Consider the following 55,356-nt stretch of genomic DNA (forward strand, 5'->3'; position numbering starts at 1 on the left):
TTCGGCGGTAATCGGGTAGGGAAACACTCGCGCTAATTGCTCCAACTTAACTTGTCTTTCCGATTGCAGTAGATTGAGCAGGATACTTAATACTAAAAACTGAGTACGAGTTAAGTGTTGCTGGAGATGCGTCTGATAAAATAGAGGTAACATAATTTGTGATAGGTCGTCGGTACTTTGAACGGGCCTATCTTTTTTTACCACAAGTGGGTCAACGCCTTACCTTGTCTAGCTTCTAACGGGGTTGTCACCCCCCCAGGATCGCTCCTGTTCTTGGGAAAGCGATCGATTATTCAGCAAGCCCTACTTAGTTTAGGTAAATTTGACAAGCTTCTGTAATGCTAAAACTGCATAATTGCAGCCCAAAAGCGTTTCGCTTCCAAGTTTTCACAACTGATAAAAAAATCCGACCCACATCTGCCGAATGTGGGTTGCATCTCACGGTATCAGCATCATCCACTATTGCGACGCTAACAGATGCACAGAAGAACCCGATCGCATTGTCCAAGAGTTTTTAGACATATTGAGTCAGGGATAGGGCGAGTGGTTTTTTCATAAGGGCGATCGCACAAACACCGCTCAGCTATATTTCCCTGAAGACTCAGCAGCATTAGCCAGCCTCTCCACGCCGGCTCGGACAATTACTGCCAAATCTGCGATCGGCATACATTGAATTTTTTTAAGCATATCGTTCGTATCCATCGGTTCCCGCATCGGCTTCCCGTCGAGATGACCTATGAGTTCTTCTAGCGTGAAACCAGCTCTAATAGCAATCTGAGTCAAATTTTCCGTATCCGGGATGCTCTGGCCTTTTTCCCACAACTGCACAGCAGTCGATGACACGCCCAAAAGCTTGCCAAAAGCTCGCTGGCTGAGGTCGCCACGCGCTAACTTAACAATCTCGATCAGTTTTCTCTTACCTTCTGCATCCACAATCGCAGTGACCACTTAACCACACTTAACCAGTTTACTTCTCAATTTATGAATTTTCCACTTGTTATTGACAATAAAACTTATCGCTGCTACTGTTACAAGTATACCAATCACTAAAAACTAGGATTTTAATAGCACCTTAAATAGCTCTACATCAACTGTCCTTACCCAGAAGACTCAGCAGCAGCAGCGAGCCTATCCATCACTGCTCTACCAATCACTGCTAAGTCACTAATCGGCATACATTGAATTTTCTTCAGCAGCTCATTGGTATTGACAGGTTCCGGCATTGGTTTGCCTTCGAGATGAGCCATCAACTCTTCCATTGTAAAGCCCGCTTTTGCCGCAATCTGAGTCAAATTTTTCGTATCCGGGAGTACCTGACCCTTTTCCCAATACTGAACAGCAGACCCAGAGACTCCCAATAGCTTACCAAAAGCGCTAAAACTCAGGTCGCCACGGGCTAGCTTAACAACTTCGCTCAGTTTCTTCCTAGCTTCTGCGTCCACAGTATTAGTCACCAGATCAACACAACTCCTAGTTTACTTATCTACCAAAAAATCTGTCTTTCTTGCTTGACAGCAAAAAGTTTACCAGTTAAAGTGTAAATACTTTTGAAATCATAATTGTATTTGTAGCCAATCAGGGGCAGTAAAAATGACTCGCAAGACACGCAACACCCGTCAAAGCCTGACAGCCTCCGGTTGGCTAAAACCCCAGTGCTGGCAAATCTCCAAAATAGAAGCAGCCGAAGCCCTAAGAATGCCCGTCAACCTCATAGTGAAAGTTTACCCCAAACAACATCAAGTAATAGTCGTTTACCTGAACAAGAAAGGACAAAAATGCAGTTCCTTTTTCAGCTACCGACTATTTGCCAGATGGCAACAAGAGGCGATCGCAGCAATTGCCAGTTGTCGAAACCAGCAAATCCTAGCACCCCTAGAAGTCATTGTACAATACGACCTCGAACATTTCAAATATCCAGTGGCGATCGCCGATGCAATTTGGGAAGCCCTACTCAACCAGATCTCCCGCGTAACAAGGGAACTGAGGCTGAGCAAACAATGCGCCTAGCCCCCCATCACTCCATCAATTAGTAGAAGCAGCCAACTCAGCCAAACGTTCCTGCTGATCCTGAGAAATGCAAGTTTGAATAATCCCCTCAATATCCCCTTCCAAAACACTATTGAGCGAGAAATTCTCCCCCAAACGGTGGTCGGTAGCCCGATTGTCCTTATAGTTGTAAGTGCGAATCTTCTCCGATCGCGAACCAGTACCAACCTGAGCCAAACGCCGCGACTTCACCTCATCCTGCTGCTCCCGCAACTTCATCTCATAGAGCTTAGCCCGCAAAATCTGCATCGCCCGCTCCTTATTCTGCAACTGACTGCGCTCCTCAGTACAGAAAATCCGAATTCCCGTCGGCTTGTGAAACAAATCCGCAGCAGTTTCCACCTTGTTCACGTTTTGGCCGCCAGCGCCGCCCGATCGAGCCGTGCTCATCTCAATATCCTTCGGATCGATGTGAATCTCCACATCATCCACCTCCGGCATCACAGCCACCGTCGCCGTCGAAGTATGCACCCGGCCGCCAGCCTCAGTCACAGGCACTCGCTGCACCCGGTGTACTCCAGCCTCAAACTTCAGCTTGCTGTAAACGCTGTCGCCTGTAATTTCCAGAATCACCTCTTTAAAGCCGCCCATTTCCGCCAGCGACTCGCTCACCAACTTCACCTGCCAGCCTTGAGTTTGAGCGTAGCGCGAATACAGCCGCAGCAAATCTCCCGCCCAAATACTAGCCTCATCACCGCCAGTACCGGCCCGAATTTCCAGCATAATATTCTTGTCATCGTTCGGGTCGCGGGGGAGCAGCAAAACCTTCAAACGACTTTCCAAACTCTCCAGGTTCGCCTCAAGTTCCTGAACTTCCAGCGCCGCCATTTCTTGCATATCTCGATCGCCCGCGGCTTCCTTGAGAACCTGTCGCGCGCCCACCAAATCTTCCTGAGTGGTTTTCCACAGAGCAAAAGTATCGACCACTTCCTCCAAGGACGATCGAGCTTTCGCTACCCGTTGAAACTCTTGATTGTCCCTAGCCACATCCGGGTCAGCCATGCGGCGAGTCAACTCATTAAAAGTTTGCTCTACCGACTTCAATTTATCCAGCAAATAAGATTCAGCCATTGTCAGTTGTCCTTTTTCAATCGATTTTAGATTTTAGATTTTAGATTTTAGATTTTAGATTTGAAGAACAGTGGGGATAGAATCCCGATCAAACTCAACTGCCTGCATAGCGAAGTCTTCAATCTAAACTCTCCAATCCGAGGGCGGATCGATTTGAGATGTTAGATTTTAGATTTTAGATTTTAGAACTCAAGAGCAGTTAGGATAGAATGTCGATCGAACTCTACGCGATCGAACTAAACTACCTGCATAGCAAGTCTTCAATCTAAAATCTAAAATCCGAGGGCGGTAAGTTGCCAGTAGAAAAAACTACTCTCAACAAACTGCGGACAAATGACAATCCAGCTACTTCTTCTTTTTGCCTTTACCAGCAGCCTTAGAAGCATCTGCTTTCGGATCTTCCATTTTCAGCGGTCCAGAGGAAGCATCTGCCTTCGGCATTTCTACCTCGGTCATGCCGTATTTCCGCATAAAGCGCTCCACACGACCTTCAGTATCAATAATCTTCTGAGTGCCAGTATAAAAAGGATGATTTCCCGACCAGACATCAACTTGAAGCTTTGGTCTAGTGGAACCAACAGTCATTACCAGTTCTCCGTTGCAATAAACCTGAGATTCCGGATACCACTCAGGGTGAATGCCATCTTTTGCCATTGTTTTTTACTCTCTAATTTTTGACTTTACAACCATTTTAGCTGTCCTAGGACTTGCGGACCAAAAACAGCCGCGATTTAGCCTTATATCTTGTGGAACCAGCGATCGGGAATCGGAAATAGACTTGAAAAAAAAGGAAGATAGAATCTGGATAATTTTGCCTTCTTCCTTCTTCCTTCTCTCCGTTACATCCGTTACATCCGTTACACAATCCGCTGCCGAACCTTGATTACCGCTTCGAGTATTGAGGAGCCTTGCGAGCTTTCCGCAAACCGTACTTTTTCCGTTCTTTTGCCCGCGGGTCGCGAGTCAAATAGCCTTCAATTTTGAGGGGTTTGCGGTTCTCCGGGTCTAATTGGCACAGCGCTCTAGCGACGCCCAAGCGAATTGAATCAGCTTGGCCTGTCAAGCCACCACCTTCGACTTTTACCAAAATGTCGTACTCATTTTCCAGACCCAAAGTTTCCAGAGGGGCCTTAGCGAGAGCCAAATAAGTAGGGTTGAATTGCAGGTACAAATCCCCCTCTTTACCATTGACAGTCAGTATGCCAGTGCCGGGAACCAAGCGCACCCGCGCTACGGAACGCTTGCGGCGGCCGGTACCCCAGTACACAGCGCGACCGGATGTATCTGTTGCTTGCATTACTCATTTCCTCCCGGAATCGTGTGAACAATTAATTCTTCTGGTTTTTGAGCTTGGTGCGGGTGGTTGGGGCCAGCGTACACCTTCAGTTTAGTAAACAGTTGTCTGCCGAGAGAAGTGTGAGGCAGCATTCCCCGTATAGCTTCTTCGACGATTCTTTCGGGCAAACGTGCTTGCAATTTGGCAAAAGTTTCTGTTTTCATGCCGCCCGGTCTTCCAGAATGGCGGCGGTAGATTTTCTGGGTGCGTTTTTTGCCAGTAACAGCGATTTTGTCCGCATTGATGACAATTACGAAATCGCCGGTATCCATAGAAGGAGTGTAAGTCGGTTTGTGTTTCCCCCGGAGGTACATGGCAACTTCAGTTGCCAGACGGCCCAGCCGTTGGTCAGCGGCATCGACCACGTACCACTTGTGCTCTAGGGAGTCTTGAGTAGGGACGTAAGTTTTGTTCATTGTTTGTTGTTAGTTGTCTGTTAACTGTTAACTGTTGTTAGGTGTCAGTTGTCAGTTGTCAGTTGTCAGTTTTTAATTGTTAGTTGTCCTTAGTTTTTTATTAGTAGTTACCTAATGACTAATGACTAATGACTAATGACTAATGACTAATGACTAATTTTGGCTGCGTGTCGTACCAGACCTCTGGGGGAAAGGGAAATTCTGAATAGCCAACCCGCAGCAGGCACAAACCTTGAGCGGGAGCGGCATATTTTACCATTTCTCGGCGTTCGTTGACCCAGATATCTGTGAAATTGTCGATCGGCCTTTCCCCGCGACCCACCTGCACCAGCAACCCCACCAGCAGCCGCATCATCCCGTACAGAAACCCGCTCGCCTGAACCTCAATATAGATAAGAGACCCAGAACGGTGACACTCTGCCGCTTGTACGTCCACCCAGGAATGGGGGCGGGCAGACCCCGCGCGGTGGAAAGCAGCCAGGTGATGCCGCCCGATTAGCGGTGTCAATGCTGTCTGAATCAAAGATTCATCCACAGGGGCGTGATAGCAGTGCCAAGCAAAAGGACGCACAAACAAATTAGGGGTCGGGTCTGTATAAAGGGTGTAGCGATAGCGCCGCCAACTGGCTGAGAACCGAGCGTGCCAGGTAGGTTCCACCTTTGCCGAAGCTCGAATTAAAATATCTTTTGCCAGTCGAGAGTTGAGAACGCTTGCCCAGCGGTGAGCCGGAATTGGGCCCAGGGCGTCAAAATGGGCTACTTGAGCAGCGGCGTGAACTCCCGCATCCGTTCTCCCGGCAGCGTGCAGCGTTACCGGGCGTTCCAGAACAGTCGATATTGCTGTTTCAATTTCTTCTTGTACTGTACGCTGGTTCGGCTGTCGCTGCCAACCGTGAAAGTTAGTGCCGAGGTATTGGATCACCAGAGCAACGCGCTGTATCGATTGGGGATTGTCGGTTGGGGATTTTGGATTGTCAGTCATAAATCACAAATCTCCAACCCAAAATTGAATTAAACCAGTTCAACGATCGCCATTTCGGAATTGTCTCCTTGACGGGGGACAGTTCGTACTACGCGGGTGTAGCCCCCGTTGCGCGAGCCGTACCGTTCTTGTGCCGCCTCAAACAAGGCGTGTACTAACTGTTTATCGTAGATATAGCCCATAGCTTGGCGGCGAGAGGCCAAGGAGCCATCTTTGGCCAGGGTAATCATCCTGTCCGCCTCTGAGCGCAGCGCTTTGGCGCGGGCTAGAGTGGTAGTGATTTTACCGTGGCGGATTAATTCGGTGGTCAGCGAGCGCAGTAGGGCGCGGCGCTGGTCAGCCGGTTTGCTGAGTTGGGGAACGCGACAGCGGTGACGCATGGCAGTTGGTAATTGGTAATTGGTAATTGGGCGCCGGGATAGTTCGCGAGTTTTGAGCGGTGAATTCTTTAACTTAAAAACTCACCTACTTAAAATTCAGAACTTTTTTACCCGTTACCCGTTGATTAACTTTTAGCTGATTTTTCCTGTGGCAAGGTAATGCCCAAGCGTTTTTGTAAAGCTTCAATCACTTCTTCTGCGGACTTCTGCCCGAAATTCTTGATCTCGAGCAAGTCTTCTTGGGTATAATCCAATAAGTCTGCGACTGAGTTGATCTGAGCCCGCTTGAGACAGTTGTAAGCCCGGACGGACAACTGCAATTCTTCGATCGGAATTTGGCTGGTAGGATCGGCTTCACCGGGATACTCTGGTTTGAGAGAATCTTGGGTGATGTCTTTGAGAGGTGCAAATAAATCTACCAGGATGTGGGCAGATTGACTCAAAGCTTCTTGAGGAGTCACGCTGCCATCAGTCCAGATTTCCATAATCAGCCGGTCTTTCTCGACCGTGCCGCCTACCCTAGCATCTTCAACGCTATAGTTAACTCTGCGAATCGGCATAAAGATGGCGTCAATTTGGAGAAAATCCAAAGCCGACCCATCATCGCGACTGCGGTCTACTGCTCGGTATCCGATGCCTTTTTCAATTCTGAATTCCATTTCCAGAACTGAGCCGGGCGAGAGAGTGGCAATGTACTGGGAGCGATCAATCAATTCCACCTCTGAGGGCAAATCGAATCTATCGGCCGTTACTGTGACAGGCCCCTCAATCCGCAACCTGCCGATTTGCGGCTGCTGAGAATGAGTTTTGAGGACCACCTCTTTCATGTTCAGGAGAATTTCTAGAACATCCTCACGTACCCCTTCGATCGTGGCAAACTCGTGATTGACGCCCGCGATTCGGACTGAAGTTACTGCTGTTCCTTCCAAATTTGACAGCAGAACTCGCCGAAGCGCATTCCCAACAGTTGTTCCTTGACCGCGATCGAGCGGTTCCAGGACAAATTTTCCGTACTGACTGCGGTCTTTGTCAGTGTTAGACTCTATACATTCAATTTGAAACTGCGCCACGGAGTGACCTCCCTTTTCCACTTTGGATTTTTGATTTTGGATTTTAGATTGCAGAGCATACCCCTGAACGGATTTCGGATTTTGGATGGACGGGGCAACAGTTAGAACCATTAGTTTTTGACTTTAAGCAGTTAGCCATTATCCAAAATCTAAAATCTAAAATCTCAAATCGTTTTAGACTCTACGCCGCTTGGGAGGGCGACAGCCGTTGTGAGGAATTGGGGTAACATCTCTAATCAGGGTGATTTCCAGTCCCGCCCCTTGCAGCGCCCGAATTGCAGTTTCTCGACCTGCTCCGGGCCCGCTCACCATTACTTCTATTTGGCGCATTCCTTGGTCGTTGGCTCTGCGGGCAGCACTTTCTGCTGCTGTTTGAGCTGCAAAGGGAGTCCCCTTTTTAGCTCCTTTAAAACCACTGGAACCTGCCGATGCCCAGGATATCACTTCGCCGTTGAGGTCGGTAATAGTTACAATCGTGTTGTTAAAGGTAGACTGGATGTAGCCTACCCCATTGGGTACATTCCGTTTCTGCTTTTTTGCACCAGATTTCTTGCCTGTTTGTTGTCGCGCCATATTAGTCTCTTTAACGTTTCTCTCAACTAATGTCCCGAAGCGCTAGGAGCCAGCAGCCCCCAGCGTATTTTTCCCAAAAAGATGTTACTTCTTGGAAGGTGCCTTTTTCTTGCCCGCAACTGTTCGGCGGACGCCACGACGGGTTCTGGCGTTGGTACGGGTTCGTTGTCCCCGCACCGGCAGACCCAAACGGTGACGCCGACCGCGATAAGTTCCGATGTCCATCAGGCGCTTGATGTTCATTGACTCCCAGCGCCGGAGGTCTCCTTCGATTTGGTATGTGGTTTCTACATGAGCCCGCAGAGCTGTCACGTCGGCCTCTGTTAAATCCTTGACGCGAGTGTCAGGATTTACGCCTGTTGCAGCGATAATTTTTTGGGCTCGCGACAAGCCTATTCCGTAAATGTATGTCAGACCTATTTCGACGCGCTTATCGCGTGGAAGGTCTACCCCGGCAATCCGTGCCACACTTTTTGTCTCCCTAGTTTTCCTGTTTGGCTACAATGTTCAATTAGGATGCACCTGCGTGCATTGCCCAATCTTCCTTTTTTCTAACCTTGGCGTTGTTTGTGTTTCGGGTTAGTGCATATCACCATCACTCGACCGCGACGGCGGATGACGCGACATTTCTCACAAATTTTTTTGACAGATGCTCGAACTTTCATCTTTCTTCCTGCCTGGAGAACCCCGCTCTACCGGAGAGCAGGCACGCTGGGACTGCCCGTAGAGCGGTGGGAGGAGAGGCTGGGCAAGGTGTAGGCCTCTCCTCGATTAAATTGTATAAAGTGCGGGTTGTTTCATGAAGGAGCCCGCTTGCACCCACTCCCATTGCTGGGTAAAGTTCGGCTGCACAAAACAAAAATGTTTGTGAGCGATACTTTTACGGTGTAACAATGACTTAACCCGGTACACCGATGGGTTGTTGACGCCCTTCTCGGCAACACTACAAACGTAGCATTATAGCATAAATTTGAAGCTTTTTACCAAATTCTCTCTAAATTAAACTTAGAATTAGTTTTTAGAAAGTTTTATCTAAGCCTATTTTTTCCGAAGGCGATAAGTAATCCTGCCTTTGGTCAAGTCGTAGGGAGTCAATTCGACTTTGACGCGATCGCCAGGCAGAATTTTGATGTAGTTGCGGCGGATCTTGCCGGAAATGTGAGCCAGCACGTTAAACCCATTATCTAGGTCAACGCGAAACATCGCATTGGGCAGGGATTCCGTCACTGTCCCTTCCATTTCAATTAAATCTTGCTTAGACAATTTGGTATTTACCTCAACTCTACATTTGATTAACTAGGAGTGTCCCGGCGTTGGTCTCAAAACCTATTTACTGGTAGGAGTCAAACGGGAACGGGGGGCAATAATTAGGGCGACTCGATCGACTTCTGGACTCAACCAACCGCTCGCTTTAGCTTTACTTGAGTAAAGTTGTAGCAATTAGTATTGAGTTCAATCCTGTTTCTAGCAACCCTCACAAAACCTGATAGCACAAAAAGCTCCTAGTTAACATATCTTAGCAAAAGCTGGTGAGTAACAAGCTGTATTGAGAGGGTTCAAGAGTCGCCAGAGAGAGCTTGCTGCAGTTCTGCGGTGACTAATTCCATCGGTCGATCACCATCAACCGCAACTAACTGTTGACGGCCGCTGTAAAAATCAATCAAAGGCTCAGTTTGCTCGCGATAAACTTGCAACCGGCGGCGGATCGTCTCCTCATTGTCATCCTGCCGGCCCCGCGACAGCAGGCGAGACACCAAAATGTCGTCAGGCACGTCGAGATTAACAGCTTTGACACCAAATTTCGGGTTAGATGTACTCTCCTCGGCACCGCTAAGCTTGTGCAGCAGTTTGTCTAAAAAAGTTGCCTGGGCAACAGTGCGGGGAAAGCCGTCGAGAATCCAGCCCGCATTCGCGTCCGCTTCATTCAAGCGTTCCTGCACGATATCCATCAGCAATTGGTCTGGAACCAACTCACCCTTGTCCATGTAGGCTTGCGCCTTTAGGCCCAAGGCAGTTTTCGCCACCACGCAGGCGCGCAGGATTTCGCCCGTAGAAATGTGGGGTATTTTCCAGAGAGCGGCTAATATCTGAGCCTGAGTTCCCTTTCCCGCCCCTGGAGGTCCCATGAAAATAAATTGCATTACGATTACTTCACCATTCCTTCATATCGCTGGGAGATGACGTAAGTTTGAATTTGTTTAGCAGTTTCGATCGCCACACCTACTAGAATCAGTAAGGAAGTTGCGCCAAAACCTCTAAAAGTTTGCACCCCGATCGCGCTTTCTACAGCAGTTGGTACAATGGCCACCAGACCGAGAAAAATCGCTCCCAAGAAAGTCAAACGGTTCAAAACCTTCTCCACATAATCACTCGTTTTCTGACCCGGACGAATTCCAGGAATGCTAGCGCCCATTTTCTTCAAGTTCTGAGACATATCTACGGGGTTGACAATCAACGAAGCGTAGAAATAGCTGAAGAACAGAATCAAAGTCAAATAAAACAGCGCGTAAGCCCAAGGCGCTGGCCCGTCCGGCCTCAAAACATTAGCAACTTGAACCAAAAACGGGTTATTGAGAGACTGAGCGAGGAAAGAAGGCACAATCAACACCGAAGATGCAAAAATAATCGGCATCACTCCACCTTGATTCAAGCGCAGGGGCAGATAGCTCCGGCTCTCCCGATAAACTTTGCGGCCGACTTGGCGACGGGCCGAAATAATCGGAATGCGGCGAGTACCTTCCTGAACAAAAACAATCCCGACAATCGTCACCAAAAAGACCAGCAGCAGAACAACTACACGGCCGACAACTTGCGTGTCCCCACTTTGAGCCAATTCAAAAGTTTGTCCCAAAGAGCGTGGCAAAACCGACACAATGTTGATAAATATCAGCAGCGAGGCTCCGTTCCCGATACCTCGCTCCGTCACCACTTCCGATATCCACATCACAAACATTGATCCGGCCGTCAGAGCCAAAGCAGTTTGTGCTATGAATAAAGGCGATGGAGATTGAGCAAAAGGGCTGACCCAAATCGCAATGCCAATACTTTGCAGAATGGCCCAGCCCAAAGAAACGTAGCGAGTAATTTGAGAAATCTTGCGCCGCCCTGCTTCTCCTTCATTTTTCTGCAAGTCTTCTAAGCTTGGCAGAGCCGCAGTTAGAAGTTGCACAATAATTGAAGCATTAATGTAGGGCAAAATCCCCAGCGCGAAAATCCCCAAAGCTGACAAGCCGCCTCCTGAGAACAAATCCAGAAAGCCAATTAAAGGGCTATTTTCGACGTTTTGGGCAAAGGCGACTCGATCGATGCCAGGGACTGGCAAGTGGACACCCAGGCGTACTAAAATCAGTAAACCAATGGTTACGAGTATGCGGCCTCGCAAACCAGCAGCTTGAGCCATCTGCATGAATGTCTCTTGTGCAGTTGGCGCTTTCTCTCTACTAACGTCCATAGTTACGATTTTGGATTTTAGATTTGGGATTTTCGACTAAATCATTTTCTGATAGCAAGCTTGAGGATTTGAGATTTGGACAGACTCTCAAACCTCACATCTTCACGCAACTAATTCGCAACTTCCGCCTGCAGCTTCTATTTTGGTGCGAGCACCTGCGGTAAAAGCCGAGGCGCGCACTTGCAGAGGCACATTCAGTTCGCCATCTCCTAAGATTTTCAGCGGCCCATTGTCAGTATTGACAATTTTCGCTTGGATCAAAGAGGTGAGAGTAACTTCTGTGTTTGCTGGCAGGGATGCTAATTTACTTACATTAATGGTAGTGTACTCTTTGCGGTTCACTAAAGGGAAGCTTTTCAGCTTGGGCAGGCGGCGGTAAAGAGGGTTTTGACCACCTTCAAAACCGGGTCTAGTGCCGCTACCGGCTCTAGATTTTTGACCGCGCATCCCTTTGCCGGAGCTCGCGCCTTGACCGGCAGAAATACCTCTGCCCAAGCGTCGGGGGCGCTTTTGGGAGCCTGCTTTGGGTCGGGCGTCTTGCAATCTCATAGTTTTAGTAATTGGTAATTGGTCTTTGGTATTTAGAGAGTGGGTACGCAGTAGTTTTGAGTGCGTGAGTTTTGAGTTGGGGATGTTTTTATTTTCCACACAAGCACTTAACACTCAAAACTTACAGTTTCCCAATCTCGCGTGCCCTAACCGTAGAGGTTTTCTACTGGAATTCCGCGCTCTTGAGCAACTTCGGACAAGGTGCGGAGGGTCGAGAGGGCATTGACTGCGGCTCGGGCGTTGTTTAAGGGATTTCCAGAACCTAGCTGTTTGGCTAAGATGTTGCGGACTCCTGCTAGTTCCAGAACAGTTCGCACTGCTCCCCCTGCAATTACCCCGGTTCCCGGAGCGGCCGGCCGCATCATGACTTTCGCTCCGCCACCGTCACCGTTGATGGGGTGAGGGATCGAGTTAGATTTGGTGAGGGGGACTTCAATTAGGTGCTTTTTGCCGTCAGCGACGCCTTTTTTAACGGCACCGATTACGTCACTAGCTTTGCCGACTCCCACTCCAACTTGACCGCGTTCGTTGCCGATAATGACTATGGCGCGGAAGCTAAGTTTTTTACCACCTTTGACTACTTTGGTAACGCGCCGGATCTGAACGACCCGCTCTTGCCATTCGGATTCTTTTTCGCGCGTTTTGTTGTTGCTGCTTTTTTTCTTGTTGCGCTGTTCTTTTTGTTCTGCCATAGTTTTGTTTTTTGGGAATTGGGGATTAGTAACTGGTAGTTGGAAATGAGAAATTAACAATTAGGAATTAAGAATTTTGTTGTATATTCTTTTTTCCTTCTTCCTTCTTCCTTCTTCCTTCTTCCTTCTTCCTAAAAGTCTAACCCGGCTTCGCGAGCTGCTTCTGCGAGGGCTTTAACGCGACCGTGATAGAGGTTGCCCCCGCGATCAAATACGACTTTGACTATGCCAGCGCTGGAACAGCGTTTGGCAATCAACTGACCGACTTGGGCGCTCGCGGAGCAGTTGCTTCCAGAAGAGAGAACGGACTTCAAATCCGGGTCGAGGGTTGACGCGGCAGCCAAAGTGTGCTGTGTCGTGTCGTCGATTACTTGGGCGTAGATGTGCTGCTCTGATCGAAATACCGCTAATCTGGGACGTTCGGAGGTGCCGAACACCTTGCGCCGCACGCGGCGGTGTCTGCGGTGAACTGATTCTTTGCGAGTAAGCTTCATGATTACTTCTTACCTGTTTTGCCTGTTTTACCAGCTTTGCGACGGACAACTTCGCCACTGTAGCGAATGCCTTTGCCCTTGTACACTTCAGGCGGACGCACCGCGCGGATGCGGGCTGCTGTATTGCCTACGAGTTCTTTGTCAATGCCGGAGACAATGACGTTGGTGTTGCCTTCAACTGCCATTGTGATGCCTTCTGGAGGGGGCATTTCAACGGGTTTGCTGTAACCGACGTTTAAAATCAGGTTCCGTCCTTGAACCTGTGCCCGATAACCTGTGCCGATAATTTCGAGGCGCCGCTGAAAACCTTGGGATACACCTTCGACCATGTTGGCGACTAGGGTGCGGCACAAGCCGTGCAGTTGTCTGGCGACGCGAGATTCGTCTCGGCGGGTAACGAGTAAAGTCTCGCCTTCAATTCCCATGAGGATTTCGGCTGGGATTACTCGGGAAAGTTCACCTTTAGGGCCTTTGACGGCTACTTTTTGACCGTCTAGGGTGATGGTGACTTTCGTGGGAATGCTAATCGGACGCTTGCCAATTCGCGACATAGTTTTTTGTCCTTTGTTTTTAGTTATTAGTCCTTGATGATTAATCTTTAGTTATTAGTCCTTAGTTATTGATTTTTGAGTCTCTTGCCAACGACCAGTGACTAATGACTAATGACTAATGACTACCAAACATAACAAAGCACTTCACCGCCCAAACCTTGGCGTCGAGCTTCTCGATCGGTCATAATGCCGCTGGAGGTAGAAATAATGGCTATGCCAATTCCGCCTAATACTCTGGGCAATTCTTTACGGTTCGAGTAAACGCGCAGTCCTGGTTTGCTGACTCGCTTAAGTGCCGTGATAATGGGCTTGCGAGTTTTACCTTTGTACTTTAGAGAAAGCACTAAATGTCGCTTGATCCCTTCTGGTTCTGCTTCTTCAATTTCGCTGATAAAGCCTTCACTTTTGAGGACTTGGGCGATGCTGCGGGTCATTTTTGTAGCTGGAATTTGCGTTGTTTGGTGGCGCGCCATGCAAGAATTGCGAATGCGCGTCAACATATCTGCTATGGTATCGTTAGCTGCCATCTTTTGCTTCTTACTCTAGTGCTTAGTTGTCCCGGAACGGCATTCCCATTTCTTTAAGCAAGGCGCGTCCTTCTTCGTCGGTGTTTGCTGTGGTGATAATTGAAATGTCCATGCCTCGAATTTGATCGATGCGGTCATATTCTATTTCTGGAAAAATTAGCTGTTCTCTCAGACCCAAGCTGTAGTTGCCGCGCCCGTCAAAGCTTTTGGGGCTGATGCCGCGGAAGTCGCGGATTCGGGGGAGTGCGAGGTTGATCAGCCGATCGAGAAAATCGTACATCCGATCGCCGCGCAGCGTCACCATAACGCCTACGGGTACTCCTTTGCGGATTTTGAAGCCTGCGATCGCTTTTTTGGCCCGCGTCACCACTGGTTTTTGCCCGGTGATGATGCCAATTTCGTTGATCGACGAATCCAGTGCCTTAGCGTTTTGAGATGCTTCTCCCAAACCGCGGTTCACTGTGACTTTGACGAGTTTGGGAACCTGATGGATATTAGTATATTTAAACTGATCCATCAGTGTGGGAACGATTTTTCCTTGATAAAGAACCTTGAGTTTGTCCGGCATAGTTTTTGTGTTTCGTTAACTGTCCCTGGGCTTGGTCAGGGAATTTGTCGATTGTCCGTCCCACCGATGCTAGCTGTTAGTTATGAGTTGAAAAGTCACTGGTCTGAAGGCGGACTAATGACCGATGACTGATAACAAATCACTATTAATCGATGATTTCTCCAGTTTTTTTGAGCTGTCGCAGTTTCCGGCCGTCTTCGCTAAATGTATAGCAAACGCGGCTAGCTATTTTTTCTTTTTCGGAATAGTGCATGACATTTGAGCTGTGAATGGGAGCCTCAAACGTGAGTATTTTCCCGGACTCTCCCTCTTGCTGGGGCTTGACGTGCTTGGTTCTGATGTTTACACCTTTAACAACTACTTTGCTGACTTTAGGATATGTCTTTAAGATTTCTCCGACTTTTCCTTTCTCTTTGCCAGTAATTATTTGCACGGTGTCGCCTGCTTTGACGTGCATTCTGTAGCGCTGCGATTCGCTAGTTGGTTTACCCTTTTTTCCGTACATTTTAAAGTACCTCCGGGGCTAAGGAAACGATTTTAGTAAAGTTTTTGTCGCGCAATTCGCGGGCGACGGGGCCGAAGACGCGAGTGCCTTTGGGGTTGCCGTCTACGTTGATAATAACGGCGGCGTTATCGTCAAAACGAATGCTCATGCCACTGTCGCGGCGCAGACCTTTGCGGGTTCTGACAATGACGGCCCGAACGACATCTGATTTTTTGACGGCCATATTGGGGATGGCGTCTTTGACGACGGCAATGATGACATCGCCGACTCCGCCGTAGCGACGGTTGCCGCCTCCCAATACGCGGATGCACATCAGTTTGCGGGCTCCGCTATTGTCGGCGACATTGAGGTATGTCTGGGGTTGAATCATGGTGATTGTTGAGTGTTAACTGTTGACTGTTAACTGTTAACTGTTAACTGTTGACTGTTGACTGTTGACTGCTAGTTGATTGTTAATTTTTGATCGGGAGATCGCGATGTCGCAATTAACTGTTAGCCGTTTTTTGTCCCGAAAATCTCAGCAACCGTCCAACGTTTGGTTTTGCTCAGTGGGCGAGTTTCAGTGATGCGAACGCGATCGCCCGATTTGCACTGATTTTCTTCGTCGTGAGCTTTGTACCGCTTGGTGCGGACTACGATTTTGCCGTATTTGGTGTGGGAGGAGCGGTTTTCGATTGCTACCACGACGGTTTTATCCATCTTGTCGCTGACTACTACGCCAACTCGTTCTTTAATTGCCATAGCTACCTATTTTTGTTGTGCAATTGACTTTTTTTAGCTACTGTGCGATCGTCGGCTCGGCTGCTTCTGACTCTTGGCTGACTGCTGCGGTTGCAGCAGGCTGTGCTACCTGTTTAGATGCGGCTTTTTGCTGCTGCTGCTTCTTTCTCAGCAACGATTTGGCGCTCGCGTTCAACTGTCATCAATTGAGCTAGCCGGTGTTTGGCATGCTTGAACAGGTGAGGCTTTTCCATGCGGCCGGTAGCTTGCTGAAGCCGCAATTCCATTAGTTGGCGCTTGACGGCTAAAATTTGCTCTGCTACTGCAGCATCGCTTAATTCTCTAGCTTCTTTAATCTTGGTCAAAGACATAATTGTGTGCTTTCTCGTTAGCGAGCGGTATGACAGAAGACAGAATTGTCTCTTAGGCTGAAGGTCGAAGGAAAGAAAAGTTATGAAAGCCAGATTTTAAATTGCTGTAGCCGTTTAAAATGCTGATTAATACAGACCTAATTCTACCTTCGCTCTTCGCTATGACTGGTCTTCTTCGCGAGTGATGAACTTGGTTTTAATTGGTAATTTGAAAGATGCCAAACGCATTGCTTCGCGGGCAGTTTCTTCACTTACGCCGCCAATTTCAAACATTACCCGGCCCGGTTTGACCACGGCAACCCAAAACTCTGGTGCGCCTTTACCAGAACCCATCCGGGTTTCGGCTGCGCGCTGGGTGACTGGTTTGTCGGGAAAAATGCGAATCCAGATTTTGCCGCCCCGGCGGATATAGCGGGTCATGGCGCGGCGTCCGGCTTCTATTTGGCGGGAAGTGATCCAGGCGGGTTCGATGGCTTGGAGCGCGAAGTCGCCAAAGCTAACTGTGTTGCCGCGGGTGGCAATACCGCTCATTCGCCCGCGCTGTTGTTTGCGGAATTTGGTTCTTTTAGGGCTTAACATGGCTTTGGGAGTTGGGTAATTGGTAATTGGTAATTGGTAGTTGGTAATTGCTAATTGCTAATTGGTTTGGAACAACTGACACTTAACAAGTGACAACTAACAGTTAACAATTAGTTAGCCTTCGTTCGATCGATCTTCAAAGTTCTGGCGACGGCGCTTTTGTTTGGTGCGGGGCACTGCGGCATTTGGTGCAGCTTCTTGTTCTTGTCCGGGAATAATTTCGCCTTTGAAAACCCAAACTTTAATGCCGAGAATACCGTAGATGGTTTGAGCAGTGCAGTAGGAGTAGTCGATGTCTGCCCGCAGCGTGTGCAAGGGGACTCTTCCTTCGCGTGTCCATTCGGTACGCGCGATTTCTGCGCCGTTGAGGCGTCCGCTGACTTGAATTTTGATGCCTTGGATGCCGACTTTTTGAGCGCGGGTGATTGCTTGGCGGACGACTCGGCGGAAGGATACGCGCCGTTCTAGTTGCTGAGCGATGTATTCTGCGATCAGTGTGGCATCGGCGTCTACTCGCTGGACTTCGACGACGTTGATGCGGATTTGGCGGTTGCTACCGAGTTGCTGCTGCAAACCGACGCGCAGAGTTTCGATGCCTGCTCCGCCGCGGCCTACGACAACTCCTGGTCTGGCGGTGAACACTTCTAGATCGATTTGATCGGCTTTCCGCTCAATTTTGACCGAGGAAATGCCAGCATTGCTGAGGGTTTTACGAACGTACTTGCGAATTTTATAGTCTTCTTGCAAGAGTTCTGGATAGTTTTTGGGGTCAGCAAACCAGCGAGAGCGGTGCTCTTGGGTAATGCCGAGGCGAAAACCAATTGGATGTATTTTTTGGCCCATAATAGTTGATGAGTTAATTGGTAATTGGTAATTGGTAACTGGTAATTGGTAATTGGTGATTACCCATTTTTTTCAACTTTAAGCTGTTTATTACCTATTACGTTTTTCCCTGGTTTAGTTTTCTAGGAGCGGAGCTACTACTACGGTAATGTGACAGGTTGGCTTGCGGATTTGGTAGGCGCGACCTTGAGCGCGGGGTCTAAAGCGTTTGAGGACTGGGCCTTGGTCTGCGTAAGCTTGAGACACTACTAGCTTGGATTTATCCAATCCTGCGTTGTGTTCGGCGTTGGCTACTGCCGATCGCAAAACTTTGACAATTGGTTCGCAGGCGCGGTAGGGCATGAATTCGAGTAAAATCAGCGCTTCTTGGTAGCTTTTGCCGCGAATTTGGTCGAGGACTCGGCGCACTTTGAAGGGGGATGTCCGGATGTAACGGGCGATCGCCTTAATTTCGGATGTGGTATCTATAACCATTTCGATTTTGGTAATTGGTAATTGGTAATTGGGGAAAAGGTAATGGGTAATTGGTATTTTTTCCTACTACGTATTACCTGTCACCTAATTAGGCTATCTTTTTGCCTTTTTATCACCACTTTTAGCGTGACCTCTAAAGGTACGAGTGGGGGAAAATTCTCCGAGTTTGTGGCCTACCATTTGGTCTGTGAGGTAGACTGGTACGTGCTGTCTTCCGTTGTGAACGGCGATCGTGTGACCTACCATTTGGGGCAGGATTGTGGAAGATCGCGACCAAGTTTTAATTACTTGTTTTTGGCCAGCGGCGTTCAGTTTTTCGATTTTTGTCATCAGATTATCTGCGACAAACGGGCCTTTTTTTAGAGATCGAGACATGATTTTTTTAGTGATTCAGGAGTCATTAGTCAGGATTCAGCAGTCATTGGTCATCAGTCCTCAGTCATTAGTTAGCAGTTAACAACGGCAGACTGAAGACTCCTGACTGATGACTAACTTTGTCTGCCGCCCTTGCCGCGCTTGGAAGATTTGCGGCGGCGCCGGACGATTAAATCGTCGCTGCGCTTGTTTTTGCGTCGAGTTTTTGCACCCAATGCTGGTTTACCCCAAGGAGTGACCGGTCCCGGACGTCCGATGGGAGCTCTGCCTTCGCCACCGCCGTGCGGGTGGTCTACCGGGTTCATGACGCTACCGCGAACGGTGGGTCTGCGACCTTTCCAGCGGGTGCGGCCGGCTTTACCCAGGCTGAGGTTTCTGGCGTCTGTGTTGCCGACTTGACCGATGGTGGCGTAGCAGTCGGCGCGGACTTTGCGCTGTTCCCCGGATGGCAGTTTGAGGGTGACGTAGCTACCTTCTTTTGCCATTAGCTGAGCGCTGGAGCCCGCGGAACGAACGATTTGTCCGCCTTTTCCGGGTACTAGCTCGACGTTGTGGATGCTGGTACCAAGGGGAATGTTCTTCAGGGGGAGGGCGTTACCGATTTCGATCGGTGCGTCTGGACCTGAGACAATTACTGTACCGACGTTTAAGTTGAGCGGGTGAAGGATGTACCGTTTTTCGCCGTCTTTGTAGAACAGGAGGGCGATGCGGGCGTTGCGATTGGGGTCATATTCGATCGCCTTGACGGTAGCGGGAATGCTGTGTTTGTCGCGGCGGAAGTCGATGTCTCTATACAGCCGTTTGTGACCGCCTCCCCGGTGGCGACAGGTGATGACGCCTCGGTTGTTGCGACCTTGTTTGGTGTGCTTATTGCTGGTTAGAGACTTTTCGGGTTCTGATCTGGTAATTTCAGCGAAGTCCGAGACGGTCTGTTCCCGGGTGCTGGAGGTATAAGGTCGGTAAGAACGGATGCCCATAATCGATTTTAGATTTTAAATTTTAGATTTGGGATGCAAGGACTTGGCGGTTTTGGATTTTAGATTTGGGATTATCAGTTAACTTGCTAGCTTTCTTGGTTTGGTATTTTCACCTGTTAACCGCAATCTAAAATCTAAAATCTAAAATCCAAAATTGGCTAAACTTCTGGGAATAGGAGTTTGCGGATCGAGTCTCCGTCGGTCAGAGTTACGGTAGCTCGCTTGTAACAAGGTTTAAAGCCGACGAATTTGCCAACTCGACGCTTTTTGCGCGGCGGGTTTTGGGTGTTGACGCCGATGACTTTCACCTTAAAGAGTTCTTCGATTGCAGCTTTGATTTGAGGCTTGGTCGCTTTGGGGGCTACATCGAATGTGAATTGATTTAATTCCATCATTCGGGTAGCTTTCTCGGTGAGAATCGGACGCTGGATCAAATCTGCGTAGTCGCGGGGGTCGATTTTACTCACCGTAAATCTCCTGAATTTTAGCTATGGCTGTAGATGTGACGATAATTTTGTCAGCCGCGAGAACGTCGTAAACATTCAGGGAGGTTGCCAAGATAACGTTTACTAATTCGATGTTGCGTCCTGATAAGTAGACGTTGGGTTGCGGTTCTGGCAAGATTAACAGAACTTTTGTATCGGGTTCGATGCCCCAGCGGGCGATCGCACTCAGCAATTCTTTGCTTTTCGGTCTCGGAAATTGCTCTGCAAATTCTTCAACCACAATGATGTCTTCGGTGCGACTTTGGAATGCTGTCCGCAAAGCGAGACGGCGTTCCTTTTTGTTCATTTTGACTTCAAAGTCTCTCGGTTTTGGTCCGAAGATGACACCGCCGCCCCGCCACAGCGGAGAACGGATTGAACCTGCTCTGGCTCGGCCGGTGCCTTTTTGACGCCAGGGTTTGCGGCCACCGCCTCTGACTTCCGATCGAGTTTTGGTGGAAGCATTTCCTTGACGGGCGTTATTCATTTGCCGCGTCAATGCTCTGTGAACGATGTGAGACGCATTTTCTTCTTTGGCTACGCGCAGTTCTAAAGTTGTTTCCCCAACTTCTTCGCCTTGCCAATTTCGGACTACACAATTAACCATATCTTTTGTCCTTTGTCTGTTGTTAGTTGTCTGTTGTTAGTTGTCTGTTGTCTGTTGTCTGTCGTCTGTTGTCTGTTCTCAGTTCTTAGTTTTCAGCTCTTAGTTTTCAGCTTTTAGTTCTTAGTTATTGCTTGCTACTAACGGCCAACCACTATCTACTGACTGCTGACTACTGACTACTTACTACTGACTAACGTCCTACTTTTTTCTCAGGCACAACATTGACTAAGGCGCCAGCTTTGCCGGGAACTGCTCCCTTAATTAGCAGCAAATTCTGCTCTGTATCCACCCGGACAATTGTTAACTTGCGGACGGTGACTTGAACGTTGCCCATACGTCCTGCCATTCTTTTGCCGGGATAAACGCGACCAGGAGTCGTTCCAGGCCCGATCGATCCAGGCTCGCGGTGGTTCTTGGAACCGTGAGACATGGGGCCTCGTTTAAAGTTGTGGCGCTTTTGAAAACCTGCAAAACCTTTACCGATGCTGGTACCGATGACATCTACTATTTGTCCCGGTGTAAAGGTATCTGCTTTTAGTTGTTGACCTAATTCAAATGAACTGGTGTCTTCCAAGCGGTATTCCTGCAAGTGGCGCAATGGATTCGCCCCCGACTTGGCAAGGTGTCCTAGTTCTGGCTTGTTGAGAGCCTTTGGTTTGACTTCGTTGTATCCAACTTGAACGGCACCGTAGCCGTCAGTTTGTTTTGTTTTGATTTGAGTTACTGTACAAGGCCCTGCTTGTATGACGGTGACGGGGATGGCTCTCCCTTCGGCGTCAAACACTTGAGTCATGCCTAGTTTAGTGCCAAGAATGCCTACAGACACGGATTTTCTTCCTTTTATTTACGCAAGAGGTTTCGGATTGCGAAATTTACGTCAATCCGCTTGCTCTTGTGCAGAAACATTTATTTCAGTGTTCCTGCAATTAACTGTTATCAACCAACAGCCTTCCTCGGTGTTTAAAATTTGAGTTTTAAATTTGGGAGCGAGCTTGTGGAAGTCTTGCAAGGGTTGAGATTCGCGGCTTTTTACCGGCTTTATCTCCGAGTTTTGTCTCGGTCTTGCTTGTTTGTGCCAGGACTTGAGCAGCAAACCACTCAGTATCCTTTACGGCGACAATTCACAATAGTACATGAAGTGTTTGCCGTTTGTCAAGGCCGGGATGAGAATTTTTCGGCTCAACTTTAGGATTTATAATATTTCCAGCTCGCAAGCAGCGATCGACCAAATTTTGATACAGCAGGAAACACAAATTTATGGGACTGATTACGACGGGCTCGGATGTGATTCGGGATTTGGAAAAGTCGGGGTCGCTGGCCCTGTACGTTCCTTTAGAGGGAGGATTTGAGGGGCGCTACCTGCGGCGGCTCAGGGCTGCGGGTTACGGTGCTCACACGATTTCGGCGCGGGGTTTGGGTGATTTGGCGATGTATTTGACGGGAGTTCACGGGGTGCGGCCGCCGCATTTGGGCAAAAAAACTACTGGCAATGAATCGGCTGTGGGTTATACGTACTACGTGCCGCCGATTTTGCAAACTCAATTAGACAATTTGCCACCGAAAGCAAAAGGACTGGTGCTGTGGATTATTGAAGGGCACATTTTGTCGAATCAGGAAATTGAGTATTTGACTGTTTTGCCGACGTTAGAACCGCGAGTTAAAATAGCAGTGGAGATGGGGGGCGATCGAGCTTTTAGCTGGAAGCCACTTAAAGATGCTTTAGTTACTGCTTAAATTCCGGTATTTGCGATCGCAAATCAACTAAAAAACGCAGCGAGCAACTAAAGCTCAACAGCTTCTGCTCGCTGGTTTTGATATTTTTGAGAAAAACTTAATTAACAGGAAAAATCCTATGCTTCAGAACCGCGATTATACCATCATTATTGACAAAAGTGGCAGTATGTACACGAAAGACGACATGGGCGGTAAAAGTCGGTGGGCGCTCATGCAAGAATCGACGATCGCACTGGCGAATAAATGCGAAGAACTCGATCCTGATGGCATAACAGCTTATGTGTTTTCCGGTCGCTTCAAGCGCTACGACAACGTAACAGCCGCTAAAGTCGTGCAAATTTTCCAAGAAAACGAACCTTCGGGGACTACGAATTTAGCTGCTGTTCTCCAAGACGCTCTGAACAGTTATTTTCAGCGCAAAGCATCCGGTAAGACCAAGCAAAATGGGGAAACAATATTAGTGGTGACGGACGGAGAACCGGACGATCGCAAAGAAGTGATGAAAACCATTATAGAGGCTTCCCGGAAGCTCGATCGAGATGAAGAGTTGGCGATTTCTTTCATTCAAGTAGGGAATGCGCCGGAAGCTACTAAGTTTCTCAAGATATTGGATGACGAACTGCAAAGCGCCGGGGCTAAATTCGATATCGTTGATACTGTGACGATGGATGATATTGAAGGAATGACCCTGACGGAGGTATTGCTGAATGCAATAACTGATTGAGGAGGCGGGCGAAGTTCACGCGATTATATTTGGGCCAGTTGACCCAGCAGCATTTTTTAGGGGGTTTAAGTTATGGAATCGATCGATCGCCTGTTAGGTGAACTTAAGGCAGAGTATCAAGCGTCTCAAAAAAATGCTGAGTTGAAAAGTCAGGCACCGGTGCAAGCACAAGCGCCTTTGCCACAAGCAGCAGTGCCGTCAAATCAAACATTTAAAACATCAGATATAAATTTGTATGCTGGTTCTTTGGATAAGGATTTAGCTCAAATTAAGGCTGAGTACGAAGGGCAAAATCAAGCTCAGGAAGTGGCTTCACAGCAACCGCTTAAGGCTGAGCACGAAGCGCCAAATCAAGCTCAGGAAGTAGCTTCACTGGAACCGCGGCCAGCAGAAAAAGTCGCGGGGCCACAGTTGGACGTACAAACGCACAGACAGAAAGTTAGGCAAGCTCAGGTTTGGCTGAAAAAGTTGGATAAAAATTCCGATGAGGGATATTGGTTCGATCAGTTTGCTTTTAGGTATTCTTCGAGGATAGATGCGGCGATCGACTATTTGCAAGCGGTGAATGAGTTTGATTGATTGAACTACACGGTATTCACAATTTGTAAGGCAGTTTTTTGGTTAATTGCCATCTCTATTTGTTGTAAAGACACGGCAGTGCTGTGTCTTTACAAAGCGTAAAATAAATATCGTTTGTATCGCGCGGGATGCAGGATAAGGCACTGCCGTATCCCTACAAATTGCCATCAAATCAATATCCTTTATAGGAACACAACACCGTTGTTTCCTGTGGCGGCGACAACCACGGGGAGGATTCCTCCTATACTAAATTTTGGGACACAGACGTAGGATTCAACAAAAACAAAGCCGCTTTTTTTGCTGTATCTTCAGATAGCTGAATTTGTTTTAACTCAACAATACCTTCACTGATAAAAGTATCTCTCAAAGCAGCTTTTTCTCCGCTGTTAAAACTCGTTTCGTAAAACACTTCTCTAATGCCCGCCGCAATGACTAATTTCAAACAATAGATGCAGGGTTCTAAAGTGACGTAAATACTAGCCCCAGCAGTAGATATACCGTGTTTAGCAGCTTTGGCGATCGCATTTGCTTCCGCGTGAACCGCCCTTGATGGCAAAGTTTTACTGGCGTCGCAACTGCTCAAACCAGGATAGCAGAAGCCTTGAGTAGTACAGTGTGCCGAACCTGACGGCGAACCGTTATAACCCGTTGCTAAAACTTGCCTGTTTTTAGTTATCACCGCGCCTACAGGAAAAGCCAGACAAGTCGATCGAGTAGCGGCCAATTTTGCTAACATTAAGAAGTATTCGTCCCAACTCGGTCTTTCTTCTTCTAAATTCATCGTCTATCCTGGATGTATTGCTTGCTCGTTTTCAGACACTCGGCAGCCTTCTGCAATTCTATTCCCAAATAACCAATATGCTCGCCTTTGATAGCCGGGGAAGCCGCACAAATTTCTCGCACTAACTTGAGAGGGTTTTTTCCAGAATAACAGGTGACAACTTCGCCGCTGCCGGGGGTGGTTTGCGTGACTACTATTTGATTGTCGGCTACTTCAACTAAAAAATTGCCTGCTGCATCGAAAAAGTCTCGATCTTCGCAGATTTTAGCATATTGGGTTTGAATTAGTCGATCGGCATTTTCAAAGGTATCGTCATACAAGTGAGCCGATTGACTCAGCGTTACCAATGGGCCCATCGTCAAATTATAATCGGAACGCCTCGCAATTTCATCTCGAATGTGCTGCTGCAAAGCCCGCAAACCCATTGCATTGGCCGGCCACGCCGCAAACATATCGTTGCTGCGGAGAGTTGCAGTTAGCGATATTTCATCGTCTACAACTCGCACCCAAATGTGATTTAAACAAGGACTGCCGCTGTGCTGGTGGTCTGAGGACCCGTCAGGTCTTCTGTTAATATTTCCCCCCGCATCCCACAAACTAATTACAGCACTTGCTGCGTCAATTTCCTTAATTAGTTTGGCAATAACTTCTTCAATTTGATCGCGTCCAAACCACGACCTCATCCGCTGTGCGTAGGTATATTTAATGCCTTCGTTATACGGGGCATCTTCGAGCATTTGGGGTTTGTACTGTTCGAGGAAATCGCGGTCGATTGGTAAGTAATTCGGTTCTGGAAAATAGAACTCCGCAGGTTCATCTGTAATCACTGCCATTAAGTCGATTAATTCTTGCCACTGTCCGTCGTAACCAGTCGGCCGTAAGGTGCCAGTGGTCTTAATTCGGTGGATGATTTTTACCCAAGTTTCGGCAATAGTTTTGCCTTCAATTCTGTGTCCGTATTTCTGACCGGGGAGTACAGTCGGGACAATTTCGACTAGCGGAAAAGTTACGGCTTCTCCCCAAGGTTCAACAGATTCTTTTTGGGCAAAACACTTGACAAATGTCACTGTTTCTGCTATATTAGTGGCTTGTTTACATTCGATAGAATCCCGCAATAGTTCTAAGGCTTCTGCTGCTATTTCAATATCGATGTAGCCAAATATTGAAGATTTAATTAGCCAACAATCTCTGCCAGTATCGCTTTTGCCGGCTTCAAAGCCGTTGCGAAAAAAGTCAAGCAAGCACGCGGCCGCCCCCGAGTTGCGGTCTTCTTTCGTAGCGTTGAGAATTACTAGGAAGCGGACGTGGGGATTGCACAGCAAGTTTCTAATTAAGAAGTTGATGCCGCGAGTAGGAGAGTATAGTTGTCCGATCGCAGCATATTCTTGAGCTTGTAAATGTTTGCCGATCGCACTTTTTACTGTCCAGCCGCTGACAATGGCTGTTTGCCCCGTTCCGCAAATTAATTGATTTGGTTTGTATAGGGGTTTGTACTCAAATTTATTGATGAGATTTGTGGCTGTCATGGTTTACCGTTTTTTGCACCGCGTACTACTATATCAATAGTTTGGATGGTTTGAAGGGGCGCTATCAATCATCTTTATGCCACCGCTGCAACGATTTGTTATGCTGCGTCAAAGCAAATCTTTGCCTGAATGTCTTTTACAGCGAGATCCTTCAGCGGAATTGAAATCACAAACTCTGTACCTTCACCTAAAGTTGAGTTGACTTCTAGAGTTCCAGAGTGTTTCTGGACTACGATTTGACGGGCAATCGCCAATCCTAGCCCTGTTCCTTGCCCCACGCCTTTGGTGGTAAACAGATGCTCAAAGATTTTTGGCTTCACCGCATCCGTAATGCCAATCCCATTATCCTCAATTCGGATCACTGCCTGAGATTCCGACAATTGCGTCTTGACAGTAATCTGGTTGGGGTTAGCTTTGATCTGAGCAAAACTGCGTCCTTGATTTGATTCCTCAAGGGCATCGATCGCATTTGCCAGCACATTCATAAATACCTGATTCAACTGTCCCGCAAAGCATTCTACCTGTGGCAAATCGCCATAGTCTGTGATGACTTGAATTTCCGGGCGACATTGGTTGGCTTTGAGGCGATGCTTGAGAATCAAGATGGTGCTGTCAATGCCGTCGTGGATATTGTAATGAATGGGGCGATCGCAATCAGAACGGGAGAAGGTTCTTAAACTGGTGCTGATTGTGTGAATGCGATCGACTCCTTGTTGCATCGAATCGATCAACTTGGGTAAATCCTCTTGTAAATATTCCAAATCTATTTCCTCCACGAAAGCCTGTAGCGGGACACTCGGATTAGGGAGTTCTTTTTGATAGAGAGCGATCAGTTCAAAGAGGTCTTTAATATAGTGCTGAGCAGGTTTAAGATTGCCAACAATACAGCCAAGCGGGTTATTAATTTCGTGCGCGACACCCGCCACTAAATTGCCCAAAGTAGACATCTTTTCGCTGTTGACTAACTGGATATGAGACTGTTGCAGTTGTGTGAGTGCTGCTTCTAAATTAGCCGTTTGATCCGCTACACGCTGTTCTAGATTTTTAGTTAACTGACGTAGCTGCAAATGAGTTTTCACCCGTCGTAGCATCTCCTTCTCTTGAAAGGGTTTGGTGAGGTAGTCCACAGCACCCAAAACAAATCCTTTCTCCTTACTATCGGCATCGGAGAGAGCAGTCATAAAAATGATCGGAATGCTGGCTGTGGCGGGATCTGCCTTCAGACGTTGACAGGTTTCAAAGCCGTCAATTCCTGGCATTTGAACATCGAGCAAGATCAGATCGGGAGGATAAGCTTGGACTCTCTTAAGAGCGCGATCGCCGTTGATTGCGGTTGCTACTTCGTACCCCGCATCACTTAAGGTTTCACAAACCACTTCTAAATTCGCCGGGGTATCATCCACCACCAGAATTAATTCATGACTAGACATCGGCTTTCTTCTCTGTGAGGTGTTGTTTTAGTAACTCTTCAATCTCTTCGTCTTTAAATTGCTTGGCAAGCTGAATAATTTGTGAGGCAAAATCAGCGTAGCGAGGGTTAGACTGAGCAATATGCTCTGTGTGTTCTCGTAGCCGTTTTAAGTTGCCTTGCTGTGCCAAGTCTAGTAACGTTTTTAACTCGAGAGCGGAAGGAATAATCCTTTCTGGCTTCTCTAATGCACTGGTTGGAGTGGATGACCCAGAGCCGTTTGCGGCTGTAATTTCATATTTCCACTTTAATTCCAAATGAGTGGCTAAGAGGTTAAATAATTCACTGACTTCCACTGGCTTTGACAAGAAATCATTCCCTCCTGCCTCTAAACTCATCTGTTGATCGGCTTGTGATACTGATGCGGAAGAGACAATAATCTTCTGGTGTTGCCAATTATTTGCAGCACGAACCTGTTTGAGCAGTTCAAAGCCGTCCATGACTGGCATTGCCAAGTCTGTAATTACTAAGTCAGGTTGAAACTGTCGGATTTTTTCCCATCCTACTTGTCCATTTTCTGCCTCACTAACTTGGAATCCTAGTGGCTCTAACAAGTTGACGATAACGGCTCGGTTTTCCCAACGATCGTCTACCACAAGAATGCTGCGTCGTTGTCCTTCGTAACCAATAATTTGTTTTCCTGTTGTGAAGGAGTTTTGCTGTACCCAATCGGTCGCGATCACCAGTTCCACCTCAAAAAAGAACTCACTCCCGACTCCGGGTTGGCTCTTAACTTGGATTTTTCCGTTCAGGAGTTGGACAATCCTTTGGCTGATCGCGAGTCCTAAACCCGTGCCCTCGACTTGGCGCTGGCGATCGCCCACTTGTTCAAAAGCCTGAAAAATTTTCTCCAAGTGATTGGGCGCAATTCCTACCCCCGTATCTTCAACTTGAAATTTGAAAGAGCGAGTGGACGGATTGGGATTATTCTCAACTACGGCAACCTTGAGCGTGACAGAACCTTTGTCGGTGAACTTAATCGCATTTCCCAGCAAGTTGAGTAACACCTGACGCAGCCGTTTTTCATCGGCAAAAATCCCTTCAGGCAACTGCGGATCGGGCTCGTAAACGAAGTCAATGCCTTTTTGGTCGGCACGAATGCGGCAGATTTCAGCGACACCTTGGAGGAATGAGGGAAAGTGAATCGCTTTCGATGCGAGTTCTAGTTTACGGGCTTCAATTTTGGACAAGTCCAACACATCGTTGATCAGTGTCAGCAAATGAGAACCACACTGGTAAATGATTTCTACCCCATGACGTTCTTTGGCTGGCAACGTGCTGCTGCGGTTGAGAATTTGAGCATAGCCCAGAATGCCGTTGAGGGGCGTGCGGAGTTCGTGGCTCATGTTGGCGAGAAATTCGCTTTTTGCCTGGTTCGCGGCATCGGCTACAAGTTTTGCTTCTTTCAGTTCTGCGGTGCGTTCCTCAACTCGGCTTTCTAGTTCGAGAAAGGAGGTTTTGAGTTGACCTGCCATTTGGTTGAAGGAATCTGCCAGCGATTCTAATTCATCGATGCCTTGCACCTGAACCGTTTGGTCGAGTTGACCGGAACTAATTGCCTGACTCGCTTTTTGCAACTTCAAAATCGGTTTGGTAATCCAGCCAGAGGTGAGAAATCCCAAAATAGTTGCTACACCCAATGCACCCAAACACAGCAAAATTGTTGTGCGCGTGTTGGCATTGATTTGTGCCATAAAGTCAGACTCAGGAACAACAACAACTACGAGCCAATCTAGCCCCCACTCATCTTTCCAGGGGGCAACTCGAACGAACTGACGTTGACCGTCAAGCACATACTCAAAGGTTTGACTTTGTTGAATTTGGTTGAGATTATTAAACTGCTTAGTGAGGTGTTGGGTGGTTGCCCGTATCAAAGCATCTTGGCTATTAGAGGCATTGAGCCGTGTTGCCTTGCCATCAACAAGCTTGTAAGGATCTTCTTCAGCAGAACTAGCAATGATGAGTCCAGTGCGTTCCAAAATGAAGGTTTTCCCGGAAGGACTCACCTTCAACTCTCTCAGAAAGTTGCTGATTTGACTCAACCGTTGGTCAACGCCAACCACTCCGATTAATTTTTTGTTTTGGTCATAAACCGGACTGTTGGCAGAAATGGACAGAGTATAGGGGGGAGATTGCCATTGATACACCGTCCATAACGGCTGTCCTGCGCGGGCGGGTTCTCTGTACCAACCTTCTTCTTTGGGGATGTAGGGGCCGTTATTGATCGCCAGTGTGGTGCGTTGTCCCTGACTGTTGGTGTTATAGATATACCAGTCTAAGTTGCCGTTGCGCTGCCGAGAAACTTCATCCACTGTGACCCGACCATCTTCAAAGAAACGCCCCGCACCTGCAAAATCTCCTGTGGTGTAGGCAAAGCTAATGTAGCCGATGTCATGTAGTTTTAATTGTTTCCAGAAAAATTGACCTAATTCTGCTGGGTCTTTTGGGTCAAGCAATCCTAGCTCAATGGCATCTGCGTTTGTTTGGGCAAGATTACGAGCAGTATCGAGTTGAGTTCCGAGATGCTGATCGATGCGTAAGCTCAGTTCGCTGCGTAAGCGAGTTGCCAACTCATTAATTGCCTGCTGCCCATTCCGCAAGGAAATATATCCCGTTAGTCCAACGGCGGCGAAGATTTGGAGGACAAACGGAACGATCAGGAGCGATCGCAGGGAAAGTTTGCGCTTAGGTTTAAATAGATTCAGGGATGAGTTGGGCAGAGACATGGTAGTGGCTTCTATAGAAAATAGACTTGAGGAAGTGCTAGCTTGATGTTCAATCCACCTTGGTAGAGCTTTCAAGGCGCTTAAATTCCTGGCTAGACACCGACGCTAACAATTAATGTCGTACCTCCAACGAGCAGTCGCATTAGTAAGTTGCGAGTGGTTTTCTATTGTTCACGGAAGTGCAACAATCGCTGAGTTGGTTGATGTTCCGTTGATTGGTGGAGGGGCTGGGAGGCTGCGATCAGCTCGGATCTGTTAGCCGAGTGTGATTTTTAGTAGATCGGGCGATCGTTCTGGCTCAAATTTAAAGGCGATCGCACTCCACCAAAAATCTCTCAACCCCATTCCCATCGAAGACTACCGCTTACAGAAAATCGCAGATAAAGCCCATCGCTTCTAGTCGTGGGATGAATCTGCTGACCCTTTAGGGTCCGTCCTTTTCAGTCTACGCCGCCGTCCCCTAATCAGATGTTAACTGTATCAATACTTAAAAGTTACCTGTATGTCGATCTTAAACTCGATTTGATCGTTCCCACATTCTCATTCAACCCAGTCTTAAGCTAAAGTTTCTCACCGTGAGTTTATCTTTTTAGGATTTTAATAAATTATTTTAACAAATTCCTCAAGCCAACAATTCACTTACGGCTACGCTAAAACCTGCAAGCACACTTTGACTGTTAACAACTTCATCGGCATTAAACAACCGCCAGCTTTGCCCCCCATTGACAAATATTAATCTAGCTTCCGGAAACAGCAACCAAACTTCTAAACATCCCGATTCCAAATATTCCTGAGCTTTGGCAAATAACTCTTCGCCGCTATCTTCGGGGGAAGCAACTTCCGCTATTAAAGGAAAACTTTGGGAAAATGCTATAAAATTGCCTGATTCTGGCAGCAGTTCAGGAGTAATGTAAGCAACATCGGGACGGCGACCCTGTTTGCCAGTGCGGCAAAGGACTTCTGTAAGAACTTCTCCTCCCTGTCCGCTGGAATGTTTGTAATTTCTCCAGGATGTAGATAATTTAGATTGAGCGAGACCGTGCTTGAATGTCATTCCTGTTTTCTCCACTAAGTTGCCGTCAACCCATTCCATTCTATCAGCAGGTCTGACTAAAAATTTTTCAAGAGAGATGACTTTTTTAGGCTCACATTCGGGCGTAATTTCTGATATATTTTCTGATTTTTGCGGTAATTCTTGCTTTGAGTTTGGGTCGGCATTCTTTGGTATAATTATAGTAGCTGTCATGATCGCAACCTCTGTTTAACGATTATAATTGTACAACCGATCGCTCTCGATCGCATCTTTATGATCTTATGGAACTTGGTAGATTTTGTCTTTCCAACTTAGCCCGACAATTTATATATCATAGCAATTAAGAAAGGTGACTTTCATGATTCTCTCAAACCGTTTTTCTGAAGCCCTCACCTATGCGGCCGAATTGCACGCTACCCAAGTTCGCAAAGGTTCCGGGGTTCCCTACATTGCCCATTTGTTGGGCACTGCTAGTATAGCTTTAGAATATGGGGCAAATGAAGATGAGGCGATCGCAGCTTTGCTTCACGATGCGATCGAAGATCAAGGCGGCGCCACCACCCGCGAAGCCATCCGCCGCCGCTTTGGCGATACCGTCACAGCGATTGTAGACGGCTGTACCGACAGTGACGCAACGCCGAAACCCCCTTGGCGTCAGCGAAAACAAGCTTATATCGATCGCATTTCTACAGCTTCTGGCTCAGTGAGATTAGTCTCGGCTGCTGATAAACTTTATAATGTTCGATCGATCGTGAAAGATTACCGTCAATTAGGAGATACTATTTGGGAACGCTTCAAAGGCGGCAAAGACGGTTCTCTCTGGTATTATCGTTCTGTGGTAGAAGCATTCCGCAAAGCTGAGTTAACGCCTATAGTTGAAGAATTAGACCGCACAGTTTTAGAATTGGAACAGCTTTCTGAAAGCTGAAGGCTGAAGGTAAAAAGCACTAATTATCAATTACAAATTACAGTCAAAAAATGGCCAATGTTCGCTTAGAAAATATTACCCGACGCTACCAAAACGTCACCGCGATCGAAAACATCAGCTTCAAAATCCCGGACGGGGAATTTTGGGTATTAGTCGGGCCATCCGGCTGCGGGAAATCCACAATTATGCGGACAATTGCAGGTTTAGAAACCGCAACTTCCGGCAATCTTTACATCGGAGATAATTTAGTTAACAACATTCCGGCGAGACAGCGGGACGTTGCAATGGTGTTTCAAAATTACGCACTTTATCCGCACATGACTGTCGCCGAAAACTTGGCATTTGGATTGCGGATGCGGAATGTTGACCCGACTAAAATTCAAGAACGAGTCGAAACAGTAGCCCGATCGCTCTCGATCGACCACCTCCTCAAGCGTAAGCCCAAACAGCTATCAGGCGGACAGCAGCAGCGGGTAGCACTGGGAAGGGCGATCGCCCGCGAACCGAAAGTATTCCTTTTAGATGAACCGCTTTCTAACCTGGATGCTCAACTGCGAGACGACACTAGAGCCGAACTCAAACAACTGCATCAACGGCTGGGAATTACCACAATTTACGTCACTCACGATCAAGTGGAAGCGATGACTTTAGCGGATAAAATTGTAGTCTTAAATGGGGGAAAAATTCAACAAATTGGAGACCCGCAAAGCATTTATGCTAAACCAACTAACCGCATGGTTGCCACATTTTTAGGCAATCCCGCCATGAACATTTTGCCTGTAATTTATACTAACGAATCCTTTCAAGTAGGAAATCAATCTTTAGCCTGTCCGCCCTCGATTCAGAAAAAATTGCAGGCGAGAGAAGGACAAGGATTTGATTTGGGCATCCGTCCAGAAAATATAGAAATGTTTACGCCACAAAACGCAGAAGAAGATGATTTGAAAGCCGATGTTTGGGCCTTAGAAAAAGTCCCTCTTGATGTAGAGGTAAAAGTAGTGGAACCTCTGGGGCGAGAAACTTTAATTCGGGCGAGTTTGCCTTTGTTGAGTGCTGAAACTACTGTACAGTTACAAATACCTGCGAGTGTTCGCTTGCGATCGGGCGATCGACTGACGGTACAGCTTGACTTCGATCGACTATTTATATTTGACCCCTCCACCGGTGAAGCGCTGTATCCTTAACTGGATGGAACAGGACTTACGCACGGTTGGCCAACAACCAGGTTTTTTTAGTCGCAGTGGGTAAGTCCTGTTCAATCTCAAATCTCACATCTCACATCTCAAATAGACTGAGCCTTCCAGTGGGCAAGTCTCGATTCGTAGCTACAAAAGTTTACACTTGACATTTATTAATTTACGAAGTAATGATACGATTAGTATTGGCACAACGGAAAAACGTCCACCCCAAAAGCTGATCTTTCCTGACTCGGGGCGATCGCTATCGACAACTTCGCATCTTCCCGCTAAAAAGCGGCTTTACCCCCGACTTGGGAGCAACTAGCGAAGCAAAAACTCAGAAAAACGTTCTAGCGGCATTTTTAGATGAATCCCGACAACCTGCCTCAAATGCTGCAAACAGGATTTCACCTAACTTTAGGTGCAACTTCCTTTTTAATTGAGACATTGCAAGATCCTTTGAAGCGAGAAGAAAATCTTGACAAACTTAAGTCAGATTTTGGCCAGCTAGCCGATGAGCTGCTGGAAAAAGGAGAAATGACCGATCGAGAAGCGCGGAATTTTGTAGATACTATTTTCTCTCAACCGGGCGATCGGGAGAATGCAGACAGTGAATCTGTCTCGCCCAAGCAATCAGATGCAGCGACTGATGCTCCTCCCGATTCGGTTGTACAGCCTAACGTAAAGCTAGAGATTCAAGAATTAACTGCACACATGGCAGCGCTGAGGGCAGAGTTGGAAAATTTGCGCGCCGAAAATTCCCAGCATTAAAGAATCAATAGTCTTTAACACAGCCGGAGTTTACTTGGAAAATTACTTGCAAAATTACTTGCAAACTTATTTAAGAGAACCAAACTTTAGTCATTGTCCCATTTTTCAGAACCGATCAGGTCGGCGATGCGATCGCGCAGCAAGAAGTCGCATTTTTCTAATTCGCACTCTACACAGGCCCATTCCCGGGGCGGAATGAATTGGCAGAGGGTATAGATGGGCTGTTGGCGGCTGAGTACGCCCTCATGCACGAGGTGACGCGCTTCATCTTGGATCACATCTAAAGAGTATTGGATTTGGGGAATAGTGGAGTGAATCATAATGCGCCCTCAATGTTTTACTAAAAAATTTTATGGCCCTGGTAATAATATAGTCCAAACTTACGAATATGTAAGTTAAATTTTGTCCGTATACAGCTATACAATTCACTGCCGTAAATAAAAATAAATTATACGAATAATCAGTAAGTGATGGGATCTGTCTTAGGATGGTGACACGCAGCACATTTTCCCGACTAGCAGGCGGATCGGCTGGAAAGCTCAATTCAGAACTTAGGAACCCGCGTCCAATTCCCGGTTTCTGGATGCTTTGCCACCCAAGGCAAAATTTCTGGCGAGAAACCGGGTTGATGAATTTAAGTCCTGACGCAGCAGCAAAGGAAAGATTTAGGAGTCCGACAGATCAAGCATTGCCCTTTGCGTCAATGCCGAACAGCACTTCTAGAACGAGAGATTGCGCTGTCGGCATCTGCCCAAAACAAAATACATAAGGAATATTCGGAGGCAAGTGTGGCAAAAATTGCTCTAAAACGTAGGGACTGCCGTAAATTAACACAGCTTGCAGTTCTCCCGTTTTTAATAATTTCTTAAACCAATCTTGAGCTGCTTCGGTCAAACCAGCACTGCCTCGGAAGCAATTGCCGCGAATGAAAATTTGCAGCAGTGTCGGAGAAAAATGCTCTGCACCTGTATTATCAGCATTATCAGCGATCGTCCCTGTGCGATCGTCAATCAGTTGCAATTTGTAACCAAACTGTTCGGGAAGGGCGATCGCCGGAGTGTGGTTTCCCAAAAACTCGCACCCCAAAACATCATCTACAACAATCAAATTCCGCAAAAGCTGGTTTTCTGGGGGCTTTGGAACCTGCAAAGGTAGATTTCCCCCAAATTTCAAAGAATCTCGCAAAATATCGGCAGCAGTTGCCCTTGCCTGGGGATTTGCGAGCAAATTTAAGTCGATCGACTTGATCGATGCTAAATTCTTGCTCCCCCCCTTAGCAAGGGGGGGTTGGGGGGGGTCAGAAATCGGCAAGCCCACCTTTATTTTCGCTTTCCAAATTCGCTTGACAGATTCCTTGATTTGTGATAAACAGAGCCGCCCTTGAGTGACCGCTTCGCAGACAGCGAGAATCGCCCCTTCCGGGTCAAGCGGCATCAGCAAAACATCAGCACCAGCCTCAGCCGCCAAAACAGCAGCTTCATTAGCCCCGTACTTATTGGCGATCGCACCCATCACCAAAGCATCCGTCACAATCAAACCTTCAAATCCCAACTCTTCTCGCAGCTTCCCGATCAAAATTTTGCGAGAAAGAGTAGCAGGAAACTCCGCATCCCAAGCCGGAATCAGCAAGTGAGCACTCATCACAGCATCGACCCCAGCAGCCATCGCCTCGACAAAAGGAGGTAACTCAACCTGGGCCAATCTCGCTGGCGAATGCGGCAAAACCGGCAATTCCAAGTGAGAATCAACCGCCGTGTCTCCGTGGCCGGGAAAATGCTTAGCTGTAGTCAAAACCGGGTGATCACCTGCACCTCGAATAAACGCAGCGGCCAATTTCCCGACAATTTCCGGTGTCTCGCCAAAAGCGCGGACGTTAATCACAGGATTGTCGGGATTGTTGTTAACATCAACTACTGGTGCGAGAATCCAATTTAGACCGATCGCCCTAGCTTCGATCGCAGTCACAGCGCCCATTTGTTCAGCATATCGATCGGCTTTACCTGCATCCTGTCGCGCCACTTCGGCAATTGCCATCGGCGGCCCGAACCAAGTCGCCCCCCCGAACCGCTGGCCGACACCTTCCTCAATATCAGCCGCCAGCAGTAGCGGAAACTTGGCCCAAGACTGCAATTGGTGCGATCGAACTGCCAACTCCGCAGCACTTCCCCCGACCAAAATCACACCGCCGACGCCCAACTTTTCCAGATAATAGCGGAGTTTGCTGGCAGTTGGTTCCCATTCGGGATAGCGAATTTGGTGGTCGAACAAGCAGCCAGAAGCGCGCACCACGAACATCTGGGCCACCAGTTCGGGTAAGGAAAGATTGTCAATCATGGGAAATTAGGAATTGTTTGTTGACTGTTGACTGTTGACTGTTGACTGTTGACTGTTGACTTTGGGCTGTTGACTACCTTCAGACACTAATCCTCGTCTGCTTCTAAATCATCATCATCATCATCATCATCATTTTCATTGCCATCGGCCAATTCTTCGTCATCAAACATACCCGGTTTGCGATCGGCAGAAAGCTGATTCAGGAGTATCAGCATTTTATCGCCCCGTTCCAAAGAACGGTCTTCGAGAAATACTACTTCCGGCGTCCGGCGCAGTTGCACCCGTTGGCCCAACTGGTTGCGGACGTAGCTAGTAGCAGATTTCAAACCTTCCATAGTTTCAGCCTTCGCCTCATCAGTACCGTAGATGCTGACAAAAATTTTTGTATGCTGAAGGTCTCCCGAAACAATTACGTCGGTAACGCTAACCATACCCGCACCTACCCGGTCGTCCTTGATTCCATTCAGCAACATTAGGCTGACTTCCCGTTTAATCATTGAAGCTACACGCTCAATTCGACGACTTGTAGCCATAGCACCTACTCCTCTACTTTCCTAATCAGCCGTTTTTATCCAGATCGATAATTGTAGCGCGATCGGTCAGGGGTGTTACGGGCGATCGTCCGAGTTAGGGGTGAGATACAGCTTAGAGGAAAAAAAATGTTGGATTGCCTATAGGTGAATATATAGCTAATCTAGAGAGGTAGAGTGAGATACAGCTTAGAGGAAAAAAATGTTTGATTGGATTGTCAAAACCGTAGCCGATGCTTCAGGGGTAACTAACCAGCTAAAGATAGCTGAATGGGCCAGATTGAACAGGACTAACCCTTTCGATATGGGAGCCAAAAACTACCAACGATGTCTTCATGACTTAGGGTTAGGGGGAAAATATCATGAACTTGAATATAACAACGAAGATGGAAGCCTAAAATATCAATAATTTTGCCGCTAATTTCCTTAATTACGCTTCATAATTACCCCTTTTCTTATCCATCCCTAATCTATTAATCAATCAAACAGAAACATTCATTGTTAAAATTCCTTTATCGCCGTTTTTTTTGAGAGAATAAAGCTCATGGAAAAAGATTTCACTGTCGGTCAAAAAGTCCGAGTTGTGGCGAGGCCGCCTTACATCAAAACTGCCGAACCGATGCCGATGCTGCGGCCTGCGAATTTAATTGCGATCGGCGCTGAAGGTGTTGTGATCGATCGGCGTCCCGGCAATTATTGGGGAATTCGCTTTGAAAAAGGTGCTTTTTTGTTAGACAGTCAGTACATTGAAGCGGCGGAAACTAATGTAGAAGGTAATGGGTAATGGGGAATGGGGAATGGGAATGGAGAATTGATCTGATATCAAATCCGTTGGTATCGGAATTATTCATCTCTCTCTTCTGGAGACTCAGCGCCCTCTGCGGTCTCTGCGGTTAAATCATTCCGAAACAACAGTAAACGATCTGAGAACTTAAAATCTCCCTTTTCCTTCTTCCCTCAACATCCCTCCCTTAAATCCGTTAAATCCCATTGCTTGCTCGTTGCCCAACTTCCTTCTTCAACAAGCCAGCTTAGCTTCAAAAGCCAAAGAATTAACAGGAAACTCCCCCAAAACTTCCTCTAAAATAGGAGATGTGAAGTTACAAGGTTGAGGCTTTCCCAAATGATAACCTTGAGCGTAATCTACCCCAAGTTCATTGAGTTTATCCATAATTGTTTGATTTTCAACATACTCGGCAATAGTTTGAATTCCCATGACGTGAGCGATTTTTGTAATAGCTTCCACCATGGCAATATCAATAGGATTATCGACAATATTCTTAATAAAATTGCCGTCTATTTTGAGATAATCAACCGGCAAGTTTTTCAGGTAAGCAAAGGAAGACATCCCGCTGCCGAAGTCGTCCAAGGCAAACTGGCAGCCTAGTTCCTTGAGTTGCCAAATCAAGCTGGCTGCCTTGCTGAGATTACCGATCGCCACGGTTTCGGTAATTTCAAAACAAATTATTTGTGGCGGTATTTGATGGATGGAAAACTGTTCCTGAATAAACTCGATAAACTTTTCTTCGTTGAGGCTGTCCCCAGAAAGGTTGATTGAATAAAGGTTGGGATATTTGCCAAATGACGATTGCAGATCAGACAAAAGAGAGCAAGCAGGGAAGCTAACTATTTTATCGCTGTCTACCTCGGGGTTTTGGACAAATAAATTGGCCGTGAAAATTTTAGATAAATTGCTAAATAAAGTACGAATCACCCAGCGGTCGATCGCGTGCATCAAGTTGTAGCGTTCGGCCGCCGGAATAAACGCCATCGGCGACACCACCTGACCAGTTTCAAGCTGGAGGCGGAGTAGGATTTCGCAGTGGGTTCCGGTGGTTGGAGAGTTAAGCAAAGGTACGATCGGCTGAGAGTACAAGCAAAAGCGATTCTCTTCTAAAGCTTGATTAATTTGCACCACCCACTGCGTTTCGCCGTGCTGTTTAATTAATTCTTGATCGCCGGCTTGATAAACCTGTACCCGGTTGCGACCTTTATTTTTAGCAGCGTAGCAGGCCATATCGACCGCGCTCAAAATCGCCGATGTCGATGCTGTGTTGGGATTGATTGCTACCAAACCGATACTGACGCCGATCGAAAAAGTTTTGTCCTGCCACCCAAACCGGAATCCCTGAATGCTTCGCAGCAGCGCTTCTGCAACATTCAATCCTCGTTCGACGGGACAATGGTACAGGAGTACGGCAAACTCATCGCCACCCAGACGTGCCAAAATATCGGTTTTGCGGATATGACTTTTAAATAGCTGGCTGACTTGGCGCAGCAGTTCGTCCCCGGCAGCATGACCGGATGTATCGTTAACTATTTTGAAGCGATCGAGATCCAGGTAAAGCATCACGTGTTCTTGCCCGTAACCTTGAGCGCTGTGCAGGGCGTGCTCTAGCTGGTACTCAAATTCCCGGCGGTTGACTAATTGCGTCAGGGGGTCATGAGTTGCCTGCCAGGTGAGTTGCCGCGCTTGAGTTCGCACTTGCGTGACATCTCGGAACACAACCACGGCGCCGACAATTTCGCCGCTGCTAGCGTGGATGGGGGCGACGCAGTGGTCGATCGCAAATTCGGTGTTGTTGCGGTCAATCAGCAAGCTGTTGTGTCCTTGGTCAACAATCCGACCTTCGCACAAAGCGATGTCGGCGATATTTTCGGTCGGCCGCCTGGTAGTTTCGTCAACTATTCTCAGCACGCTGGCGAGGGGCAAACCCTTAGCTTCCGAGGTAGACCAACCCGTGAGTTGTTCAGCAACTGGATTAAGGGTGGAAATGTAGCCGTCGGCGTCAGTAGTGATGACGCCATCGCCGATCGATTGTAGAGTAACCTGAGCGAGTTCTTTTTCTTCAAAAAATGCTTGTTCCATGCGCTTGCGATCGGTAATATCTCGCTGCACCGACACCCAGTGGGTAACGTTCCCGGAGGTGTCGGTAATGGGTACGCTGTTGAGTTCCACCCAATATGTTGAACCGTCTTTGCGGTAGTTAATCAATTCCAGGCGTAGGGGTTCTCGGCGAGAGAAAGTACGGCGAATTTTAGCGACTTGGGTTGGGTCGCTTTCTGGGCCGCGCAAGCAACTGGGGGTTTGTCCGATGATTTCTTCGGGTAGGTAGCCCGTCATTTGGGTAAAAGCTTCGTTGGCGTAGATGATGGTGGGGTCGGAGATATCGCTGTCTCCCGCATCCATAATCACGATTGCGTCGTTAGCGTTCACTACAGCAGATTCTAAAAGGTGGAGCCTGGCCTCGGCCCGCACGCGGGTAGCAATTTCGCTTTCTAGTCTGGCGTTAGTCAAGCTGAGCGATGCGATCGCTTTTTGCAATTCCTTAGTCCTTTCTGCCACTGAATCGTGCAGAACATCGATCGCCCCGGACATTTCCATCGGGTCAAGTACGCGCAGTATGTTGGTTTGAGTAACTATTCCCAGGAGTTCTCCGCGTTCCCCCGTTACTACCAACCTGCGGACTAAACGCTCGTGCATTTCCTGATGAGCTACCCACAGCGAGTCTTCTTGCTTGAGGCTAAATAAAGGGGTACTCATCACAGTTTCGGCGATCGTTTGCGACAAATCTATATCTAAAGCTTGAAATTCCACAATATCCCGTTCTGTGACTATACCTACTGGAATGGGGAACGGTAAATCCATCGATAATTCTGTTGATTCGGTAATTACTACGCAGCTAACGCGGTGCTGCGCCATCAACTCGGCTAAACTCCTAACTGACGCGGAGCGAGGTGCTTGAATGACTTGTACGGTCATTACTTCTTTCACGCAGCGCATTTTTAAGATATTTGCCGGTTTCAGCATGACTTGGCGAATGCTTTCCGGCGTAATTACTCCTAATAGTTGACCGTCAGTGTCCAATATTGGCAAATGCTTAATTCTTCGCTGGCCCAGCAAAATTAGGGCGCTGAAAATGTCTTGAGTCTCGGATTTTGTCAGAGTTGCTGCCGGCTGCTTCATCACTTGTGCGATGGTGACACCTTTTAAATTTTTGCCGGAGGCAATCAAATCGACAAGATCCCTCTCGGTGAAGATTCCTTGCAATTGAGAATTTTGAGCAGAGTGCGAGGATAATTTTAAGAGTGATTTTTCCACGACAAAGACGCAGATACCTGTCGCGTCTCTGAATGCGCTTGAGGTGGGGGGATTTGCGATTTCTGTTAGTTGCTGATAGATATCCGTTGGTGGAATGGCTGCGTTTAGAGAGCAACTTCCGCGCCGTTGGCCCATCAGGGTAATTACTTCTGCTAGTGGGGTATCGGGCGCCACTGTCAAGGGGTAGCGGTCAATTACTTGAGCTAAGGTTGGCAAATACTTGGATGAATCGTTTTTGAGCATATTTAATTGAGTTTTGCGATCGCGTGGACTCTGCGACATTCCAAAAAAGTGCTGATTTCCAAGCACTAGGTGGATTTTTACGGCGCTGCTGAGACCTAATTAAAATTTATTGTTAAAAATGCAGCCGAGCTTGGACTGGGGATCAAGCCAGTGACTGCTTTTCCTCTACCTATAAAGTTATAAGCTTATCTTTATTTTAAATTAAATTTTCTGTCTCGTGACACTTTTATTAAAAACAAAGTATTTTTTGTAAGCTTTTTGCGATAAGATCGCAGCTAAAATCATCCACAGCATTGCGAATCATCTCCATCTTCAGAAAGACGCATCTGTTGCCTATCCGGGCTAACCTAGAAAAGGTTACTACAAAAAGGCACTGTATTAAGTTCGGCAGTGTTAAGTTTTGCGAAATAAAGTTTTGCAAGCTGATCGAGACCATGTATGCGTTGTTGAGGGCAATCGATATCACAGCCAATGTGTGAATTAGATCGCAACTTGCGAAAACAACGGTGGTAAGATTGTAGATATCAAGACAAGAACTTGAATACAGAGTCTGTGAGGAAAAGAGATTATGAAACGCAATCTATTAGCCGCTACTTTTTTAATTACTCCCCTACTGTTGGCTGGCCCGGCTCGCGCTGAAAATCCCGTTCACGTCAAACAGTTATTGTCAACCGGGCAATGTTTTAAGTGCGACTTGTCAGGAGCAGATTTAACGGGAGCTCATTTAATTGGTGCTGATTTGAGAGAAGCAAATTTACGAGGAGCAAACCTATCTCATGCCAACCTCGAAGGTGCTGACTTGACGGGTGCTAACTTAACGAGTGCTAACTTAACCGCAGTTTTTCTGACTAATGCCAGTTTAAATGACGCAGACCTTGATCGGGCAAATCTGACCGCTGCTATCATTAACACCGCTGACGTATCCGGCGCATCAATGGAAGATATGACCATCACTGATGCGAAAATCTACAATACCCAAATCGGCGTCGGCGGCAGCTACGACCAGTAAACTCGTTAAAAGAATGGAAAACACCAATTTTGAGGTTAAAAACCCGGTTTCTCCCCAGAAACCGGGTTTTTAGTCTTTTTGTAGGCTGCCCCGGAGCCTCACATTTTATGTCGTATTTCAAGCGAACAATCTGACGCACCCTACCATTACCACTAAAAACCCAAATCAACCGCAATTCGGTGCGCGCAAGCAAACCCAGAAAACGCCACCGCATTTAAACCCTGTCCGGGAAACGTACTGTCACCCACACAATACAAACCAGGCATAGAAGTTCGATTAAATGGCATTCCCAGCAAACCCATTAACTTCTGTCGCGGAATCGGCCCATAAGTTCCGTCTTCGCGCCCCAAAAAGCGACGGTGAGAACGCGCTGTCCCAACTTCCATATAATCCAAACCGGCGTCTAAACCGGGAAAAATCTTTTCTAATCTTTCAATAATTCTCCCTGCGGCCTCTTCCTTTTTCTCCTCATATTCCTGCTGCGAAAGTCCTTCCCACTCTTCCATCCAACTCGAAGTAAAAGCGTGAACGATGTGATATCCTGCGGGAGCTAAATCCGGGTCGAGTACGGTCGGAATTGACACCAAAACTGTTCCCTCAGCCGCTTCCATTTTGTCCCAATCTTCTAACAAAATGTGGTGGCAGGCACTACCCGCAGGGATTACGCTTGCTTCCACTCCCAAATGCAAACTCAAGAAACTCGGGGCTTTTTGATAGCGCTGCTGCCATTTCTTCTCGCTAGCTGGCATCTCTTCTGCGGGCAGCAATTTCTCAAAAGTATCCCACCGCGTGGCGTTAGAAACTATCCGCTTAGCCCGGTAAACTTCGCCGGTTGCTAGCTCGACTCCGACAGCGCGACCCTTTTCTGTAATAATTTTTTTCGCCTTAGCTTTGTATTGAATTTTCCCGCCGCATTTTTCTAATCCTTCGACTAATTTTTGGGCAATTTGACCGACTCCGCCTTTGGGGTAATTTATGCCACCGTAATGTCTATCCGAAAATACCATTCCGGCATTAATCATCGGCGTCAAGTCTGCGGGTACTACAGACCAGTAGTAGCATTCCATGTCGATAAATTTCAGCAAAGTAGGGTCTTTTATGTAGCGCCGCGCAATGTCGCCAGTATTTTGAGGCAGATATTTTACTAATCCCAAACAGGCTAAAGGATTCTGAAAAAAGACTCGGACGAGATATCCGGGTTCTTCGAGGGATAGCAATTCCATGCCGTTGAGGCAGTTAAAGACGTTCCAGCATTCGCCGTAAAATTTGTGGATTCCTTCGCGTTCGTGAGGGAACCTGTCTGTTAATTCTTGCAAGTATTTGTCATAAGCCTGGGGAACTTCAAGTTCCAAGCCGCTGGGTAAGTGATAGTGAAGCTGTACGGGGTCGGGAATAGTTTCTAAGGTGACGTTGACTGCTTTCAGGGCGCGGGTGAGGAGGTTGGTGGTGCCACGCTGTCCGAAGCCAAAAATCATCGAGGCGCCGACATCAAATCTGTAGCCTTCTCGATCGAAATATCCAGCGCTACCTCCCGGAATTGTATAGCTTTCGAGCACTAAAACTTTGGCTTTCTTAGCGGCTAGCTGGGTTGCAGTCACGAGTCCGCCAATGCCGGAACCGATGACAATCACATCAAACTCTTGCTGTGTAGGGCGGGAGTTGGGAGAAAATAATTGGGATTGGGTAGGAGCTGACATTAGGTTAAAAATCTTAATATTTTTATAATATTACAGTCGATCGCTCCCGAAGCAAGAAGTTCGGCAACGGATTATGTAGCGGATGTAACGGATGTCAGGGAGACCGAAGTTCGGCAATGCCCAATGCCCAATATCCAATGCCCGATGCCCCTGCTTTCCAAAAAAAAATGCGGGAACAGTCTACCATTGCCGACTGCCCCCGTCTGCCGATCCTTTGAGAGGAGAACACTAAAAATTACTATAGCCTTGTTGCTAATTAATGTCAATACTATTGGAAAAATATTTCAATAAGCTGATGGAGGTCGATCGGCGAATGGGTTCTAACTCAATCTCTGGCTTGTATGCGCCCTCAAGGATGTGATAAGTTGCACAGAGCGATTGATCGCCCGTTGGCGAAGCCCTCGAAGAGGATCGATCGCACCGCATAAAATCCTCAAACCTAGCAATCTCCCCAATTTCCTAATGTCCCTGCAACTGCGCGTTTACGTTCCTCCGCATCCGTTAATTAAACACTGGCTGGCTGTTGCCCGCGACGCCGCCACCCCCTCGGTACTTTTTCGTTCTGCGATGACAGAATTGGGAAGGTGGCTGGCTTACGAGGCGATTCGAGAATGGCTGCCGACAGTGGAAACAACGGTGCAGACGCCTTTGGCAGAATGTCCGGCGACTTTTATCAACCCGGAAGCTCCGTTAGTTGTGGTACCGATTTTGCGGGCGGGTTTGTCACTGCTGGAAGGAATTCAGACGGTTGTGCCGCTGGCTTCGGTTTACCACCTGGGCATGGCAAGAAATGAGGAGACGCTGGAACCGACTTGTTATTTGAACAAGTTGCCGGCGCAGTTTAACCCCCAAACGCGGGTGATAATTAGCGAGCCGATGCTGGCGACTGGCGGGACGATTATAGCGACTATGCAGGAATTGACGGCACGGGGAATTGACCCAAACTTGATTCGGATCATCTCTGTGGTGGCTGCTCCTCCGGCTTTGAAGAGGCTGAGTGCAGAGTACCCGAGTTTGATTATTTACACGGCAACGATCGACGAAATAGTCAACGAACAGGGCTTTATTGTACCTGGTTTGGGAGATGCGGGCGATCGAACTTACGGCACATGAACCAGCGAGTCAGTCAATTTTAGATTGTAGATCTTAGATTGACTCGACAGATAAATGTGGGGGCTTGTATCCCTTTTTGGGTGCGGTAAGTTGTTTGACGAATCAGTTACTGAAATCTTCTGCGAAAAAGATGACCCTGGTTTGGTAAAAGCAGGCACCGAGAGAGTTAGAATCAAAAGTACAAGTCAAAAATAAATAGCTTTTAGCACTCATTGCCCGTGAAACTTGATTCTGTTCCGCCAAGCTTGTCTGCTTCTGACTCAGTAAACCCCCATTATGATTTGCCACAACAGGTACAACTACAAATAAAAGAGGTTACTGATATTTGTGCTGCTTTAACCCCGGAGCCCGCTGAACTCTCAGTGACTGTAAATCCCGATATTTGTCAGGAACAAAAGAAACTGAAGTCGAAACACTGGGCAATTTTTGCTTCGACTTTTGCAACTATTTTTTTAGCTGAAATAGGAGACAAAACTCAGCTCGCGATTTTGCTGATGACGGCTGAATCTCGGAATCCTTGGATTGTGTTTGCCGGTGCGGGTTCGGCTTTGATAGCAACCAGTTTGCTGGGAGTTTTGTTGGGAAGGTGGCTGGCTAGTCGGATTGCTCCGAGAACTTTGGAGAGAGCAGCCGGAGGGATTTTACTCGCGATTTCGGCGGTTCTGCTGTGGGAAGTGCTGGGTTAATTGTCTGCCTGTCGGTAAGTCGTAGATTTCTACAATAGCTAATTAAGAACTAAAAAAACATGGACTGGCAACTTTTGGGAATCAGTTTTATTACAGTGTTTTTGTCAGAATTGGGAGACAAAAGTCAATTAGCTGTGATAGCCTTGGGCAGTAGTTGTAACTCGCCGCGGGCTGTATTTTTCGGCACCGCGTCGGCGCTGCTGCTGGCGAGTTTAATCGGCGTGGGCATTGGCTTCAGCACGGCAGAGGTGTTGCCGGAACGACTGGTAAAGGGGCTCGCAGCGATCGGATTTGCGGTGATGGGCTTGCGCTTGCTGTGGCCGAAAGCAGATTTACCGGAAGCATCCGAGTAGGGCGTGGCGTCAGTCGATTTTAGATTTTAGATTTTAGATTTTAGATTTACTCCACAGATGAATCTGGGAGTTTGAACAAGAGTCTAAAATTTTGATTTCTCAACCACAGGATTTGGGGGCTTGTATCCGTTTTTGGGCTGGTCAGGAAACTTGAAAATATAGTTATATCAAATCTGTTAGCATCGGAGATTGTTCATCTCTCTATTCTCTTCATCTGCGTGAATCAGGGTCAATCCATTGTCATCTGCGGTTAGTTAATACATTCTCTTTTTTTAACCGCAGATGAGGGCAGATAAACACAGATTAACGCCGATGAATACAGAATGGCTGCAATTCAAGCCTCGTTTTCGATCGCGCGCGTTAAAATTTAAAAAATTAGCGGGGGGCGTGAATTCACGCCCCCCGCTGGAGGTTGAGTCTTTTTTCTCCACTCAACATCTGAGCATTCTGTCGATTAAACTTGGTTTTGGTAGCACCAGCCCAGCAGCGTACCGGCGACAGCCAACTTCAGCGCTTCCAATCCAAAATAGCCTTGGTGCAGTAGATTCATCCCGGTGGGCACTTCTGCTGCGTCAGCGAACAGATTTAGCTGGATTCCTAGGGCGCTCATTTGTGGTGTCAGGGCGTAGGTGTCAATCAGGGCGATCGCCAGAAGTACCAATGATAATAAGATTGCTGTGCGGCTGCGCTTGCCGAAGTCACCGACTAAATTGCTCAAAACCATCAAACCCGTTGCCACCAAGCCCGAACAGATTAACTCAACGCGGTTGAATCCCCAGAACATTAAATTCCCGGCCGTTGCAAACTCGGGAGATGTCATCATGCCAGATACGTAGAGACTGGGCATAATTACTAGATCCAAAATCAGGCTACCGCTGAGCCAGAAAATTAGGGCCACCATGACAATTGCTTGCCAGCGCGGTTTGATTGATTCCACTCTTGATGTTGTAATAGCTGTCATATAATTAGACCCTCTAAAATTTTCTTCTGCCTTTTCTAGAGTTTAACTAACTTTTTTCTCAAATCGTGTTAAGTATTTTTAAATTAATGGTAACTTTTGTGTAACAGACCCTGAAGAATTATTAAGCTCACTTATGTTTGTCATCACCTCGGCTAACTAATACTAATTCGGAAAAAGTACGGAATAAATTAATAATTACTCACAGGACTTATGCACTGCGACCAAAGGCATCTGTTTTTGACCCTGATTAAACACCGTAACGTATTTTTTATAAAAAACCAGGTTTCTGCGTCCAGAAATAACTCCTAATTTAACTGTATATGCCTAAATTTCAATTATCCTCTTGGTTGCCCCGTCTCCCCCCTCAAGTCTGGATTCTTGCTGCAGGCAGATTCCTTTCCCAAAGCGGCACCGGTTTTACTTTATTTTACGCGCCGATATTTTTTGTCGATCGCGTCGGTTTATCTGCTACTGCTGTTGGGATTGGTTTGGGTAGCGGTTCGGTTTCAGGAATATTCGGCAGAATTTTGGGCGGTTCTTTTTGCGATTCCAAATTTTGGGGAAGACGGCGAACTTTATTGCTGGCGACAATTATTTCGGCTGCCGCTTCTTTTATACTGGCGGGGACTAATGATTTTCCCGGCTTAATTGCGGGCAATTTACTGATGGGTTTTGGCGTGGGTTTGTATTGGCCTCCAACCGAGACGATGGTGGCGGATTTAACTGAGGGCGAACAGCGACAGGAGGCTTTTGCTTTGACGCGGCTTGCTGATAATTTGGGTTTGCAAGTTGGGATTATTTTGGGCGGTTTGTTGATTGCTGTAACGGGGAATTATCGATCGCTCTTTATTATTGATGGTATCTCGTTTTTAGTGCTGTTTGCAGTAGTTGCGATCGCGATCGCCGAAACCTACAAACCAGCTAATTCAGCGGATAGAGGCAAAAAAGGTGGGAAAAATGGCTGGATGGTGGCGCTGAGCAATCGAAGTCTTCTAGTTTATGCTTTAGTAAATACTCTGTTCACATTATATATTTCCCAAATCCAAACCACAATGCCGCTGTACTTTAGCAAGTTTGTCGCGGTGGGAACATCGGGAAAAGGCTTTTCAACAGGTACAATTACCGTTTTGTTTGCTTTTAGCACGTTTTTAACTGTGGCTTTGCAACTGCCGGTTGTTAAAGCTTTGAGGCGGTTTTCCCACCCGAAAGCTTTGATGATTTCGGCGCTGCTGTGGGGAATGGGATTTATTGCGATCGGCTGGACGGGAATGGCTGCCACTGGCAATCTATTTTTAGCTGTTTTAGGCTTAAGCTTTTTGTCGGTTGCGACTGTTGCTTATACGCCTTTTGCTTCGGCTTTGGTGGTGGATTTAGCGCCAGAGTCTTTGCGCGGCGTGTATTTAGCAGTTAATTCTCAGTGTTGGGCGATCGGCTATTTAATCGGGCCGCCGCTGGGCGGTTTGGCTTTGGATAGAGGTAAATGGGCGGCGGATAATTTTTGGTTGGGTTTGGCTTTGAGTGTTGGCGTGGCTATTTTTATTTTACAAAAGCTCGATCGAATGTTGAAAAGTAGAATCTAATATTCAGTTGTTCGTTTAGGACTAAGACCAAAAAACCCGGTTTCTGCGTCAATATCTCTCGGTTCGATACCACGATTTTTCGGAGAAACCGGGTTGGTGACCCTGCGTGCGTCCAAGACTGTAGTTGTTAGCATTAACAGTCAACAGTCAACAGTTAACCGTCAACTAACTAATTTATTTTCGTCGATCGCCCAATTTGCGGTAAACTTCTCTTAAATCAACTTGATGGTGAGCCAAAGCAACCAAAGCGTGATAAAATAAATCCGCAACTTCCCCAGCAATCCCCTCTTTGTCGTCATCTTTGCAAGCCATCACAACTTCCGCCGACTCTTCGCCAATCTTTTTGAGAATCTTGTTGTCGCCGCCCTCGAACAACTTGCAAGTATAAGAACTTTCGTTAGGATGGTCGCGGCGATCGCAAATTACCGCAAATAATTGAGATAACATATCCCCTGGCGGCGGTGAAATTTCCCCATCAACTTGGTGAAAACAACTTCTTTCTCCTGTGTGACAAGCAATATCTCCGACTTGTTCGACTGTTACCAGCAAAGCATCACTATCGCAGTCGTAACGCAGCCCTTTGACATTTTGAATGTGTCCCGAAGTCGCCCCTTTGGGCCACAATTCAGCGCGCGATCGACTCCAGAACCAAGTTTGCCCGGTAGAGAGCGTTTTTTGCAGCGACTCCCGATTCATCCAGGCCATCATTAACACCGTACCGTCCAAATAATCTTGGACGATCGCAGGCACTAAACCGCGATCGTCGTAACGAATCTTTTCAATTGGGATCGATCGGCTCAAACTCGATAAATCAGTAGTAGACATAATTTTATTTCAACTTTGTAATATAGATTAACGCTTTCCTGTCGGAGATTGTTTTTTTATTAACCGCAGAGAACGCAGAGGAGGCAGAGGAAGAGAGAAGATTGAGCAAGTGATGGCTAAATTGTCAAGAACTATTTTACAAAAAATTACATCTTAGGGCGATTCCCTACGGGATAGCTTCGCTTCACGGTGCTAGTGCGACAAAGCTTAAAAAACCTAAGCTAGTATTGCTACTCATTGGTTGATACCCTAAAATCTACTAGAATAGTTTCCTTGAATCGACCTAACCTTTATGTTGAACTGGCTATAAAATTATTCTACCAACAACAGACCTTCACTAAGGAGAAAACATTGGTTTCCACAACCTTGAAAACGACCAAATCAGAAGAAATTTTCGCTGCAGCCCAGAAGTTGATGCCAGGTGGCGTCAGTTCCCCCGTGCGCGCCTTCAAATCCGTAGGCGGACAGCCCATCGTCTTTGACAGGGTAAAAGGAGCCTACATTTGGGATGTTGACGAAAACCAATACATTGACTATGTAGGCACTTGGGGCCCGGCTATCTGTGGCCACGCCCACCCGGAAGTCATCAAAGCCCTGCACGAATCTTTAGAAAAAGGTACGAGTTTCGGCGCACCATCGCTGTTGGAAAACGTACTCGCCGAAATGGTCATCGATGCCGTTCCCAGCATTGAAATGGTGCGATTTGTCAACTCCGGCACCGAAGCCTGTATGGCCGTTTTGCGGCTGATGCGAGCTTTCACCGGACGCGATAAACTGATTAAATTTGAAGGCTGCTATCACGGGCACGCCGATATGTTCTTGGTAAAAGCCGGTTCCGGCGTGGCAACTCTGGGCCTTCCCGACTCCCCAGGCGTCCCGAAATCCGTTACCGCCAATACCCTCAACGCTCCCTACAATGACTTAGAAGCAGTCAAAGCTTTATTTGCCGAAAATCCCGGCGAGATAGCAGGCGTAATTCTCGAACCAGTGGTGGGGAATGCCGGTTTTATTACCCCGGATGCAGGTTTTCTCGAAGGTTTGCGGGAAATTACTAAAGATAACGGTGCTTTGTTAGTTTTTGATGAAGTAATGACCGGTTTCCGCATCGCCTACGGCGGAGCTCAGGAAAGATTCGGCGTTACCCCGGATTTGACTACCTTGGGTAAAGTTATCGGTGGCGGTTTGCCGGTGGGAGCTTACGGGGGAAGGCGGGATATTATGGGGATGGTGGCTCCTGCGGGGCCGATGTATCAAGCGGGTACGCTTTCGGGAAATCCTTTGGCGATGACTGCTGGGATTAAGACTTTGGAATTGCTGCAAAAACCCGGCACTTACGAACAGTTGGATAAGATTACCAAAAAACTGTCTGACGGATTGCTAAAAATTGCTAAGGAAGCCGGACACGCGGTTTGGGGCGGGCAAATTAGCGGGATGTTTGGCTTGTTTTTTGCGGCTGGCCCGGTTCACAATTACGAGGATGCGAAGAAGTCGGATTTGACGAAGTTCAGCCGCTTTCACCGGGGAATGTTGGAGCACGGAATTTATCTTGCTCCTTCGCAGTTTGAGGCGGGATTTACTTCTTTGGCTCATACTGACGAAGATATCGATCGAACTTTGGCGGCAGCGCGTGAAGTGATGGCAAGTATTTAACGTGTGTAGTAAGGATGTTCGTCCTTAAAACTCAGGATTAAATAATTAAAGTCCTTGCTGTTTTTTGGCAGTAAGGACTTTAATTTTTAACTGCTACCCAATCCGGGGGTTGAAAACCTCTTGATCAGGGCTGATCCAGCGGGCGAGAAACCTAGTTTCTATCCGATTTGGCGACGAGTCATATCAATTCCGGTTGCACTTATACATGATGGGGAGTGGGGGAATAGGGAATTATTGACCGAGCCTCGATCATTCCCATCCCAGCAGAAACAATATCAAGTAAAGTCCTGAATCATACAGACTATTCAGGAGTCGCTTTTAATAAGGATTACAGGCTTTTTTAGTAAATCTGCACGGGGTAATTTCAGCTTAATGGTGTGAGGGAATTACAAATTAGTAATTATAGGATATTTCTACTTTGTGGTAGCAATCCCTAACTTAGCTCCCTTAATTCGGCGTAATCTATCCATAACTTCCACCACATTTCCGTGATTGACGCTTTTATCCGCATTCAGCACAATTAATGAGTTCGGATTTGACCCCATTACCTGTCGCACTGTACCCTCAATCTCGTCTAAGTTGACTAACTTTTTATCAACCATTAATTTTCCCTGATCATCAAGCGTAACGGTAATTTTAGCAGGCGAGTCCTGAACTTGAGAGGTTGATGCTTTCGGTAAGTTTACGGGTAGACCCTCGGATTTGGATAAAGACAGAGAGGAAACAATTAAAAACGTTAATATGGCGAAGACCACATCAATCATTGGCACGATGTTAATCTGGGGAATACTATCAGGTTCATCGGGTAGGCGCATAATTAGATTCTCTTGGTAGTTTTTCGTAGCGGTGACGGTACAATAACTCTAGTTGGCCTCCGGCTTCCTGAATAAAAGCAATCTGCTGTAAGTAAAACCCGCGAAACATATTGGCAAATAAGAGTGTAAAGATTGCCACAACTAACCCTATTGCCGTAGAAACGAGGGCTTCGCTAATCCCAGAAGTAACGCCTGCGGCATTGGTGCCCGTGGCATTCCCCAGTTTGAGAGAACTAAAGGTAGTAATTAACCCCAAAACTGTTCCGAGCAACCCAAATAGTGGGGAAAGGCTGATAATGGTGTCAAATATTGTATTGAATCGCTTCAGGATGGGGATTTCTGCCTGAGCGCCACTCTCTAAGGCCAAACGAAATTCTTCGATGTTGGGGGAGTCTAATTCTAAAGCTTCTAAAAAAATCCGGGCTAGGGGCAAATCGCTGTTTACTTGTAACTTTTTGATGGCGGAATCGGGGTTTTGACTGTAAAGCTGTAGCACTTCCCGCACAACTCGCCGCTGCCGCCGATTTACCCTAAACCAAAAGGCAAGACGCTCTATGATCAGCGCGACTGCTGCGATTGAGGAGGCCAATAGCGGCCAAGCAACAATGCCTGCGGCGCGAAAAATGTAAATGAAAGCATCCATTGATTTGTACTCTCGCTAGCTCTGTTGAATGATCGCAAGCTGCCTAATGGTGCAATTAGCCCGATCGAAGGCTGGTAGAGTTTCTGCGTCAAGTCGGCACAAGTGATTCAGGCAGCGAATTGTTTCACTCAAGCGCGATCGCGATCGCGATCGCGATCGCACAAACGCACTACCTGTATGTGACTATCTTCGTCTGTACCCAAAATGCTCCTACTGTGATCCCGACCGAGATCGCGACAGATTGTTCTGCCAGTGCTTCTTTGCTAAAGATTTGCGTTAGGACTTGACAATAATCTTCAATAATTTTAAAGATTCTCAACTAGGTTTCCACAAAATTCAGGGTTTGTCAAGTCCTGATCCATCTTGTTAAATAAAAATTACCTATTAAATAAAAAAATAAAATTAAGTTTACTTATTAAAAAAATTTTATGAAAAGCTTGAGAATGTGGAAATTTGTTGGTATATTACGGGCTAGAGTATTGCAGTTAAGGCATTTTTGAACCTTGCCCTGCCAGAATCCGAACATTGACGGCACCCAGGAGAGCGACGTAGACGCCCCCAAAGGAAATGCTGATTGGTAGCGTCTAGTGGCTATCTCAAAATTAAATAATGAAAATTAATTGCAAGAGTCTTGAACAGGGTGACAGTGTTCTTATAGGATGGGTAGGTTCATCATTGATAGCAAGCTCAACAGGCTGTTGGTAGCTTGTTTCGGGTTATGTCGGGGAGCCAGCGAGGATGTTGTCATCCATAAAGGAGATTGATAAGGCATGAGTTTTTCAAATGTTTCGGCGACGCAAAGACAACAACAAGAAGAAGCTCTCAAAAAAGTTCTGGCGATCAGTCTGTTAGCCTCAACCTTACTGCACGGTGTCGCGCTGCCGTTGAGCCTCAAGTTGGTCAAACCTGCTGAATTTGAAGAGGATGCAATTGAAATTGTTGTGCTTGATGAGCCCACAGTAGAGGAAACCCAGCCAGAGTCGGTTATTCCAGAAAAGGTATCTCCCCCACCTGAGACGTTCAAACCAGAACCGCCACCAGAGCCAACTCCCCCAGAGGAGCAGCCGGTAGCGGTAACTCCACCGCCGATTCCAGAGGAGCCCCCGGTAGCGGTAACGCCACCACCGATTCCAGAGGAGCCCCCGGTAGCGGTAACGCCACCACCAGAGATTAAGAAAGAGCTGCCATTAACGGAAACTTCGCCACCAACTCCGATCGAGCCTTCCCCCCCACCTCAACAGGATTTCAATTCCCCAGAAACTCCTAAAGCCCCGATCGCCAAGGAACCCGAAAACCCCTCGCCCGATCCTCCAAAAAGCGAACCACCCGTTAGCGACTCCCGCCCCAAGGGTGCTGCGAGTCTCCCAGACTTTACAAAAGATGCTGGAAATCCCAACTCCTCAGACAGCCCTGAAAAAAATAACCCGCTCTCGTCATCTGCTTCGGCGGGTAGCGGGGAGCCTTCCTCAGAGCCATTAAATCCTTCTTCCGGGCCCATACAACGATCGCCCGCGGCTGGCTCGCCAGTCACAGCTACTAGGCCAGGAGGCGGTAGCAATGCTGGAAACGCGATCGGGGATCTCACAAACCCCTCCTCCTCTGATAGCCCCGGAGGAAGTGCGTCGAACTCACCATCCGGTGCCAGCGAAAATGGCGACATACCTTCTGATGAGCCATTTGCGGCTGGTTCGGGGCGATCGGCCCGATCGCCTGCGGCGGGCTCGCCAGTCACGGCCACCAGGCCAGGAGGTGGCGGAAATTCGGGAAATGGGAGCGGAGGTTTAGGAAACCTCGCCTCCTCTGGTAGCCCTGGAAGTGGAGGCCCGGGAGGCGGAAGCCCAGTCGGAAGTGCGTCGAACTCATCACCCGGTGGAGGTGGAAATGGTGGCGGGGGTTCGTCAGGGCCATTTGGTAGCGGTTCGGGGCCAGTGCCAAAACCGACAAATCCAGGAAGAGGGGGGAGTCCTTCGCGCCCTTCCGGCCCGCCTCCCGGCACTTGCATTAGCTGCGGTAAACCTGAATATCCGAGCGCAGCCAGAAAAGAAGGGCGGCAAGGCCGAGTGGAAGTCATGTTTGACGTTGACCCCAACGGTAAGGCATTCAACATCACGATCTTGACTTCGAGCAAGCACGACGACTTCGATAGCGCAGCGATTAAAACAGTAGAAAAATGGAAATTTGCCACATCAGAGAGTGGCATTCAAGGAAAAACAGCATCCATTACCTTCCAGCTCAATGACTAGGGATTTTTTTGAGACTCTAGCAATTTGGCTGGGAATTCTATAGCACCGTCCAAGGAATAGCAAAGTTAAAAGTTGAATTTTTTGTGAATTATGAATTTGGGAATGTCGTCAGCAATATTAAGTAAACTTCAGCGAGTGGGACTCGCTCTCTTACTTGGTTCCAACTTGGGAATGGCTTTGTTGTTTGCCAACCCTCACAGCGCAATGGCAGGAGTAATTACTTTACCCGATGGCGGACGTTGCGAGGGAGAATTGAGTGAGGGAAAACTCAGCGGCCCAGGCATCTGTCAATATGCCAACGGCGATCGCTACGAAGGCTCTTTTCTCAACGGCCAACCTCACGGCCAAGGCATCTATACCTTTAAAGAAGAAGGTAAATACCAAGGAGAATTTGCTTTGGGTGAATTCAACGGTCAAGGTGTCCGGGAATTTGCTAACGGCAACCGCTACGAAGGTACTTTTAAAAACGGTGAGTTCGACGG

66 protein-coding genes and 1 pseudogene (1 of these 67 only partly in view) are annotated in these 55,356 nt (G+C 47.4%); 19 read left to right on the plus strand and 48 right to left on the minus strand.

Annotated elements, in window-relative coordinates:
* The 3 genes and pseudogenes from QUA74_RS09910 to QUA74_RS09920 form a co-directional block, all read right to left on the minus strand.
* Window positions 1-204, minus strand: a pseudogene (locus QUA74_RS09910) (hypothetical protein); the annotation flags it as partial.
* A gap of 375 nt (window positions 205-579) precedes the next feature.
* Window positions 580-948: a helix-turn-helix transcriptional regulator gene (locus QUA74_RS09915; RefSeq protein WP_333239177.1), complete on the minus strand. Its 369-nt coding sequence runs from the start codon at window positions 946-948 to the stop codon at window positions 580-582.
* A 149-nt stretch (window positions 949-1,097) separates the two neighbouring features.
* Window positions 1,098-1,454, minus strand: a complete 357-nt coding sequence (locus QUA74_RS09920; RefSeq protein WP_333327552.1) for a helix-turn-helix transcriptional regulator — start codon at window positions 1,452-1,454, stop codon at window positions 1,098-1,100.
* Window positions 1,455-1,590: 136 nt separating this feature from the next.
* Here QUA74_RS09920 and QUA74_RS09925 point away from each other — a divergent pair, with 136 nt between their 5' ends.
* Complete coding sequence (locus tag QUA74_RS09925) at window positions 1,591-2,007, plus strand: hypothetical protein (protein ID WP_333327555.1); 417 nt, start codon at window positions 1,591-1,593, stop codon at window positions 2,005-2,007.
* A 15-nt stretch (window positions 2,008-2,022) separates the two neighbouring features.
* Here QUA74_RS09925 and prfA read toward each other — a convergent pair whose 3' ends face one another.
* The 31 genes from prfA to rplC all read right to left on the minus strand — a co-directional run bounded on the left by prfA (window position 2,023) and on the right by rplC (window position 21,468).
* Window positions 2,023-3,117, minus strand: coding sequence for a peptide chain release factor 1 (gene prfA, locus QUA74_RS09930; protein ID WP_333327557.1), 1,095 nt, complete (start codon window positions 3,115-3,117; stop codon window positions 2,023-2,025).
* Between the two features lie 345 nt (window positions 3,118-3,462).
* Window positions 3,463-3,771, minus strand: coding sequence for a 50S ribosomal protein L31 (gene rpmE / locus QUA74_RS09935; protein WP_242719730.1), 309 nt, complete (start codon window positions 3,769-3,771; stop codon window positions 3,463-3,465).
* 229 nt (window positions 3,772-4,000) lie between these two features.
* Window positions 4,001-4,414 carry a 30S ribosomal protein S9 gene (rpsI, locus tag QUA74_RS09940; RefSeq protein ID WP_242719727.1) on the minus strand — a complete coding sequence of 138 codons (414 nt, stop codon included), beginning with the start codon at window positions 4,412-4,414 and terminating at the stop codon, window positions 4,001-4,003.
* A complete protein-coding gene (gene rplM, locus QUA74_RS09945) occupies window positions 4,414-4,869 on the minus strand; it encodes a 50S ribosomal protein L13 (RefSeq protein WP_015178725.1) in 456 nt (151 codons plus the stop codon). The genes rpsI and rplM overlap by 1 nt, the downstream gene beginning before the upstream one ends.
* Window positions 4,870-5,008: 139 nt before the next feature.
* Complete coding sequence (gene truA, locus QUA74_RS09950) at window positions 5,009-5,851, minus strand: tRNA pseudouridine(38-40) synthase TruA (RefSeq protein WP_333327562.1); 843 nt, start codon at window positions 5,849-5,851, stop codon at window positions 5,009-5,011.
* Window positions 5,852-5,880: 29 nt separating this feature from the next.
* A complete protein-coding gene (gene rplQ, locus QUA74_RS09955; RefSeq protein ID WP_006634978.1) occupies window positions 5,881-6,231 on the minus strand; it encodes a 50S ribosomal protein L17 in 351 nt (116 codons plus the stop codon).
* Window positions 6,232-6,356: 125 nt separating this feature from the next.
* Window positions 6,357-7,301: a DNA-directed RNA polymerase subunit alpha gene (locus QUA74_RS09960; RefSeq protein WP_332958426.1), complete on the minus strand. Its 945-nt coding sequence runs from the start codon at window positions 7,299-7,301 to the stop codon at window positions 6,357-6,359.
* 174 nt (window positions 7,302-7,475) lie between these two features.
* Entirely contained in the window at window positions 7,476-7,874 is a 399-nt protein-coding gene (rpsK, locus tag QUA74_RS09965; protein ID WP_006634980.1) for a 30S ribosomal protein S11, read from the minus strand.
* Between the two features lie 84 nt (window positions 7,875-7,958).
* Window positions 7,959-8,342: a 30S ribosomal protein S13 gene (gene rpsM / locus QUA74_RS09970; protein WP_006634981.1), complete on the minus strand. Its 384-nt coding sequence runs from the start codon at window positions 8,340-8,342 to the stop codon at window positions 7,959-7,961.
* A gap of 83 nt (window positions 8,343-8,425) precedes the next feature.
* Window positions 8,426-8,539 (minus strand): 50S ribosomal protein L36, encoded by a 114-nt coding sequence (rpmJ, locus tag QUA74_RS09975; protein ID WP_015178722.1) that lies wholly within the window; start codon window positions 8,537-8,539, stop codon window positions 8,426-8,428.
* A gap of 373 nt (window positions 8,540-8,912) precedes the next feature.
* Window positions 8,913-9,137: a translation initiation factor IF-1 gene (infA, locus tag QUA74_RS09980; protein WP_006276978.1), complete on the minus strand. Its 225-nt coding sequence runs from the start codon at window positions 9,135-9,137 to the stop codon at window positions 8,913-8,915.
* Between the two features lie 293 nt (window positions 9,138-9,430).
* On the minus strand, window positions 9,431-10,015 hold the full coding sequence (locus tag QUA74_RS09985) for an adenylate kinase (protein WP_333327565.1): 585 nt from the start codon (window positions 10,013-10,015) through the stop codon (window positions 9,431-9,433).
* Window positions 10,016-10,020: 5 nt separating this feature from the next.
* A complete protein-coding gene (secY, locus tag QUA74_RS09990) occupies window positions 10,021-11,325 on the minus strand; it encodes a preprotein translocase subunit SecY (protein ID WP_333327569.1) in 1,305 nt (434 codons plus the stop codon).
* Window positions 11,326-11,427: 102 nt separating this feature from the next.
* A complete protein-coding gene (rplO, locus tag QUA74_RS09995) occupies window positions 11,428-11,874 on the minus strand; it encodes a 50S ribosomal protein L15 (protein WP_333160383.1) in 447 nt (148 codons plus the stop codon).
* A gap of 146 nt (window positions 11,875-12,020) precedes the next feature.
* Window positions 12,021-12,566, minus strand: a complete 546-nt coding sequence (gene rpsE / locus QUA74_RS10000; RefSeq protein ID WP_006634985.1) for a 30S ribosomal protein S5 — start codon at window positions 12,564-12,566, stop codon at window positions 12,021-12,023.
* Window positions 12,567-12,697: 131 nt separating this feature from the next.
* Window positions 12,698-13,060 (minus strand): 50S ribosomal protein L18, encoded by a 363-nt coding sequence (rplR, locus tag QUA74_RS10005; RefSeq protein ID WP_333327572.1) that lies wholly within the window; start codon window positions 13,058-13,060, stop codon window positions 12,698-12,700.
* Window positions 13,061-13,062: 2 nt separating this feature from the next.
* Window positions 13,063-13,611 carry a 50S ribosomal protein L6 gene (gene rplF / locus QUA74_RS10010; protein ID WP_333074731.1) on the minus strand — a complete coding sequence of 183 codons (549 nt, stop codon included), beginning with the start codon at window positions 13,609-13,611 and terminating at the stop codon, window positions 13,063-13,065.
* A gap of 122 nt (window positions 13,612-13,733) precedes the next feature.
* Window positions 13,734-14,138 (minus strand): 30S ribosomal protein S8, encoded by a 405-nt coding sequence (gene rpsH, locus QUA74_RS10015; protein ID WP_333327576.1) that lies wholly within the window; start codon window positions 14,136-14,138, stop codon window positions 13,734-13,736.
* Between the two features lie 22 nt (window positions 14,139-14,160).
* Window positions 14,161-14,706 (minus strand): 50S ribosomal protein L5, encoded by a 546-nt coding sequence (gene rplE, locus QUA74_RS10020; RefSeq protein WP_006634989.1) that lies wholly within the window; start codon window positions 14,704-14,706, stop codon window positions 14,161-14,163.
* A 145-nt stretch (window positions 14,707-14,851) separates the two neighbouring features.
* A complete protein-coding gene (gene rplX / locus QUA74_RS10025; protein ID WP_333327579.1) occupies window positions 14,852-15,211 on the minus strand; it encodes a 50S ribosomal protein L24 in 360 nt (119 codons plus the stop codon).
* 1 nt (window position 15,212) lies between these two features.
* The gene (gene rplN / locus QUA74_RS10030) at window positions 15,213-15,581 is read right to left on the minus strand and encodes a 50S ribosomal protein L14 (RefSeq protein WP_006634991.1); all 369 of its coding nucleotides are present in this window, start codon (window positions 15,579-15,581) and stop codon (window positions 15,213-15,215) included.
* Window positions 15,582-15,703: 122 nt separating this feature from the next.
* Window positions 15,704-15,952, minus strand: coding sequence for a 30S ribosomal protein S17 (rpsQ, locus tag QUA74_RS10035; RefSeq protein ID WP_006634992.1), 249 nt, complete (start codon window positions 15,950-15,952; stop codon window positions 15,704-15,706).
* A 113-nt stretch (window positions 15,953-16,065) separates the two neighbouring features.
* Window positions 16,066-16,302: a 50S ribosomal protein L29 gene (gene rpmC, locus QUA74_RS10040; protein WP_333327582.1), complete on the minus strand. Its 237-nt coding sequence runs from the start codon at window positions 16,300-16,302 to the stop codon at window positions 16,066-16,068.
* 159 nt (window positions 16,303-16,461) lie between these two features.
* Window positions 16,462-16,881, minus strand: coding sequence for a 50S ribosomal protein L16 (rplP, locus tag QUA74_RS10045; protein ID WP_333045757.1), 420 nt, complete (start codon window positions 16,879-16,881; stop codon window positions 16,462-16,464).
* Between the two features lie 114 nt (window positions 16,882-16,995).
* Complete coding sequence (rpsC, locus tag QUA74_RS10050) at window positions 16,996-17,724, minus strand: 30S ribosomal protein S3 (RefSeq protein ID WP_006634995.1); 729 nt, start codon at window positions 17,722-17,724, stop codon at window positions 16,996-16,998.
* Window positions 17,725-17,838: 114 nt separating this feature from the next.
* Entirely contained in the window at window positions 17,839-18,198 is a 360-nt protein-coding gene (rplV, locus tag QUA74_RS10055; protein ID WP_333160378.1) for a 50S ribosomal protein L22, read from the minus strand.
* A 93-nt stretch (window positions 18,199-18,291) separates the two neighbouring features.
* A complete protein-coding gene (gene rpsS, locus QUA74_RS10060) occupies window positions 18,292-18,573 on the minus strand; it encodes a 30S ribosomal protein S19 (RefSeq protein WP_242719699.1) in 282 nt (93 codons plus the stop codon).
* A 113-nt stretch (window positions 18,574-18,686) separates the two neighbouring features.
* Window positions 18,687-19,550 carry a 50S ribosomal protein L2 gene (gene rplB, locus QUA74_RS10065; protein ID WP_333327586.1) on the minus strand — a complete coding sequence of 288 codons (864 nt, stop codon included), beginning with the start codon at window positions 19,548-19,550 and terminating at the stop codon, window positions 18,687-18,689.
* 158 nt (window positions 19,551-19,708) lie between these two features.
* Entirely contained in the window at window positions 19,709-20,017 is a 309-nt protein-coding gene (locus tag QUA74_RS10070) for a 50S ribosomal protein L23 (RefSeq protein ID WP_006634999.1), read from the minus strand.
* Complete coding sequence (gene rplD, locus QUA74_RS10075; RefSeq protein ID WP_333327589.1) at window positions 20,010-20,642, minus strand: 50S ribosomal protein L4; 633 nt, start codon at window positions 20,640-20,642, stop codon at window positions 20,010-20,012. The genes QUA74_RS10070 and rplD overlap by 8 nt, the downstream gene beginning before the upstream one ends.
* A gap of 190 nt (window positions 20,643-20,832) precedes the next feature.
* Window positions 20,833-21,468 carry a 50S ribosomal protein L3 gene (rplC, locus tag QUA74_RS10080; protein ID WP_333039608.1) on the minus strand — a complete coding sequence of 212 codons (636 nt, stop codon included), beginning with the start codon at window positions 21,466-21,468 and terminating at the stop codon, window positions 20,833-20,835.
* Between the two features lie 431 nt (window positions 21,469-21,899).
* Between rplC and QUA74_RS10085 the strand changes: the two genes are divergently transcribed.
* The 3 genes from QUA74_RS10085 to QUA74_RS10095 all read left to right on the plus strand — a co-directional run bounded on the left by QUA74_RS10085 (window position 21,900) and on the right by QUA74_RS10095 (window position 23,679).
* Entirely contained in the window at window positions 21,900-22,376 is a 477-nt protein-coding gene (locus tag QUA74_RS10085) for an NAD(P)H-quinone oxidoreductase subunit N (RefSeq protein WP_333327591.1), read from the plus strand.
* A gap of 118 nt (window positions 22,377-22,494) precedes the next feature.
* The gene (locus QUA74_RS10090) at window positions 22,495-23,100 is read left to right on the plus strand and encodes a VWA domain-containing protein (protein WP_333327594.1); all 606 of its coding nucleotides are present in this window, start codon (window positions 22,495-22,497) and stop codon (window positions 23,098-23,100) included.
* A gap of 72 nt (window positions 23,101-23,172) precedes the next feature.
* Complete coding sequence (locus QUA74_RS10095; RefSeq protein WP_333327597.1) at window positions 23,173-23,679, plus strand: salt stress protein, Slr1339 family; 507 nt, start codon at window positions 23,173-23,175, stop codon at window positions 23,677-23,679.
* 241 nt (window positions 23,680-23,920) lie between these two features.
* On the opposite strand, the gene QUA74_RS10100 is transcribed toward QUA74_RS10095, so the two are convergent.
* The 4 genes from QUA74_RS10100 to QUA74_RS10115 form a co-directional block, all read right to left on the minus strand.
* Window positions 23,921-24,460 (minus strand): dCMP deaminase family protein, encoded by a 540-nt coding sequence (locus QUA74_RS10100; RefSeq protein ID WP_333327600.1) that lies wholly within the window; start codon window positions 24,458-24,460, stop codon window positions 23,921-23,923.
* A complete protein-coding gene (locus tag QUA74_RS10105; RefSeq protein ID WP_333327602.1) occupies window positions 24,457-25,986 on the minus strand; it encodes a thymidylate synthase in 1,530 nt (509 codons plus the stop codon). Before QUA74_RS10105 ends, QUA74_RS10100 begins: the two co-directional genes overlap by 4 nt.
* 98 nt (window positions 25,987-26,084) lie before the next feature.
* Window positions 26,085-27,416 carry a response regulator gene (locus QUA74_RS10110; RefSeq protein ID WP_333327606.1) on the minus strand — a complete coding sequence of 444 codons (1,332 nt, stop codon included), beginning with the start codon at window positions 27,414-27,416 and terminating at the stop codon, window positions 26,085-26,087.
* Window positions 27,409-30,180, minus strand: a complete 2,772-nt coding sequence (locus QUA74_RS10115; RefSeq protein WP_445302137.1) for an ATP-binding protein — start codon at window positions 30,178-30,180, stop codon at window positions 27,409-27,411. The genes QUA74_RS10110 and QUA74_RS10115 overlap by 8 nt, the downstream gene beginning before the upstream one ends.
* 265 nt (window positions 30,181-30,445) lie before the next feature.
* Here QUA74_RS10115 and QUA74_RS10120 point away from each other — a divergent pair, with 265 nt between their 5' ends.
* Window positions 30,446-30,580: a hypothetical protein gene (locus QUA74_RS10120; protein ID WP_333327612.1), complete on the plus strand. Its 135-nt coding sequence runs from the start codon at window positions 30,446-30,448 to the stop codon at window positions 30,578-30,580.
* Between the two features lie 222 nt (window positions 30,581-30,802).
* Here QUA74_RS10120 and QUA74_RS10125 read toward each other — a convergent pair whose 3' ends face one another.
* Complete coding sequence (locus QUA74_RS10125; protein ID WP_333327615.1) at window positions 30,803-31,426, minus strand: Uma2 family endonuclease; 624 nt, start codon at window positions 31,424-31,426, stop codon at window positions 30,803-30,805.
* A 145-nt stretch (window positions 31,427-31,571) separates the two neighbouring features.
* Between QUA74_RS10125 and QUA74_RS10130 the strand changes: the two genes are divergently transcribed.
* From QUA74_RS10130 to QUA74_RS10140, 3 genes are all read left to right on the plus strand, one after another.
* Window positions 31,572-32,141, plus strand: coding sequence for an HD domain-containing protein (locus QUA74_RS10130; protein ID WP_333327618.1), 570 nt, complete (start codon window positions 31,572-31,574; stop codon window positions 32,139-32,141).
* Between the two features lie 50 nt (window positions 32,142-32,191).
* Window positions 32,192-33,325, plus strand: a complete 1,134-nt coding sequence (locus QUA74_RS10135) for an ABC transporter ATP-binding protein (RefSeq protein WP_333327621.1) — start codon at window positions 32,192-32,194, stop codon at window positions 33,323-33,325.
* Between the two features lie 360 nt (window positions 33,326-33,685).
* The gene (locus tag QUA74_RS10140) at window positions 33,686-34,090 is read left to right on the plus strand and encodes a hypothetical protein (RefSeq protein ID WP_333290891.1); all 405 of its coding nucleotides are present in this window, start codon (window positions 33,686-33,688) and stop codon (window positions 34,088-34,090) included.
* Window positions 34,091-34,176: 86 nt separating this feature from the next.
* Here QUA74_RS10140 and QUA74_RS10145 read toward each other — a convergent pair whose 3' ends face one another.
* From QUA74_RS10145 to rbfA, 3 genes are all read right to left on the minus strand, one after another.
* Complete coding sequence (locus QUA74_RS10145) at window positions 34,177-34,410, minus strand: DUF4327 family protein (RefSeq protein WP_333057778.1); 234 nt, start codon at window positions 34,408-34,410, stop codon at window positions 34,177-34,179.
* Between the two features lie 361 nt (window positions 34,411-34,771).
* Entirely contained in the window at window positions 34,772-36,424 is a 1,653-nt protein-coding gene (locus QUA74_RS10150; RefSeq protein ID WP_333327625.1) for a glycoside hydrolase family 3 N-terminal domain-containing protein, read from the minus strand.
* Window positions 36,425-36,510: 86 nt separating this feature from the next.
* Entirely contained in the window at window positions 36,511-36,957 is a 447-nt protein-coding gene (gene rbfA / locus QUA74_RS10155) for a 30S ribosome-binding factor RbfA (protein ID WP_333327628.1), read from the minus strand.
* Window positions 36,958-37,156: 199 nt separating this feature from the next.
* Between rbfA and QUA74_RS10160 the strand changes: the two genes are divergently transcribed.
* Window positions 37,157-37,363 carry a hypothetical protein gene (locus QUA74_RS10160; RefSeq protein ID WP_333327631.1) on the plus strand — a complete coding sequence of 69 codons (207 nt, stop codon included), beginning with the start codon at window positions 37,157-37,159 and terminating at the stop codon, window positions 37,361-37,363.
* 135 nt (window positions 37,364-37,498) lie between these two features.
* Window positions 37,499-37,738: a regulatory protein SipA gene (gene sipA / locus QUA74_RS10165; protein ID WP_333327633.1), complete on the plus strand. Its 240-nt coding sequence runs from the start codon at window positions 37,499-37,501 to the stop codon at window positions 37,736-37,738.
* 234 nt (window positions 37,739-37,972) lie between these two features.
* Here the strand turns inward: sipA and QUA74_RS10170 are convergent, their stop codons facing one another.
* Window positions 37,973-41,338 (minus strand): EAL domain-containing protein, encoded by a 3,366-nt coding sequence (locus QUA74_RS10170; protein WP_333327636.1) that lies wholly within the window; start codon window positions 41,336-41,338, stop codon window positions 37,973-37,975.
* A 529-nt stretch (window positions 41,339-41,867) separates the two neighbouring features.
* On the opposite strand from QUA74_RS10170, the gene QUA74_RS10175 reads away from it, so the two are divergent.
* Window positions 41,868-42,308: a pentapeptide repeat-containing protein gene (locus QUA74_RS10175; RefSeq protein WP_333327639.1), complete on the plus strand. Its 441-nt coding sequence runs from the start codon at window positions 41,868-41,870 to the stop codon at window positions 42,306-42,308.
* 152 nt (window positions 42,309-42,460) lie between these two features.
* Here QUA74_RS10175 and crtH read toward each other — a convergent pair whose 3' ends face one another.
* The gene (gene crtH / locus QUA74_RS10180; RefSeq protein WP_333327642.1) at window positions 42,461-44,005 is read right to left on the minus strand and encodes a carotenoid isomerase; all 1,545 of its coding nucleotides are present in this window, start codon (window positions 44,003-44,005) and stop codon (window positions 42,461-42,463) included.
* 462 nt (window positions 44,006-44,467) lie between these two features.
* Between crtH and upp the strand changes: the two genes are divergently transcribed.
* The 3 genes from upp (at window position 44,468) to QUA74_RS10195 (ending at window position 46,157) form a co-directional block, all read left to right on the plus strand.
* Window positions 44,468-45,118, plus strand: a complete 651-nt coding sequence (gene upp, locus QUA74_RS10185; protein WP_333327645.1) for a uracil phosphoribosyltransferase — start codon at window positions 44,468-44,470, stop codon at window positions 45,116-45,118.
* Window positions 45,119-45,336: 218 nt separating this feature from the next.
* Window positions 45,337-45,804: a TMEM165/GDT1 family protein gene (locus tag QUA74_RS10190; RefSeq protein WP_333327648.1), complete on the plus strand. Its 468-nt coding sequence runs from the start codon at window positions 45,337-45,339 to the stop codon at window positions 45,802-45,804.
* 59 nt (window positions 45,805-45,863) lie between these two features.
* On the plus strand, window positions 45,864-46,157 hold the full coding sequence (locus QUA74_RS10195; protein WP_333327651.1) for a TMEM165/GDT1 family protein: 294 nt from the start codon (window positions 45,864-45,866) through the stop codon (window positions 46,155-46,157).
* Between the two features lie 454 nt (window positions 46,158-46,611).
* Here QUA74_RS10195 and QUA74_RS10200 read toward each other — a convergent pair whose 3' ends face one another.
* Window positions 46,612-47,118 carry a hypothetical protein gene (locus tag QUA74_RS10200; RefSeq protein WP_333327654.1) on the minus strand — a complete coding sequence of 169 codons (507 nt, stop codon included), beginning with the start codon at window positions 47,116-47,118 and terminating at the stop codon, window positions 46,612-46,614.
* A 320-nt stretch (window positions 47,119-47,438) separates the two neighbouring features.
* Between QUA74_RS10200 and QUA74_RS10205 the strand changes: the two genes are divergently transcribed.
* A complete protein-coding gene (locus tag QUA74_RS10205) occupies window positions 47,439-48,698 on the plus strand; it encodes an MFS transporter (RefSeq protein WP_333327656.1) in 1,260 nt (419 codons plus the stop codon).
* 174 nt (window positions 48,699-48,872) lie between these two features.
* Here QUA74_RS10205 and hisIE read toward each other — a convergent pair whose 3' ends face one another.
* Window positions 48,873-49,523, minus strand: coding sequence for a bifunctional phosphoribosyl-AMP cyclohydrolase/phosphoribosyl-ATP diphosphatase HisIE (gene hisIE, locus QUA74_RS10210; protein WP_333327659.1), 651 nt, complete (start codon window positions 49,521-49,523; stop codon window positions 48,873-48,875).
* 351 nt (window positions 49,524-49,874) lie between these two features.
* Here hisIE and hemL point away from each other — a divergent pair, with 351 nt between their 5' ends.
* Window positions 49,875-51,173: a glutamate-1-semialdehyde 2,1-aminomutase gene (gene hemL / locus QUA74_RS10215; protein WP_333283359.1), complete on the plus strand. Its 1,299-nt coding sequence runs from the start codon at window positions 49,875-49,877 to the stop codon at window positions 51,171-51,173.
* Between the two features lie 413 nt (window positions 51,174-51,586).
* Here hemL and QUA74_RS10220 read toward each other — a convergent pair whose 3' ends face one another.
* Together QUA74_RS10220 and QUA74_RS10225 are read right to left on the minus strand one after the other, a co-directional pair.
* The gene (locus QUA74_RS10220; protein WP_333327662.1) at window positions 51,587-51,988 is read right to left on the minus strand and encodes a biopolymer transporter ExbD; all 402 of its coding nucleotides are present in this window, start codon (window positions 51,986-51,988) and stop codon (window positions 51,587-51,589) included.
* Window positions 51,972-52,631: a MotA/TolQ/ExbB proton channel family protein gene (locus QUA74_RS10225; RefSeq protein WP_333264027.1), complete on the minus strand. Its 660-nt coding sequence runs from the start codon at window positions 52,629-52,631 to the stop codon at window positions 51,972-51,974. Before QUA74_RS10225 ends, QUA74_RS10220 begins: the two co-directional genes overlap by 17 nt.
* 119 nt (window positions 52,632-52,750) lie before the next feature.
* On the opposite strand from QUA74_RS10225, the gene QUA74_RS10230 reads away from it, so the two are divergent.
* The 3 genes from QUA74_RS10230 to QUA74_RS10240 all read left to right on the plus strand — a co-directional run.
* Complete coding sequence (locus QUA74_RS10230; RefSeq protein WP_333327664.1) at window positions 52,751-52,918, plus strand: hypothetical protein; 168 nt, start codon at window positions 52,751-52,753, stop codon at window positions 52,916-52,918.
* A gap of 483 nt (window positions 52,919-53,401) precedes the next feature.
* Complete coding sequence (locus tag QUA74_RS10235; RefSeq protein ID WP_333327666.1) at window positions 53,402-54,874, plus strand: energy transducer TonB; 1,473 nt, start codon at window positions 53,402-53,404, stop codon at window positions 54,872-54,874.
* A 90-nt stretch (window positions 54,875-54,964) separates the two neighbouring features.
* A protein-coding gene (locus QUA74_RS10240; RefSeq protein ID WP_333327668.1) for a hypothetical protein crosses the window boundary here: on the plus strand, window positions 54,965-55,356 show its 5' end (the start). The gene runs 694 nt beyond the window's last position; only the first 392 of its 1,086 coding nucleotides appear in the window; it begins with the start codon at window positions 54,965-54,967; its stop codon lies off the right edge, out of view.

Source organism: Microcoleus sp. LAD1_D3 (assembly GCF_036702135.1).
In the GTDB taxonomy this organism is placed as follows: Bacteria; Cyanobacteriota; Cyanobacteriia; order Cyanobacteriales; family Microcoleaceae; genus Microcoleus.

Coding starts and splice junctions, on each gene's coding strand:
- QUA74_RS09925 (WP_333327555.1), top strand. CDS start 1,591: ATGACTCGCAAGACACGCAACACCCGTCAAAGCCTGACAGCCTCCGGT.
- prfA (WP_333327557.1), bottom strand. CDS start 3,117: ATGGCTGAATCTTATTTGCTGGATAAATTGAAGTCGGTAGAGCAAACT.
- rpmE (WP_242719730.1), bottom strand. CDS start 3,771: ATGGCAAAAGATGGCATTCACCCTGAGTGGTATCCGGAATCTCAGGTT.
- rpsI (WP_242719727.1), bottom strand. CDS start 4,414: ATGCAAGCAACAGATACATCCGGTCGCGCTGTGTACTGGGGTACCGGC.
- rplM (WP_015178725.1), bottom strand. CDS start 4,869: ATGAACAAAACTTACGTCCCTACTCAAGACTCCCTAGAGCACAAGTGG.
- truA (WP_333327562.1), bottom strand. CDS start 5,851: ATGACTGACAATCCAAAATCCCCAACCGACAATCCCCAATCGATACAG.
- rplQ (WP_006634978.1), bottom strand. CDS start 6,231: ATGCGTCACCGCTGTCGCGTTCCCCAACTCAGCAAACCGGCTGACCAG.
- rpsK (WP_006634980.1), bottom strand. CDS start 7,874: ATGGCGCGACAACAAACAGGCAAGAAATCTGGTGCAAAAAAGCAGAAA.
- rpmJ (WP_015178722.1), bottom strand. CDS start 8,539: ATGAAAGTTCGAGCATCTGTCAAAAAAATTTGTGAGAAATGTCGCGTC.
- QUA74_RS09985 (WP_333327565.1), bottom strand. CDS start 10,015: ATGCAATTTATTTTCATGGGACCTCCAGGGGCGGGAAAGGGAACTCAG.
- secY (WP_333327569.1), bottom strand. CDS start 11,325: ATGGACGTTAGTAGAGAGAAAGCGCCAACTGCACAAGAGACATTCATG.
- rplO (WP_333160383.1), bottom strand. CDS start 11,874: ATGAGATTGCAAGACGCCCGACCCAAAGCAGGCTCCCAAAAGCGCCCC.
- rpsE (WP_006634985.1), bottom strand. CDS start 12,566: ATGGCAGAACAAAAAGAACAGCGCAACAAGAAAAAAAGCAGCAACAAC.
- rplR (WP_333327572.1), bottom strand. CDS start 13,060: ATGAAGCTTACTCGCAAAGAATCAGTTCACCGCAGACACCGCCGCGTG.
- rplF (WP_333074731.1), bottom strand. CDS start 13,611: ATGTCGCGAATTGGCAAGCGTCCGATTAGCATTCCCACGAAAGTCACC.
- rpsH (WP_333327576.1), bottom strand. CDS start 14,138: ATGGCAGCTAACGATACCATAGCAGATATGTTGACGCGCATTCGCAAT.
- rplE (WP_006634989.1), bottom strand. CDS start 14,706: ATGCCGGACAAACTCAAGGTTCTTTATCAAGGAAAAATCGTTCCCACA.
- rplX (WP_333327579.1), bottom strand. CDS start 15,211: ATGTACGGAAAAAAGGGTAAACCAACTAGCGAATCGCAGCGCTACAGA.
- rplN (WP_006634991.1), bottom strand. CDS start 15,581: ATGATTCAACCCCAGACATACCTCAATGTCGCCGACAATAGCGGAGCC.
- rpsQ (WP_006634992.1), bottom strand. CDS start 15,952: ATGGCAATTAAAGAACGAGTTGGCGTAGTAGTCAGCGACAAGATGGAT.
- rpmC (WP_333327582.1), bottom strand. CDS start 16,302: ATGTCTTTGACCAAGATTAAAGAAGCTAGAGAATTAAGCGATGCTGCA.
- rplP (WP_333045757.1), bottom strand. CDS start 16,881: ATGTTAAGCCCTAAAAGAACCAAATTCCGCAAACAACAGCGCGGGCGA.
- rpsC (WP_006634995.1), bottom strand. CDS start 17,724: ATGGGCCAAAAAATACATCCAATTGGTTTTCGCCTCGGCATTACCCAA.
- rplV (WP_333160378.1), bottom strand. CDS start 18,198: ATGGTTATAGATACCACATCCGAAATTAAGGCGATCGCCCGTTACATC.
- rpsS (WP_242719699.1), bottom strand. CDS start 18,573: ATGTCTCGATCTCTAAAAAAAGGCCCGTTTGTCGCAGATAATCTGATG.
- rplB (WP_333327586.1), bottom strand. CDS start 19,550: ATGGGCATCCGTTCTTACCGACCTTATACCTCCAGCACCCGGGAACAG.
- rplD (WP_333327589.1), bottom strand. CDS start 20,642: ATGGTTAATTGTGTAGTCCGAAATTGGCAAGGCGAAGAAGTTGGGGAA.
- QUA74_RS10085 (WP_333327591.1), top strand. CDS start 21,900: ATGGGACTGATTACGACGGGCTCGGATGTGATTCGGGATTTGGAAAAG.
- QUA74_RS10090 (WP_333327594.1), top strand. CDS start 22,495: ATGCTTCAGAACCGCGATTATACCATCATTATTGACAAAAGTGGCAGT.
- QUA74_RS10095 (WP_333327597.1), top strand. CDS start 23,173: ATGGAATCGATCGATCGCCTGTTAGGTGAACTTAAGGCAGAGTATCAA.
- QUA74_RS10100 (WP_333327600.1), bottom strand. CDS start 24,460: ATGAATTTAGAAGAAGAAAGACCGAGTTGGGACGAATACTTCTTAATG.
- QUA74_RS10105 (WP_333327602.1), bottom strand. CDS start 25,986: ATGACAGCCACAAATCTCATCAATAAATTTGAGTACAAACCCCTATAC.
- QUA74_RS10110 (WP_333327606.1), bottom strand. CDS start 27,416: ATGTCTAGTCATGAATTAATTCTGGTGGTGGATGATACCCCGGCGAAT.
- QUA74_RS10115 (WP_445302137.1), bottom strand. CDS start 30,180: ATGTCTCTGCCCAACTCATCCCTGAATCTATTTAAACCTAAGCGCAAA.
- QUA74_RS10125 (WP_333327615.1), bottom strand. CDS start 31,426: ATGACAGCTACTATAATTATACCAAAGAATGCCGACCCAAACTCAAAG.
- QUA74_RS10130 (WP_333327618.1), top strand. CDS start 31,572: ATGATTCTCTCAAACCGTTTTTCTGAAGCCCTCACCTATGCGGCCGAA.
- QUA74_RS10135 (WP_333327621.1), top strand. CDS start 32,192: ATGGCCAATGTTCGCTTAGAAAATATTACCCGACGCTACCAAAACGTC.
- QUA74_RS10140 (WP_333290891.1), top strand. CDS start 33,686: ATGAATCCCGACAACCTGCCTCAAATGCTGCAAACAGGATTTCACCTA.
- QUA74_RS10145 (WP_333057778.1), bottom strand. CDS start 34,410: ATGATTCACTCCACTATTCCCCAAATCCAATACTCTTTAGATGTGATC.
- QUA74_RS10150 (WP_333327625.1), bottom strand. CDS start 36,424: ATGATTGACAATCTTTCCTTACCCGAACTGGTGGCCCAGATGTTCGTG.
- rbfA (WP_333327628.1), bottom strand. CDS start 36,957: ATGGCTACAAGTCGTCGAATTGAGCGTGTAGCTTCAATGATTAAACGG.
- QUA74_RS10160 (WP_333327631.1), top strand. CDS start 37,157: ATGTTTGATTGGATTGTCAAAACCGTAGCCGATGCTTCAGGGGTAACT.
- sipA (WP_333327633.1), top strand. CDS start 37,499: ATGGAAAAAGATTTCACTGTCGGTCAAAAAGTCCGAGTTGTGGCGAGG.
- QUA74_RS10170 (WP_333327636.1), bottom strand. CDS start 41,338: ATGTCGCAGAGTCCACGCGATCGCAAAACTCAATTAAATATGCTCAAA.
- QUA74_RS10175 (WP_333327639.1), top strand. CDS start 41,868: ATGAAACGCAATCTATTAGCCGCTACTTTTTTAATTACTCCCCTACTG.
- crtH (WP_333327642.1), bottom strand. CDS start 44,005: ATGTCAGCTCCTACCCAATCCCAATTATTTTCTCCCAACTCCCGCCCT.
- upp (WP_333327645.1), top strand. CDS start 44,468: ATGTCCCTGCAACTGCGCGTTTACGTTCCTCCGCATCCGTTAATTAAA.
- QUA74_RS10195 (WP_333327651.1), top strand. CDS start 45,864: ATGGACTGGCAACTTTTGGGAATCAGTTTTATTACAGTGTTTTTGTCA.
- QUA74_RS10200 (WP_333327654.1), bottom strand. CDS start 47,118: ATGACAGCTATTACAACATCAAGAGTGGAATCAATCAAACCGCGCTGG.
- QUA74_RS10205 (WP_333327656.1), top strand. CDS start 47,439: ATGCCTAAATTTCAATTATCCTCTTGGTTGCCCCGTCTCCCCCCTCAA.
- hisIE (WP_333327659.1), bottom strand. CDS start 49,523: ATGTCTACTACTGATTTATCGAGTTTGAGCCGATCGATCCCAATTGAA.
- QUA74_RS10220 (WP_333327662.1), bottom strand. CDS start 51,988: ATGCGCCTACCCGATGAACCTGATAGTATTCCCCAGATTAACATCGTG.
- QUA74_RS10225 (WP_333264027.1), bottom strand. CDS start 52,631: ATGGATGCTTTCATTTACATTTTTCGCGCCGCAGGCATTGTTGCTTGG.
- QUA74_RS10235 (WP_333327666.1), top strand. CDS start 53,402: ATGAGTTTTTCAAATGTTTCGGCGACGCAAAGACAACAACAAGAAGAA.